The 57671-nt window shown below is 48.1% G+C and carries 60 protein-coding genes (2 of these 60 cut by a window edge); 30 read left to right on the top strand and 30 right to left on the bottom strand.

Annotation, left to right across the window (positions count from 1 at the left end; genetic code table 11):
• Both KTO58_RS24345 and KTO58_RS24340 read left to right on the top strand, forming a co-directional pair.
• Positions 1–304, top strand: the 3' end of a protein-coding gene (locus tag KTO58_RS24345; RefSeq protein ID WP_225859902.1) for an amidophosphoribosyltransferase. It extends 1424 nt beyond the left edge of the window; the window shows 304 of its 1728 coding nt (coding positions 1425–1728); its start codon lies beyond the left edge, outside the window; it ends in the stop codon at positions 302–304.
• A 266-nt stretch (positions 305–570) separates the two neighbouring features.
• A complete protein-coding gene (locus KTO58_RS24340; protein WP_095836907.1) occupies positions 571–1071 on the top strand; it encodes a SixA phosphatase family protein in 501 nt (166 codons plus the stop codon).
• Positions 1072–1148: 77 nt separating this feature from the next.
• Here the strand turns inward: KTO58_RS24340 and proC are convergent, their stop codons facing one another.
• Positions 1149–1949 (bottom strand): pyrroline-5-carboxylate reductase, encoded by an 801-nt coding sequence (gene proC, locus KTO58_RS24335; protein WP_095841410.1) that lies wholly within the window; start codon positions 1947–1949, stop codon positions 1149–1151.
• Between the two features lie 184 nt (positions 1950–2133).
• On the opposite strand from proC, the gene KTO58_RS24330 reads away from it, so the two are divergent.
• Positions 2134–2646, top strand: a complete 513-nt coding sequence (locus tag KTO58_RS24330) for a thermonuclease family protein (RefSeq protein WP_157752762.1) — start codon at positions 2134–2136, stop codon at positions 2644–2646.
• A gap of 61 nt (positions 2647–2707) precedes the next feature.
• On the opposite strand, the gene KTO58_RS24325 is transcribed toward KTO58_RS24330, so the two are convergent.
• Positions 2708–3277, bottom strand: coding sequence for an NUMOD4 domain-containing protein (locus KTO58_RS24325; protein ID WP_095836909.1), 570 nt, complete (start codon positions 3275–3277; stop codon positions 2708–2710).
• Positions 3278–3831: 554 nt separating this feature from the next.
• Between KTO58_RS24325 and KTO58_RS24320 the strand changes: the two genes are divergently transcribed.
• The 5 genes from KTO58_RS24320 to KTO58_RS24300 all read left to right on the top strand — a co-directional run bounded on the left by KTO58_RS24320 (position 3832) and on the right by KTO58_RS24300 (position 6974).
• Positions 3832–4740: a CPBP family intramembrane glutamic endopeptidase gene (locus KTO58_RS24320; protein WP_095836910.1), complete on the top strand. Its 909-nt coding sequence runs from the start codon at positions 3832–3834 to the stop codon at positions 4738–4740.
• 51 nt (positions 4741–4791) lie between these two features.
• The gene (locus tag KTO58_RS24315; protein ID WP_095836911.1) at positions 4792–5025 is read left to right on the top strand and encodes a putative signal transducing protein; all 234 of its coding nucleotides are present in this window, start codon (positions 4792–4794) and stop codon (positions 5023–5025) included.
• Between the two features lie 33 nt (positions 5026–5058).
• On the top strand, positions 5059–5940 hold the full coding sequence (locus tag KTO58_RS24310) for a phosphatidate cytidylyltransferase (RefSeq protein WP_095836912.1): 882 nt from the start codon (positions 5059–5061) through the stop codon (positions 5938–5940).
• 150 nt (positions 5941–6090) lie between these two features.
• The gene (locus tag KTO58_RS24305; RefSeq protein WP_095836913.1) at positions 6091–6741 is read left to right on the top strand and encodes a phosphatidylserine decarboxylase family protein; all 651 of its coding nucleotides are present in this window, start codon (positions 6091–6093) and stop codon (positions 6739–6741) included.
• A gap of 20 nt (positions 6742–6761) precedes the next feature.
• Positions 6762–6974 carry a hypothetical protein gene (locus KTO58_RS24300; protein WP_095836914.1) on the top strand — a complete coding sequence of 71 codons (213 nt, stop codon included), beginning with the start codon at positions 6762–6764 and terminating at the stop codon, positions 6972–6974.
• A 170-nt stretch (positions 6975–7144) separates the two neighbouring features.
• Here KTO58_RS24300 and KTO58_RS24295 read toward each other — a convergent pair whose 3' ends face one another.
• Complete coding sequence (locus tag KTO58_RS24295; RefSeq protein WP_095836915.1) at positions 7145–7840, bottom strand: YjjG family noncanonical pyrimidine nucleotidase; 696 nt, start codon at positions 7838–7840, stop codon at positions 7145–7147.
• A gap of 106 nt (positions 7841–7946) precedes the next feature.
• Between KTO58_RS24295 and KTO58_RS24290 the strand changes: the two genes are divergently transcribed.
• From KTO58_RS24290 to KTO58_RS24280, 3 genes are all read left to right on the top strand, one after another.
• The gene (locus KTO58_RS24290) at positions 7947–8651 is read left to right on the top strand and encodes an SDR family oxidoreductase (protein ID WP_095836916.1); all 705 of its coding nucleotides are present in this window, start codon (positions 7947–7949) and stop codon (positions 8649–8651) included.
• Between the two features lie 158 nt (positions 8652–8809).
• Positions 8810–10768, top strand: a complete 1959-nt coding sequence (locus KTO58_RS24285) for a BatD family protein (RefSeq protein ID WP_095836917.1) — start codon at positions 8810–8812, stop codon at positions 10766–10768.
• 22 nt (positions 10769–10790) lie between these two features.
• Positions 10791–11561: an SH3 domain-containing protein gene (locus KTO58_RS24280; protein WP_095836918.1), complete on the top strand. Its 771-nt coding sequence runs from the start codon at positions 10791–10793 to the stop codon at positions 11559–11561.
• A gap of 20 nt (positions 11562–11581) precedes the next feature.
• Here the strand turns inward: KTO58_RS24280 and KTO58_RS24275 are convergent, their stop codons facing one another.
• The 7 genes from KTO58_RS24275 to KTO58_RS24245 form a co-directional block, all read right to left on the bottom strand.
• Positions 11582–12349, bottom strand: coding sequence for a LytR/AlgR family response regulator transcription factor (locus KTO58_RS24275; protein ID WP_095836919.1), 768 nt, complete (start codon positions 12347–12349; stop codon positions 11582–11584).
• A 48-nt stretch (positions 12350–12397) separates the two neighbouring features.
• Positions 12398–13099: a sensor histidine kinase gene (locus KTO58_RS24270; RefSeq protein WP_095836920.1), complete on the bottom strand. Its 702-nt coding sequence runs from the start codon at positions 13097–13099 to the stop codon at positions 12398–12400.
• Positions 13100–13430: 331 nt separating this feature from the next.
• Positions 13431–14141 carry a response regulator transcription factor gene (locus KTO58_RS24265; RefSeq protein WP_095836921.1) on the bottom strand — a complete coding sequence of 237 codons (711 nt, stop codon included), beginning with the start codon at positions 14139–14141 and terminating at the stop codon, positions 13431–13433.
• Positions 14142–14208: 67 nt separating this feature from the next.
• On the bottom strand, positions 14209–15228 hold the full coding sequence (locus KTO58_RS24260) for a sensor histidine kinase (protein WP_095836922.1): 1020 nt from the start codon (positions 15226–15228) through the stop codon (positions 14209–14211).
• Positions 15225–15752 (bottom strand): gliding motility lipoprotein GldH, encoded by a 528-nt coding sequence (locus tag KTO58_RS24255; protein ID WP_095836923.1) that lies wholly within the window; start codon positions 15750–15752, stop codon positions 15225–15227. Before KTO58_RS24255 ends, KTO58_RS24260 begins: the two co-directional genes overlap by 4 nt.
• Positions 15742–16617, bottom strand: a complete 876-nt coding sequence (locus KTO58_RS24250; protein ID WP_095836924.1) for a YicC/YloC family endoribonuclease — start codon at positions 16615–16617, stop codon at positions 15742–15744. The genes KTO58_RS24255 and KTO58_RS24250 overlap by 11 nt, the downstream gene beginning before the upstream one ends.
• An 85-nt stretch (positions 16618–16702) precedes the next feature.
• Complete coding sequence (locus KTO58_RS24245; protein WP_095836925.1) at positions 16703–17305, bottom strand: pseudouridine synthase; 603 nt, start codon at positions 17303–17305, stop codon at positions 16703–16705.
• A gap of 56 nt (positions 17306–17361) precedes the next feature.
• Here KTO58_RS24245 and KTO58_RS24240 point away from each other — a divergent pair, with 56 nt between their 5' ends.
• The 3 genes from KTO58_RS24240 to KTO58_RS24230 all read left to right on the top strand — a co-directional run bounded on the left by KTO58_RS24240 (position 17362) and on the right by KTO58_RS24230 (position 20511).
• Positions 17362–18072: a Crp/Fnr family transcriptional regulator gene (locus KTO58_RS24240; protein ID WP_095836926.1), complete on the top strand. Its 711-nt coding sequence runs from the start codon at positions 17362–17364 to the stop codon at positions 18070–18072.
• Between the two features lie 739 nt (positions 18073–18811).
• Positions 18812–19762 carry a UDP-3-O-(3-hydroxymyristoyl)glucosamine N-acyltransferase gene (locus KTO58_RS24235; RefSeq protein WP_095836927.1) on the top strand — a complete coding sequence of 317 codons (951 nt, stop codon included), beginning with the start codon at positions 18812–18814 and terminating at the stop codon, positions 19760–19762.
• 38 nt (positions 19763–19800) lie between these two features.
• A complete protein-coding gene (locus KTO58_RS24230; RefSeq protein WP_095836928.1) occupies positions 19801–20511 on the top strand; it encodes a hypothetical protein in 711 nt (236 codons plus the stop codon).
• On the opposite strand, the gene KTO58_RS24225 is transcribed toward KTO58_RS24230, so the two are convergent.
• The 5 genes from KTO58_RS24225 to KTO58_RS24205 form a co-directional block, all read right to left on the bottom strand.
• On the bottom strand, positions 20497–21486 hold the full coding sequence (locus KTO58_RS24225; RefSeq protein WP_095836929.1) for an NAD-dependent epimerase/dehydratase family protein: 990 nt from the start codon (positions 21484–21486) through the stop codon (positions 20497–20499). The two genes, KTO58_RS24230 and KTO58_RS24225, sit on opposite strands and share 15 nt — an antisense overlap.
• Positions 21487–21529: 43 nt before the next feature.
• The gene (locus KTO58_RS24220) at positions 21530–22396 is read right to left on the bottom strand and encodes a 3-hydroxyacyl-CoA dehydrogenase NAD-binding domain-containing protein (RefSeq protein ID WP_095836930.1); all 867 of its coding nucleotides are present in this window, start codon (positions 22394–22396) and stop codon (positions 21530–21532) included.
• Between the two features lie 90 nt (positions 22397–22486).
• The gene (pheS, locus tag KTO58_RS24215) at positions 22487–23515 is read right to left on the bottom strand and encodes a phenylalanine--tRNA ligase subunit alpha (protein WP_095836931.1); all 1029 of its coding nucleotides are present in this window, start codon (positions 23513–23515) and stop codon (positions 22487–22489) included.
• 94 nt (positions 23516–23609) lie between these two features.
• Positions 23610–24296: a response regulator transcription factor gene (locus tag KTO58_RS24210; protein WP_095836932.1), complete on the bottom strand. Its 687-nt coding sequence runs from the start codon at positions 24294–24296 to the stop codon at positions 23610–23612.
• Between the two features lie 23 nt (positions 24297–24319).
• Complete coding sequence (locus tag KTO58_RS24205; RefSeq protein ID WP_225859901.1) at positions 24320–25732, bottom strand: sensor histidine kinase; 1413 nt, start codon at positions 25730–25732, stop codon at positions 24320–24322.
• A gap of 338 nt (positions 25733–26070) precedes the next feature.
• Between KTO58_RS24205 and KTO58_RS24200 the strand changes: the two genes are divergently transcribed.
• Positions 26071–28812, top strand: a complete 2742-nt coding sequence (locus KTO58_RS24200) for an outer membrane beta-barrel family protein (protein ID WP_095836934.1) — start codon at positions 26071–26073, stop codon at positions 28810–28812.
• A 29-nt stretch (positions 28813–28841) separates the two neighbouring features.
• Here the strand turns inward: KTO58_RS24200 and KTO58_RS24195 are convergent, their stop codons facing one another.
• A complete protein-coding gene (locus tag KTO58_RS24195) occupies positions 28842–29141 on the bottom strand; it encodes a hypothetical protein (protein WP_095836935.1) in 300 nt (99 codons plus the stop codon).
• A 282-nt stretch (positions 29142–29423) separates the two neighbouring features.
• Here KTO58_RS24195 and KTO58_RS24190 point away from each other — a divergent pair, with 282 nt between their 5' ends.
• Complete coding sequence (locus KTO58_RS24190) at positions 29424–30290, top strand: hydroxypyruvate isomerase family protein (RefSeq protein ID WP_225859900.1); 867 nt, start codon at positions 29424–29426, stop codon at positions 30288–30290.
• Positions 30291–30430: 140 nt separating this feature from the next.
• Positions 30431–31888: an amino acid permease gene (locus tag KTO58_RS24185; RefSeq protein WP_095836937.1), complete on the top strand. Its 1458-nt coding sequence runs from the start codon at positions 30431–30433 to the stop codon at positions 31886–31888.
• An 8-nt stretch (positions 31889–31896) separates the two neighbouring features.
• Here the strand turns inward: KTO58_RS24185 and KTO58_RS24180 are convergent, their stop codons facing one another.
• The 3 genes from KTO58_RS24180 to mqnC form a co-directional block, all read right to left on the bottom strand.
• Positions 31897–32439 (bottom strand): GNAT family N-acetyltransferase, encoded by a 543-nt coding sequence (locus tag KTO58_RS24180; protein WP_095836938.1) that lies wholly within the window; start codon positions 32437–32439, stop codon positions 31897–31899.
• A 140-nt stretch (positions 32440–32579) separates the two neighbouring features.
• On the bottom strand, positions 32580–33215 hold the full coding sequence (locus KTO58_RS24175; protein WP_157752763.1) for a hypothetical protein: 636 nt from the start codon (positions 33213–33215) through the stop codon (positions 32580–32582).
• Between the two features lie 444 nt (positions 33216–33659).
• On the bottom strand, positions 33660–34784 hold the full coding sequence (mqnC, locus tag KTO58_RS24170) for a cyclic dehypoxanthinyl futalosine synthase (RefSeq protein WP_095836940.1): 1125 nt from the start codon (positions 34782–34784) through the stop codon (positions 33660–33662).
• Positions 34785–34950: 166 nt separating this feature from the next.
• On the opposite strand from mqnC, the gene KTO58_RS24165 reads away from it, so the two are divergent.
• From KTO58_RS24165 to KTO58_RS24145, 5 genes are all read left to right on the top strand, one after another.
• The gene (locus KTO58_RS24165) at positions 34951–36174 is read left to right on the top strand and encodes an aspartyl protease family protein (RefSeq protein ID WP_225859899.1); all 1224 of its coding nucleotides are present in this window, start codon (positions 34951–34953) and stop codon (positions 36172–36174) included.
• A gap of 144 nt (positions 36175–36318) precedes the next feature.
• Positions 36319–37260, top strand: coding sequence for an aspartyl protease family protein (locus KTO58_RS24160; RefSeq protein WP_095836942.1), 942 nt, complete (start codon positions 36319–36321; stop codon positions 37258–37260).
• A gap of 69 nt (positions 37261–37329) precedes the next feature.
• On the top strand, positions 37330–38577 hold the full coding sequence (locus KTO58_RS24155; protein ID WP_095836943.1) for a M16 family metallopeptidase: 1248 nt from the start codon (positions 37330–37332) through the stop codon (positions 38575–38577).
• Positions 38578–38602: 25 nt separating this feature from the next.
• Positions 38603–39886, top strand: coding sequence for a M16 family metallopeptidase (locus KTO58_RS24150; protein WP_095841411.1), 1284 nt, complete (start codon positions 38603–38605; stop codon positions 39884–39886).
• Positions 39887–40037: 151 nt separating this feature from the next.
• Entirely contained in the window at positions 40038–40445 is a 408-nt protein-coding gene (locus tag KTO58_RS24145; RefSeq protein WP_095836944.1) for a lysozyme inhibitor LprI family protein, read from the top strand.
• Positions 40446–40478: 33 nt separating this feature from the next.
• Here the strand turns inward: KTO58_RS24145 and KTO58_RS24140 are convergent, their stop codons facing one another.
• The 3 genes from KTO58_RS24140 to KTO58_RS24130 all read right to left on the bottom strand — a co-directional run bounded on the left by KTO58_RS24140 (position 40479) and on the right by KTO58_RS24130 (position 42961).
• Positions 40479–41375: a YitT family protein gene (locus KTO58_RS24140; RefSeq protein WP_095836945.1), complete on the bottom strand. Its 897-nt coding sequence runs from the start codon at positions 41373–41375 to the stop codon at positions 40479–40481.
• 24 nt (positions 41376–41399) lie between these two features.
• Positions 41400–42542 (bottom strand): formimidoylglutamase, encoded by a 1143-nt coding sequence (locus KTO58_RS24135; RefSeq protein ID WP_095841412.1) that lies wholly within the window; start codon positions 42540–42542, stop codon positions 41400–41402.
• Positions 42543–42712: 170 nt separating this feature from the next.
• Positions 42713–42961, bottom strand: coding sequence for a hypothetical protein (locus KTO58_RS24130; RefSeq protein ID WP_095836946.1), 249 nt, complete (start codon positions 42959–42961; stop codon positions 42713–42715).
• A 358-nt stretch (positions 42962–43319) separates the two neighbouring features.
• Here KTO58_RS24130 and KTO58_RS24125 point away from each other — a divergent pair, with 358 nt between their 5' ends.
• Complete coding sequence (locus tag KTO58_RS24125; RefSeq protein WP_095836947.1) at positions 43320–44444, top strand: glycosyltransferase; 1125 nt, start codon at positions 43320–43322, stop codon at positions 44442–44444.
• Positions 44445–44460: 16 nt separating this feature from the next.
• On the opposite strand, the gene KTO58_RS24120 is transcribed toward KTO58_RS24125, so the two are convergent.
• Entirely contained in the window at positions 44461–44811 is a 351-nt protein-coding gene (locus KTO58_RS24120; protein ID WP_095836948.1) for an arsenate reductase family protein, read from the bottom strand.
• 144 nt (positions 44812–44955) lie between these two features.
• Here KTO58_RS24120 and polA point away from each other — a divergent pair, with 144 nt between their 5' ends.
• From polA to KTO58_RS24105, 3 genes are all read left to right on the top strand, one after another.
• Complete coding sequence (polA, locus tag KTO58_RS24115; protein WP_095836949.1) at positions 44956–47778, top strand: DNA polymerase I; 2823 nt, start codon at positions 44956–44958, stop codon at positions 47776–47778.
• 177 nt (positions 47779–47955) lie between these two features.
• Positions 47956–48495, top strand: a complete 540-nt coding sequence (locus KTO58_RS24110) for a GNAT family N-acetyltransferase (RefSeq protein ID WP_095836950.1) — start codon at positions 47956–47958, stop codon at positions 48493–48495.
• 85 nt (positions 48496–48580) lie between these two features.
• Complete coding sequence (locus KTO58_RS24105) at positions 48581–49729, top strand: C1 family peptidase (RefSeq protein WP_095836951.1); 1149 nt, start codon at positions 48581–48583, stop codon at positions 49727–49729.
• Positions 49730–49799: 70 nt separating this feature from the next.
• Here the strand turns inward: KTO58_RS24105 and KTO58_RS24100 are convergent, their stop codons facing one another.
• From KTO58_RS24100 to KTO58_RS24090, 3 genes are read right to left on the bottom strand one after another with little or no spacing between them, the layout of a single operon-like run.
• Positions 49800–50525, bottom strand: coding sequence for a 3-keto-5-aminohexanoate cleavage protein (locus tag KTO58_RS24100; RefSeq protein ID WP_157752764.1), 726 nt, complete (start codon positions 50523–50525; stop codon positions 49800–49802).
• A 56-nt stretch (positions 50526–50581) separates the two neighbouring features.
• Positions 50582–50929, bottom strand: coding sequence for a hypothetical protein (locus tag KTO58_RS24095; RefSeq protein WP_095836953.1), 348 nt, complete (start codon positions 50927–50929; stop codon positions 50582–50584).
• Positions 50930–50950: 21 nt separating this feature from the next.
• A complete protein-coding gene (locus KTO58_RS24090; protein ID WP_095836954.1) occupies positions 50951–51568 on the bottom strand; it encodes an L-threonylcarbamoyladenylate synthase in 618 nt (205 codons plus the stop codon).
• 126 nt (positions 51569–51694) lie between these two features.
• Between KTO58_RS24090 and mtgA the strand changes: the two genes are divergently transcribed.
• Positions 51695–52408 carry a monofunctional biosynthetic peptidoglycan transglycosylase gene (gene mtgA, locus KTO58_RS24085; RefSeq protein WP_095836955.1) on the top strand — a complete coding sequence of 238 codons (714 nt, stop codon included), beginning with the start codon at positions 51695–51697 and terminating at the stop codon, positions 52406–52408.
• Here the strand turns inward: mtgA and KTO58_RS24080 are convergent.
• The 4 genes from KTO58_RS24080 to KTO58_RS24065 all read right to left on the bottom strand — a co-directional run bounded on the left by KTO58_RS24080 (position 52395) and on the right by KTO58_RS24065 (position 56016).
• Positions 52395–52928 carry an AAA family ATPase gene (locus tag KTO58_RS24080; protein ID WP_095836956.1) on the bottom strand — a complete coding sequence of 178 codons (534 nt, stop codon included), beginning with the start codon at positions 52926–52928 and terminating at the stop codon, positions 52395–52397. The genes mtgA and KTO58_RS24080 overlap by 14 nt on opposite strands.
• Positions 52929–52962: 34 nt before the next feature.
• Positions 52963–53574, bottom strand: a complete 612-nt coding sequence (gene pnuC, locus KTO58_RS24075; protein ID WP_225859898.1) for a nicotinamide riboside transporter PnuC — start codon at positions 53572–53574, stop codon at positions 52963–52965.
• A gap of 27 nt (positions 53575–53601) precedes the next feature.
• Entirely contained in the window at positions 53602–55302 is a 1701-nt protein-coding gene (locus tag KTO58_RS24070; protein WP_225859897.1) for a PNGase F N-terminal domain-containing protein, read from the bottom strand.
• 117 nt (positions 55303–55419) lie between these two features.
• The gene (locus tag KTO58_RS24065; RefSeq protein ID WP_095836958.1) at positions 55420–56016 is read right to left on the bottom strand and encodes a NifU family protein; all 597 of its coding nucleotides are present in this window, start codon (positions 56014–56016) and stop codon (positions 55420–55422) included.
• Between the two features lie 236 nt (positions 56017–56252).
• On the opposite strand from KTO58_RS24065, the gene KTO58_RS24060 reads away from it, so the two are divergent.
• The 3 genes from KTO58_RS24060 to KTO58_RS24050 form a co-directional block, all read left to right on the top strand.
• Positions 56253–56705: a methylglyoxal synthase gene (locus KTO58_RS24060; protein ID WP_095836959.1), complete on the top strand. Its 453-nt coding sequence runs from the start codon at positions 56253–56255 to the stop codon at positions 56703–56705.
• Between the two features lie 121 nt (positions 56706–56826).
• A complete protein-coding gene (locus KTO58_RS24055) occupies positions 56827–57348 on the top strand; it encodes a type II toxin-antitoxin system PemK/MazF family toxin (RefSeq protein ID WP_095836960.1) in 522 nt (173 codons plus the stop codon).
• 148 nt (positions 57349–57496) lie between these two features.
• Positions 57497–57671, top strand: partial view of a glycoside hydrolase family 10-like protein gene (locus KTO58_RS24050; RefSeq protein WP_095836961.1) — the beginning only. 1367 nt of this gene lie beyond the right edge of the window; 175 of the gene's 1542 nt are visible here — the first part of the coding sequence; the start codon lies at positions 57497–57499; its stop codon lies beyond the right edge, outside the window.

Below are 57671 nucleotides of genomic sequence, written 5' to 3'. Positions count from 1 at the left end.
CTACGGTTTGTGTAAAGAGTTGCAGCGTACCAATACCTTACATGCTCAGAACGTAGTGCGTAATATCTATAAGCCATTCACAACGGAGGAAATCTCCTCCAAGATCGCGGAGATCATTACGCCGAAAGGCATTAATGCCAAGATCGATGTCATCTATCAGTCTATAGAAGGGCTTCATCAGGCCTGTCCCAATAACCTGGGAGCCTGGTATTTTAATGGGAATTACCCTACTCCCGGAGGCAATCGTGTTGTAAACAAGGCCTTTATGAACTACATGGAAGGAAAAAATGAAAGAGGCTACTAAGTAAAAGGCGTGTAAAAGTGGTATTCCCGGTAAAAAACGGGCTAACTGCAACTACTATACGTTGCTGTGAATCACAAAGCAGTATTATAAAGCATTATATATAAAGCGGAGGTATACAATACCTCCGCTTTTTTATTATTTCAAACGGGGTTTAATTACCATGTTAATTTTATCTTAAATAAATTTGCCAAGGCGTCCGTATTCTCACTTCGCGCTAACTTTCTGTAAAATAATTATTTCGTTAAGCTCAAATGTTGTTTTCAGCTATGAAAACATTGATCCTGATCAGGCACGCAAAATCCAGCTGGAATGATCCAGACATGGATGACTTTGACAGGCCACTTAATAAGCGAGGCAAATTAAACGCCCCTGAGATGGCCTCCAGACTTTTACACCGAGGGATGATACCCGAGTTAATCATTTCCAGTCCGGCCAAACGCACCCGTACCACTGCCAAAATGATGGCCCGAGAATGGAAATATCCTAAGCAGGCTATACTCTTAGAAGAAGAACTCTACCTGTGTTACGCCTCCACTTTTCTGAAGGTAATCACAAAGATCGATGACGACTTCGAAGCGGTAGCTATCTTTGCTCACAACCCTGGCATCACAGACTTTGCTAATTATCTAACGGAGGAGATACGTATCGACAATGTTCCCACTACCGGGATATTTGCAGTACAAGCTGATATAAGTTCCTGGAAAGATTTTGACAGAGCCCGTAAAAAGTTCCTTTTCTTCGACTATCCCAAACAAGAAATTGTGTAACAAGACCCGACTCCCAACGCTATCCCGACAAACCCACCCGATGCTAGACACTCCTGTTCCTTATCAATAAACAGCCTTTACCCTTTTACGATCTTATTATAAGATACTGTAATGCCTTTGATCAGAGATGAGCTGAAACCTTGATGTTCCATCTCGTTTAATCCGGCAATTGTGCATCCCTTGGGGGTTGTCACCTTGTCTATTTCCTCTTCCGGATGACGATTTCCCCGTATCAGCAGCTCTGCGGCACCCTTGATGGTTTGTGCGGCGATGAGGTTGGCGGTACGTACATCAAACCCTATTTCGATGCCGCCTTGTATATTGGCCCGGATGAAACGCAGCGCATAGGCGATACCACAGGCTCCCAGTACGGTTGCCGCATCCATCAATTTCTCATCGATGCTCACTGTTACCCCCAGCTGATCAAACAGTGCTTTTACCCATTGATCCTGGTCTGGTGTTGTATTTTTGCTACAGATGCAGGTCATCGATTGTTGAATAGCGATGGCGGTATTGGGCATAGCCCTTACGACCGGCATTTCCGGACCGGCGATTGCCTCCAGCTCTTCCATAGCTACTCCCGTCACCACGCTGATCACAATATGGCGTTGAGGATCCAGCACTTCTCTGAGCTGTCCTAACACTTCTTTTACATTATATGGTTTGAGTGCGATGATAATGATCTCCGAGGAGCGCACTGCATGTATATTATCGGTTGCGGTTTGAACACCGGCATCCTTCAACGCCTGTAAGGTGTTCAGGTTCCTTTTAGTGATAATAATATCTCCTGGTGCGGAAAAACCGCTTTTCAGCAATCCTTCTGCGATGGCACCTCCCAGGTTGCCACCTCCTATGATGGCTATTTTCTTGGCTGACATATATGTTCCTTTAATGTTCCGGAAGATAATAACAAATGCGTGAATTACGTAGCAGCCTGAAATATCAGCCTGTCCTGCAGGCATTCCACATACCTGTGTAAAAGTAAAAAGGTTTGTACTCCCTGCTCCGTCCTACATTTGCTCCCCGATATACTTAAACATATACGGATTAACTATGCCAGCTATGCTACGCCAACTTATGTTAGTGCTGCTATTTGTATGCACATTACAACCAGCTATTTCACAGAAGAAGAAGGAGGTCCAAACAGTAAAAGGGAAAGTCGTTCGTATTATCGACGGTGATACGTTTGAATTATTGGTGGGTCGTACTCCCTACAGGATCCGAATGAATGCGATCGATGCTCCCGAGAGGGGACAGGACTACTACCAGGTAAGCAAACAGGCGTTGTCAGATCAATGTTTCAATAAAACGATGACGGTCAAATTGCTGAAGAAAGACATGTACCAGCGATGGTTGGGAGATCTGTACGATGCGAAGGGAGTATATGTCAATGCCTGGATGGTTGCCAGGGGGTATGCCTGGCAATACAAATATTCCAACGATGCGACATTAGCTGCTGCCCAAGAGGCTGCCCGCAAGAAACATTTGGGTTTATGGTCTCAGCCATCTCCTCAGGAGCCCTGGACTTTCCGTAAGGTAAAGCGGAATGGAGGAGCTGCACTACAGGTCCATTAGAAATAACAACACCTCCCTTATCATTTGGTAGGGGAGGTGTTAGTATTTTATCTACCACCGTTCAATCAACGCTAACGTGGCTCCAGTTCTCCCCACTTTTAATACGGTATAGCTGCATTTCGCTGATGTCGAACTGCTGGGCAATCTGCTTCATGGTTTTTTTACCTGGTTTTGCCAACAGTCGTTTGATGCTTTTCACTTTTGTGATATTCAGCTTAAGTCCTTTCACCCGGTTTCTTTGTTTCTCCTTATAAGCCAGCTTTGCGGGACTGTTCTGCTGATGTTGCTCCATACCTTCTTTGGTAGCCCAGCGGAGGTTGGAGGCTTTATTATTCTTTTTTTCGTGATCCAGATGGATAACATACTTATAGGTCCGGCCAGGTTTCGCGCAGAATAGCTTCGCCACTTCCCGGTGAAGGTATAAGGACTGATAACTATCAGCAGGTTTTACGTTCAATACGGTATATCCTTCTACGGTGGATCCGGAGAGGACTTTTCCATCGTCAATTGACTCATTGTAGCTGATCACTCTCCCCATATTGGATACAGCATACTTTTTACGCAAAGCAGACTTGTTTTTGATTTGCAAGTCTTTCCAGACTTCGTTTCTCAGATTTTTAAATGTGGCCATGTGAACACAATTTTTATAATTGATTTGAATTGGGGTTTATACGCAAACGTTACAAAATTCCTGCCCGTTAAATGCACACAACACCCTTAGCAGCTGTTGCTGCTTAATAAGTATTCATCGTTCCTGCATCCGCCCACACTACTGACCATTCTCTTCTTCAAAACAGTTGGCGGCGGCAAATGTTCACCTGTTACTATAAAATGCCCCTGCGGAGGGGTGCATTGCACCTGGAAAGTCTTTCTGAAGACTGGTCACCCCGATAGCGGATGGCTACTCATAGCATTGCCAAGCCCCAGACAATACCTTTGCCGGTCGTTAATTAAGTAGTAGCTGCCGTTTTGGGGGTTGATTACCACCGGGCTGGTATGGATGCCGATGAGAAGTATCCGATCAGATGGATCTATCTTGCCTGAAATATTGATTCTGATACTTGCGGGTTAGGTCCATTCTTCCATTACCGCTGCCGTAGATATCATACCGGCGGTGAATTCATCATTGCCGGCAATGTTTAGCGCTGTAAATTTACGCAAATAATAATACAGTAAATCGCTACTATGACCGGTCGTCTAAAGCAATATCCTCTTTCTTTACAGTTAATAACATTCGTAGGCTTATTCATTGCCTTTATACTTTTGTACCTGACCTTCTTAAACACTGTATTTCCGGCTATCAGCGGCTATACGTTGATCGAACTACAGAATGGTAACAGTGCAGATACTAAAGTTGTCGGCTATCTGAAATTAACACAATTTTTATACACTTTCGTAGTTTATTTGGTGCCTGCCGTCCTTTTTGCCTGGTTAATGGATAAGCGTCCCTTCACCTGGCTGCAGCTCGATCATACTCCACATTTGCTGCCCGCCGCACTTGCCATACTGGTGATGTTAAGTGCATTACCACTGGTCGCTTTCTCTTCAGAATGGAACCAGCACTGGCCTATATCTGAAAGTGCGCGTGCTCTTGAACAACAGGCAGAGGTACTTACCCGTACGATGCTCAATATGCCTCATATTGCGGATCTGCTCATTAACTTGGTCCTGATAGCTATACTTCCTGCTATAGCGGAAGAGTTGTTCTTCCGCGGTGTGCTGCAACAGCTGTTCACCCGGGCTTTTCGTTTCGGCTGGATCGCCGTGCTGGTAACTGCTATACTTTTCAGTGCCATACATGGCCAGATGCTAGGATTCATGCCCAGGCTCATTCTGGGTTTTCTGCTTGGTGCCATCTACCTGCTTACCGGCAATCTGTGGCTGAGCATTATCGGGCACTTCCTTAACAATGGGATGCAGGTAGTCGCCTACTATCTGTTCCAGCATAAAATAATGCTGACAGATCCTACCAAAGAACAATCAGTAGCCTGGTATAGCGCCCTGATAAGTGTCGCCTTTACGATTATACTGTTACGTTTGCTGGAAAAGAAATCACCACGTCGGCTGTCTCCTGCTCTGGAAGACGAGCAATAGCGCTTTCTCTGAAAATTGTAACTTGCCACTTTATTTTTATTAATCAGTATTATGGAAAAAGATTGGGTTAAAGTTTTTGAAAGCAACCAGCCCTTCCGGGCAGAAGTAGTAAAAGGACTCTTATTAGAACATGGTATCAATGCTGTGCTGGTGAACAAACAAGATTCCTCCTATATGATCGCACTTCCCGGACTGGCCGAAATATATGTGCACATCTCCCAACAGGTAGAAGCGATCAGATTAATGGCAGCCTCAGAAGGAGGCGAAGAATCTGAACAAGCATAGTTCGTTTAGGCGTTAACAGATCATCGTTCATACATGAAGACATTTTTCACCCGCACCGCTACTGCTGTTGTATTCGTAGCCGTCATGCTGGCTGGTATTTTATGGAGCCCTTTTTCTTTTTTCCTGCTCTTTTTTCTAGTCAATTTCTTTGCCTTGCAGGAATATTTCAAATTGATCCGGCGTATTGATCCCGAATATGGCACCGTTTCTACCTGGCATAAGTATGGCGTACTGGCCGCGAGCTGTGCTATATTAATGGCCTTCACCGGCGAACACTTCCAGTCTTCCTCCCTGTCGCTGGGATTCCTGGGATGGTGGCTCTCCATTTTTTTCCTGATGGTATTGCCTATGGGAGAGATACTGCTGGGCAAAGATTTTTCACTCAAAAACATGGGATATTCTGCACTAGGGTTGCTATATATCACCATCTCGCTGGGGTTGCTTACCCATATGTGTCTCGAATACAAGGTATTTCACTTCACGGCTGACCATATTGGTACCGGTCCCGGATGGCTGATCCCATTGTTGCTCATCATATTTATCTGGATCAACGATACTATGGCCTATATTATCGGTTCTCTGATCGGCCGTACGCCATTTTTTCCCTCCATTTCTCCTAAGAAGACCACCGAAGGTTCCGTTGGGGGTATGATAGTGGCCGTGTTGGCGGCGGGGGTATACGGCTATTACTGGGGGCAGCAATACCTGGCACTACAGCATTGGCTGGTGCTGGCAGGCATCGCTGCTATATTCGGTACGGCTGGCGATCTGCTGGAGTCTAAGCTGAAACGTATGGCAGGGGTAAAGGACTCCGGTAATATCATGCCCGGACACGGTGGCTTCCTTGACCGCTTTGACTCCCTGCTACTGGCAGCACCGTTTGCCTGGATATACTTACGTTCTTTTATGATGTAGCATAACAAACTAAAAATCAATGTCATAAATATTAATGATCGCCTTTTTGTTAATGGCGTTCCGTTAAAACATTCATTCTTGCTAACTTCGCATCGGATTGTTCATCAACAACCTGACTTTCCATCAAACTAAACTAACAATCAAGACAACATGAAAATCCATCGTGAAGGATCGGGAACCATAACACTTACCTTCCTGGCGCTGGCCATTCTTAATGTGGCGGTGTTTTATTTTACAGCATCTCCGGCGCTGAGCTGGGGTATCCTGATCTTTTCTGTGATCCTCTTTCTGTTCATTGTCTCTTTCTTCCGTATACCCACGCGGGATATGAAGCAGGACGACACGCTGGTCATCAGTCCATGCGATGGTAAAGTGGTGGTGATAGAAGAAACTTTCGAGCCGGAATATTTTAAGGACAAACGGCTACAGGTGTCTATCTTCATGAGCCCTGCCAACGTGCATGTGAACAGGAACCCGATCAGCGGTGAGGTAAAGCTCTCCCAGTATCATGCCGGCAAATACCTGGTAGCCTGGCATCCGAAGTCTTCTACAGAGAATGAACGCCATTCTGTTGTTATTGGCAACGGCAAAGCCGATATCCTGGTCCGCCAGATCGCCGGTGCGCTCGCCCGCAGGATCGTCAACTACCTTAAACCTGGTATGCAGGTAAGACAGAACGAAGAGTTAGGTTTTATCAAGTTCGGTTCCCGGGTGGATATCTACCTGCCTATAGGTACTCCTGTCTCAGTAGAACTGGAGCAGGTAGTAAAAGGTGGCATGACCGTTATCGCAAAACTTTAATCACATTAAATACCTACCGGATGAAAAAATCGATGCTGACTACAGCTATTGCCCTGCTCCTTACCGGATCTACTTTTTCCTTCGCACAGGACAAAGGCAAAAAGGCTGATTGCAACAAAAAGAACGGGAAAAACTGCTGTAAAAAAGAGCAGGTAGCCAAAGGGAAATCCTGCTGCCAGCAACCCAGTAGAATAGCCGCGCTTAAAGCCAGCAAACCGGTAAAATCAAGGTAGTTACAATTTTTAATACATAAAAGAAGGGCGATCACTGCAATAGTGATCGCCCTTCTTTTATACGTATGATTGGTATCGTTACAACTAATTGGCGAGCAATACATTATGCTCAGGTCCACCTTTCCCTTAATATTCCTGTATCTATCCTATATCATTCCTATACCCAAGGCTTACAGGATACGTTTCAACTCACTCAGACAGTTGATCGTATAAGTCGGTTGTACTCCCATTGCTGGTACCAACGGGTTAAAATATACCTGGTCCATGCCCGCTTCCCTTGCACCCAGGATATCTATCTCCAACGCATCACCGATCATGATGCTTTCACTCACATTGGTGGCTGCCTTGTTAATGGCATAGTCAAAGATCTCCCGGTGTGGTTTCAGGCTACCCGCTACTTCAGAGGTGATCACGTGGGTAAAATAACTGTCGATCCCGGAGTTTCTCATTTTCAGCAACTGTGTATTCTCAAATCCGTTGGTGATGAGGTGCATCGGGTAGTTTTTACTCACCAAGTAGTCCAATACTTCTATCGCGTAAGGGAACAGTGCTGTTTTAGTTGGTAAGATCTCCAGATATGCTTCGCTCAGTTTATTGCTGAGGGCTTCGTCTCCGATCTTAAAATCAAGTAATGTCATACGGAAGCGTTTGGTACGCAGGTCATTACGATTAATGAGTCCTTTCCTGAAACGGTCCCAGAGTTTATCATTATAGCCGGTAAACACTTCCAGGAAAGCTTCAAAACTAGGTACGCCCCGTTGCACCAGGTTGTGCGCCACATACAGTTCCCGCAGGGTCAGCTGAGAGTTGGTCTCAAAATCCCACAGCGTGTGGTCCAGGTCGAAAAATATATGTTTATATGCCATGATCTTATTTGAAGGGGCAAAGATACGAAAGCCACCCCCGATTATCCGGCTGATCTTTCCCGTTTCGTGTTTTCTCCTTATTTTCCGGCTCTATAACAGACCAGCTATGAATGCAGTAATAACAGGAGCCAGTAAAGGCATCGGAAAGGCTATCGCTGAGAAATTGGCAGCAGAGGGCTTCAATATTGCCATATGCGCACGCAATGCGGCAGCACTGGATACTACGCGCGACACCATACGGCAGATCAATCCGGCCATAACCCTTATAGCCGATCAGGTAGATATGGGCGACAAAAAAGCAGTATTGTCTTTCGCGGATAAGATCAACGGTACATTTGACGCAGTAGACATACTGGTTAACAATGCCGGCATTTTCGTACCGGGGGCGTTGCACCAGGAGGAAGACGGATTGTTGGAAAACATGATGTCTGTCAACCTTTTCGGGGCGTATCACCTTACCAGGCGACTGCTTCCGGCTATGATCACCCGGAAAAAGGGGCATATCTTTAACTTATGCTCTACTGCCAGCTACAAAGCCTATCCTAACGGCGGCGCCTACAGTGTTACCAAATTTGCATTGCTAGGATTTTCTCAGAACCTGCGGGAAGAACTGAAACCCCACGGGGTAAAGGTGACGGCGTTAAGTCCTGGCCCTACGCTTACTGCCTCCTGGGATGGTTTTGAAGGCCCTCCTGATCGTATGATGGAAGCTGCAGATGTGGCCAATATCCTGTGGAGTACCTATACACTGGCTGCGCAGACTGTAGTCGAGGAAATTATCATGCGGCCGATACTGGGAGATATCAATTGATTATTTCTCCCGACAATACCCACGTCCCTTGCTTATGGGCACAACATTTACACTACCGCCAGCTGCCATCCGCTTCGGGCACGAACTTCTTTAACTAACTTTTAACGGGATTTCGGCCGCCACCGCGCCCGCTTTGGTTAAATTTGTTACTACGCGATATGAAGGTCAAATTTGTCAGTACAGGGAAATTGCTACTATCCCTTTTGTTTTGCCTGGGCACGGTCATCCATACATATGCCCAGGAGCTCCGCTTCGTTACTAATGTAAGCAGTACACACGTGGCGGTAGATGAACCCTTCCAGATCCAATTCATGCTGGAAAATGCCTCTAATGTCTCCAGCTTCCAGCCTCCATCCTTTAAAGATTTTGATATCCTTCAGGGTCCCTCTCAGATGGAAGGTACTTCTATCGTCAATGGCAGGCGCTCCGAGTATATTGCCCTTATATATGTGATCCAGGCCAAACGTTCGGGCAACTATACCCTGCCCGGTGCTGTCGCCAGGGTGAACGGTAATATGATCCGTTCCAATCCTGTCACCATTGAAGTAAGCAGGGGACAAGGAGGGAATACAGGACCAGCCCCCATGCCAGTTCCTCACAGCGGTCGCAACACCGAACCGGATAATATGCCGGAAGATGTACTGCGCAACGGAGAAGATGTGAATCAAAAACTGCGCAGGAACATCTTCGTTAAGATCGATGTAGATAAGACTACGCTGTATGAAGGTGAGCAGTTAACGGCTACCTACAAACTATATACCCGCTTACAAACGAATTCTGCCGTTACTAAAGTGCCGGCGTTCAAAGGGTTTTCAGCCAAAGATATCGAACTACCCAATCCCCCACAGGCCACCGAAGAACGCCTGAATGGCCAACTCTATAAAGTATTTACCATCCGGAAGACCTTACTTTTCCCACTTCAGTCAGGTACCCTGGAGCTCGATCCTGTAGAGGTAGACAACCAGGTACGACTGGTTAAAATGGTAAAGGGTAGTAATGCCAACCGCAAACGTCCGCGGGATATCTTCGATGAATTCTTCGGTGACAATGGGAAGGACCCGTTCAGCGATCCGTTCTTCGATGACTTTTTCAACCGTCCGGAAGTCGCTTATGAAGTAGTCCCTTATAAAACACAAAGTCCGGTCGTGAAGGTTACGGTTAAACCGTTGCCCATAGACAACCGGCCGGCCAGTTTTAACGGCGCTGTAGGGAATTTCTCTATGACTGCCACTGTCGATAAGAACAGTCTGACCACTGATGATGCACTTACACTTAAAGTGAATATCAGCGGTACCGGTAATGTCAACCTGCTGAATCCTCCTAAAATAGAAGTGCCAGCCGGTTTTGAAAAGTACGATCCTAAAGTATCAGACAATATAGAGAAGAACAGCAATCCACTTTCCGGCTCCCGCCAGTTCGAATTCGTATTAATGCCTACCGAAGCAGGCGACAAAACGATCCCTCCGGTGGAATTCTCCTATTTTGATCCTACTTCCGGCAGTTATAAGACCTTACGTTCTGCTCCATTCAATATAAAAGTAAGTGCCGGCAAACAGGTGAAGAAGGAACGGGAAGACTTCAGCCTCGATAAAAATGAGCTAGCGCCGATACGCACCGGCTTACAGCAATGGCATAAGTCTACTGCTTTCCTCATCGAAAGGCCCTGGTACTGGATATTATTGCTGCTGCCGGTACTGGTGCTGCTTGGATTGTTCTTCAACAGGCGTCGTCAGGAATTCGCGCTGAATAATGCGACCCAGCTGAAATACCGTTATGCCAATAAGGTGGCATTAAAACGGCTGGAACTAGCAGCCCGGTATCTCAAAGAAGGTAAGGAAAAAGCCTTCTATGAAGAGACTTCGCGCGCTGTCTGGGGATATCTCAGCCACAAACTGCATATTCCTTTTGCAGACCTGAGCAAACAGATCATCCAGGAACATCTGGCACAACGACATATAAACGGGCAACATACCGCACAATTATTCGAATTACTCGACAATTGTGAACTGGCGTTATATGCGCCTATGCAGAACACTAAAATGCAAGGTACTTATCAACAAGCCGTGGAGGTGATCAGCGGCCTGGAAAAACAATTGGCTGCTACTGCCAATGTATAACCGTCATAGCAAGTCACAACGTATGAACAGATTCATCGCAACAATATTCAGCCTGCTGCTCCTGGTAATAACCAGCAGCGTACAGGCACAACAGACATCTCCACAGGCATCATTTGACAACGCCAATAAGTTATACCAGCAGAAAAAGTTCAGTGAAGCAGCCACTGCCTATCAGCAACTGATAGATGCAGGTTATACTTCCCAGGAACTGTATTTCAATGCAGGTAATGCCTACTATAAAGCCAATCAAACCGGACTAGCTGTTTATAATTTCGAAAAGGTATTGCTCCGGGACCCTGATAATGCGGGAGCCCGTCATAACCTCGCCCTAGCTAATCAACGGGTAGAAGGATATATTGCTCCGTTGCCGTTACTTTTCTTCCAACGCTGGTGGATACATTGGCAACAGCTGCATAGTCCTAATGGCTGGGCCACAGGTGCGCTTGTATTATTCTGGATCTTTGCGGTGGTGCTGGGATTGTATCTCTTCGCTAATCGCTTCCGTCAGCATACAGGCATCCGCTGGAGCTCCTATGTCGCTGGCACTTTATTCGGCGTTTATTTATTGATGAGCATAGGAGCATATGCCGGCGCGCACAGTCATCATACCGGTATTATCACTGTCGAGTCTGTGAAGATGAAGACAGCTCCTGACCAGCATAGCAAGGAGCTACAGGATATAAAAGGTGGTATGAAGGTAGAAGTACTGGACAGCACCAGCGATTTTTGTAAGATAGAGCTGGCGGATGGTAAGACTGGCTGGATCGCCTGTGCAGCGATCAAACGATTATAAAAATATGCTACGGCAGATCATTACTCGGTATGCCGGAAACCAAATTCCGCGGTATGTTTTAAGAAGGCAGCCTTCCGGTTGCGTGCCAACGGGATACGCTCTCCATTACTCATAATAATCTCTCCGCCATCTCCCTTGATGTATTTCTCCATGCGGGCTTCATTGATCAGATAACTGTTGTGTACCCGTAAGAATCCTCTGTTACCCAACGACGCCTCTATATCTTTCAGGCTGCGGGAAATGATCAGTGGTTGTTGTTCGGCATGCACATATACATGCGTCATCGCGCCGGCAGACATGCAGTATACAATATCCCCTGTCTGCAACATCCGCCATCCGTTGGCAGTTGGTAAACTGATACGTCCACCGACTTCAACCTGGCTTTGCAACAACTGCAGGAGGGACGGGACTTTATTGCCGGCGACAGGAGGTTGGTTGATCGCTTTGTTAACCGCCGCTATCAATTCATCTTTATCTACTGGTTTCAGGAGGTAGTCCAATGCCCGGTGCCGGATGGCCTGTAATGCATATTGATCATAGGCAGTTGTAAATATCACGGAAAAGGGGAGGGGAAGGGCCTGGCAACATTCCAATAATTCCATTCCGCTCATCCCCGGCATTTCTACGTCCAGGAAAAGTAATTCGGGCTGATATTTGCCGATCGCTTCCAGCGCGGCTATCCCATTGGAACAGATGGCTTGTACGTTCACTTGAGGACAATAACGGGCTATTAATAATGCAAGGACTTCTCCACAATGTTTTTCGTCATCTACAATGATAGCTCTCATCACACTTACTTTAGTTGTTCAAGGATTCGTAACGGGTCTTTGGGTCTATTATACCGCCATAGATTGGCGACTGATCATATGTTGCATGCAGATCCGGGTCTTATTTCCGCAATGCCGTTCTGTTTCATCATACGTAGGAATCGCATTTACCGTTGCCTCCAGGTGATAACGTCCGCTCATCATTTGCAGACGTTCTGCCGCGATCAGCACACTATCCGGATGATAGGATGCACCTTCAGGTGCAGCGCCTGTTGCTGCTACGCCATTATCTTCCACCAGTATTACCAGGGCTTCTTCTTCTTTGTCGATAATGATCCGTAGCAATCCACCTTGTTTCTGCGGTCGTCTTAAAATATGTCGCCAGATAGCTTCCTGTACATATGGTTGGATAATAAGCGGAGGTACCAGGGTAAACTGTGCACACACTTCAGGTTCTATCAGCACTTCGTAATGGAATTGGGGTTCAAACCGCAACTGCTCCAATTGCAGGTACAATTCCAATGCTTCCAGGTCATCCTGTAAGGTGATCCATTCCTTGTTGAAATTACCTATCATCATCCGCATTAAACGGGAAAAACGGGTTAGGTATAGGGATGCCAGTTCGGTACTGGTAGTAAGGATATAATGGTGAATGGCATTCAGGCTATTGAAAATGAAATGGGGGTCTAACTGGGCCTGGAAAGCGTGTCGCTCCAGATCCGCCAGGGTTTGCCGTAGTGTGATCTCTCTTGCTGCCTTATAGCGGATCATCCGCTCTCTTTGGAAAAAGAGCAAACTGATAAGAATAAGACTACCTAAAAAAGTCAACCAGTACGGCCATCCTGCAACTGCAAATATATTAATATACAATCGCAATACAGATAAGGCTTACATTAGGGTTTTGCTGTATGATGATGCACTTGTTAAATATCGTGTAAATACCCCGGTCGGGAAAGGATGAGTTATTATGAGGCTGGTTTTACCGGGCAACTGGAGACAAACAAAGGGTAAATGGTAATTAAATACGCAAAGCCCGCCTTTTGCGTAATTGCAAGGGAAAAGAGGTAAAAAAACATAGGACCGGCATATCACCGGTCCGGATTTATGCTTCTGTAAATTTATATCCAACTCCTCTTACTGAATGGAAGTAACGGGAGTTGCGGCTATCTTCTTCGAAGTACTTACGGAAATTAAGGATGAAATTGTCGATGGTACGTGTTGTAGGATATACATTGTATCCCCATACCACCTGCAGTATCTTCTCTCTGGTCACTACTTCCCCCTTATTCTCTATCAACAACTTGAGTAACATCGTTTCCTTTTTGCTCAATTCATAATGTTTACCATCCTTTCCTACACATTCCTGGGCGGCAAAGTCAATTACATTATCGCCGAACCGGTATACATTGGGAACGCTGTCCTTATCCTGTATGCGTTTATTCTTGACGATCAGTTTTTCTACCCGGAGCAACAGTTCTTCCAGGTTGAACGGTTTGGTCATATAATCATCGCCTCCTTTCTTCAGTCCCAATACACGATCCGCGCTGCTGTTGCGGGCACTCAGGAAAAGGATAGGTACTTCATTATTCTGTATCCGGATATTCTCACATACGGCAATACCATCCATTTCCGGCAGCATTATGTCCAGTATGATCAGGTCGAAATATTCATTTTTGACTGCTTTCAATGCAGCCGTTCCGTTATCTGCTGCTGTTACTTCGTAGCCTTCCAGCTCCAGATTAAGCTTTAATGCTTCCTGTAAGTTCTCTTCATCCTCCACCAGCAGTATAGATGCTTTCGTTGCTTCCTTCATAAAAATGATTCAGTTGTACTGTGATGTATTACGTACCAGGCAGCCGCTGTATGTTCAACAAGCTAATTTACGCTGTTTGAATGGAATATACAGGCCAGACGATTTCAAAACAGGCGCCGGATGGTCCTGCATCCTTTACTGTGATGACACCTCCATGCTGCTGTACGATCTTTTGTGTCAGGAAAAGTCCCAATCCAGACCCTTTGGATTTGCGGGTATTTTCATTTCCTATACGATAGAACTTCAAAAATATACGTTCTTTCTCTTCCTCCGGTATACCCGGACCTTCGTCGCTCACCTGCAGTTTAAGCTGTTTACCCATCTGTTTTAATGTGACGGTAATGCCTGTATGCCTGGGAGAATATTTGGCTGCATTTTCCACAAGATTACTCAGTACAATCTGCAGCATAAGGCGGTCACCGCGCAGCCACACACCCGGCTGTATATCTGTGGTAATGATATGATACTGTAACCTGGACTGTAATTCTTTGATCCCCGACTGCAACAGCGTGGTATAATCCACATCCTCGAGGAAAAGATGATACTGTTGTGTTTCAAACTGCGCGGCCAGCAGGATATTGTTTACCAGCTGATCCAGGCGGTTGGTTTCGCGGATGGTGTTTTCCAGCAGTTTTTGTTGCCGGTCCTCATCCAGCTTGTGCTTACGTAAGGTTTCCAGGTTGAGCTTTGCTGCTGCAATTGGCGACTTTAGTTCATGTGTCACTGCCATCATAAAGTTCTGCTGCTGACGGGTCAGTTTCATATGTTTCCACACGGCCCGATACACAAAAAACGCGCCTAACAATATGATTCCCAGAAAGGTAGCCCCTTCTCCGAAGAACTTGAAGGAACGCATTTCCTCATCCCTGCTTATCCGCTTCAATTCCAGTTGATACGCTAAAGGGCGGCTTTTCTTATCTGTCCGCAACTCCAGGTTCTGTTTTTCAAAACGGCTGATCTGTTCACTCTGCATAAACAGTAAGATACCCCACCATACCAATGCCAGTATCGTGTAAGCCAGTACTATGAAATAGATGGTAGATACGACCTTACCATCCTGCATCCGGTGAAATAGCTTTCTGATCATTGCCGTAAGCCGGCTTTCTCAATCCGCAGACCAGCATTCATCATGTAAGGAAGCGGATTCTGCCGCATATTTTGTTGAAAAGTGAATCGGTAGGTACCCGGTTTATTCAATATCGCACGCTCCTGGATAGGGATACGATGTTCATAGATATCATCCAGCCCGCTGCCCAGCCACTTGCCGGATACATCCGCCAGCGGTAGTTCAACGCGCCGCTCGACAGCACTATCTCCGGGAAACTGCGTGCTTACCAGCAACCACACATTGCTGAACGGATAGGCATCCGTATGGCGAATATTTACATACAGATTGTATAGATAAGCCGTATCTGCCGGCTCAATCGTTACCTCAAATGTCGGCTTGTAATCATAAGACCATTCATGCCCGGGAATCTCCAGATTCTTTTCATAGGCATCCATTTTTGGTGGCTTACAGGACGCAAATAATCCGCATACTGCAGTAATGGCCAGGCAGGCGCCCAATAACAGCCTGCCATATCCGAAGTGATTCTCCTTGCTATAAGACATTTAAAACTTGTTCTTTTGCTTTTTCCAGTTCGTCCTTCATGAGCACTACCCATTGCTGAATACCGGCATCATTCGCCTTGGAACCGGTCGTGTTGATCTCCCGGCCTATCTCCTGCAACACAAACCCCAGTTTCTTTCCTTTCGCGGGATCTGCTTCCCGGAGTATGTCTTTGAAGTAACGACAATGATTTTCCAGACGTACCAGCTCTTCAGAAATGTCCAGTTTCTCCAGATAAAAGATCAGCTCCTGCTCCATGCGGTTGGCATCGACATTCTCCTTACCGACGTATTCCGCCAATAACCCTTCCAGCCGCTGACGCACCTTATCCTTCCTTAAAGGATCCAGCTCCCGGACTTTAACACAGAAAGATTCAATATTATTGATCCGTTGCATCAGGTCAGCTTCCAGCATTAACCCTTCGTCCTGCCGGTGCGTATCCAGGTCCTGCAAGGCTATTGCAATCACGGATTCTACATGCCGCCATTCCTCCTCGGATATCTGCTCGGTAGCAGGAGCAATCACCTCCGGCAATTTCATCAGCACGTTCAGCATATCATCTTTAGGCAAGGATAACTCATCTGCCATTTTGGTAATGGATTCAAAGTAATACTTGGCCAGTTCGGTATTTACTACTACAGGGCGGGTAGCGCCATTCTGCCGTATGTTGATGGAAGCGTCCAATGTACCACGCAACAATACCTGCTGCATCTGGTTACGTATATCAAACTCATATGGTTTCAATAACGGCGACATCTTAAGGTTCACCTCAAACTGTTTCCCATTCAATGATTTGATCTCCGCTACGATCGTGGTCTCTCCTTTTGTTATTTCAGCCCTTCCGAAGCCGGTCATTGATTTCAGCATAATTGAGTTTTGTAAGTAACAAACCTAGCTAAATTAGGTCAAAGCGCAAAGAAACCGCATTGCCTCTTTATGAAGTCCTCCACACCTACCTCCGGGCGGCGGTGCCAAACAACTCCCGCATCACCGCTTCGTGTTGCAAGAGGCGCATATCCCCGGGTTGCATCCCGGCTATATGGAGTCCTTCCATCCGGTAGCGGATCAGCCGCAGCGTAGGAAAACCTACCGCCGCTGTCATCTTCCGTACCTGCCTGTTCTTCCCTTCCTGCAATACCATCTGTATCCAGGGAGCCGGTATATTCTTACGAAACCGGATGGGCGGGTTGCGTACAGGCACTTCCGGTTCCGTGTCAAATATCGACGCCTTACAGGGCCGGGTACGGTACAGTTTGCCATCTACGTTAATGTCTACACCTTTTTCCAGCTGATTTACCGCAGCCGGTGTAACGGCACCGTCTACCTGAACCCAGTATTCCCGCTCATGCGCAAAAAGCGGATTCAATAAACGATGGTTAAGCGTCTTATCATTCGTTAGCAATAGCAGCCCTTCACTGTCATAATCCAGCCGCCCTACGGGATATACATCCCTTGGTACGTCAAAATAGTCTGCCAATGTTTGCTTGTTCCCTTCCGGGCTGAACTGGGTAAGCACCTGGTAAGGCTTATATATTAGGTAATATTGAAGTGTCAACAGTCCTTAGCTTTTGGTTAGCGATCCTTAAAGTCGTAAATTTGCAGGAACCAGATATGAGCACACCTTTTCATAATCCCGGCTGCCAACAATGCAAAGATCGCATTTCCTCCGTTTTCTGTAAAGCGGAGAATGGTAACTTGGAAGAGATCGAAGCCGCTAAAGTGTGTGCCCTCTACAAAAAAGGCCAGATCATCTTCCACGAAGGCGCCTATCCATTCGGGATCTACTGCATCAATTCCGGCAAGATAAAGTTATCACATAGTGGCGACGATGGCAGAGAACAGATCATCCGCCTCGTTAAAGCCGGCGATATAGTCGGTTATAAAGCCCTTCTCAGCGGAGAAAGATATACTGCTACTGCTATCGCACTTGAAGACGCCTCCGTCTGCTTTATTCCAAAAGACCTCTTCATGAGCATCCTTCAGAAAGATGCCAGCCTCTCTTTCGAAATGATGCGTATCCTGTCCAGTGAACTCAGAAAAGCAGAACTCCGCATTACACACCTCGCTCAAAAACCCGTTCGCGAACGCCTGGCGGAAACCCTCCTCTTCATCAAAGAGACATACGGCCTCGAAGAAGACGAGCAAACACTCAACGTCCGCCTCTCCAGGGAAGAAATTGCCAACCTCGTAGGCACCGCTACAGAATCTGCTATCCGCCTCCTCTCTGAATTCAAAAAAGACGGTATCATCGAACTGCAAGGCAAAAAGATCCGCCTGCTCAACTATGATGAACTGATCCGCACCGCCAACCTCCAGGATTAACCTTCGCTATTTCCAAATCGCTTCCTTACATACAGACACTCATCCCTTATACCCTCTTCAACTGCCTGCATATATTACAGCAGTCTCTTCGTCATTCCTTTCATCATCATCAATGTATCAATGCTTTACATAAACACTTCGCTTATGTTAAACGCATATTGTCTGATTTAGCATATTAGCATCCCGCTATCGCGAATAAAAAAAGAACACTATAAAAAAACGTCCAGACTTATTTTTTGGGGCCGGTTAGGGGTGAAAGAACCAAAAACGTAAAAAGCAGCTTATACCCGTCATCGCCTGCTTGTATATTTTTACCGGTATAAAAACATCATTCACGATGCAATATTATCATCGCGATAAAAAGTGTATCTGCTGTAACGCTATGTGGGAAAGAGTTTCAAAGGCAATAAAAAAAGTCTGACCGTGAGAACAATCAGACTTTCTTGTTATGTGAATGGGTTAGTAAGTACAGGGAAACAAAATTCCCTACACAATATTAAAAAGAATTTTATGACAAAAGAAAAATTTTACAAAAAAAATTATTCACACCAAGAAATTTTTTGTGGATAACAATACCCCTTTAACGTCATTTTTCCGATCAACTTTTCAACTTCATCACCTGCTTACTATCTTTTCATCCTTCACCACTTCCTGCATAACACCTTACTTATCACTTAGAAGTTCTCTACTACTTATCCTAAATTTGATGCACCTTTACACCACTAAATAATCATTTCATATGAAGTTCGATGCACCTGTTCCGGTTACTGAAATAGCAGCGCTCATCGGCGCTGAACTCGAAGGCAACAAGCAGCTGATGGCAACCGGTATAAACGAAATACACAAAGTAACACAAGGAGATATCTCCTTCGTAGACTTCGAAAAATACTACGACGCCTCCCTTAACTCCGCCGCCTCCATTATCATCATCAACAAGAAAGTAAACTGCCCCGAAGGGAAAGCTTTACTCATACTTAATGACCCTTTCAGTGCTTATGTTAAACTGGTAAAACACTTCCGTCCATTCCAGCCATCGGCAAATGCCATTAGCGACACTGCACTGATAGGAGAGGGCACTCTTATCCAGCCGAACGTATTCGTTGGCAATTATGTCCGCATCGGGCGCAACTGTATCATACATCCTAATGTCACCATCTATGATCATACCGTGATCGGGGATAACGTAATTATCCATGCCGGTACTGTCATCGGCGCCGACGCCTTCTACTTTAAGAAAAGGGCAGAACGCGAAGTCATGTATGACAAACTCGAAAGCTGTGGAAGGGTGATCATTGAAGACGATGTGGAGATAGGGGCAGGCTGTACCATCGACAAAGGTGTGAGTGGCGATACCATCATCGGACGCGGTACTAAATTCGACAACATGATCCATATCGGGCACGGTACTGTTATCGGTAAGAACTGCCTGTTTGCCGCACAGGTCGGAATAGGAGGGAAAGCACATATTGAAGACAATGTAATACTCTGGGGTCAGGTAGGCGTATCCAAAGACCTCGTTATCGGCAAAGGCGCAGTCGTATTAGCACAAAGCGGCGTACCCAGCTCTCTCGAAGGCGGTAAGGTATACTTCGGTTATCCGGCAGAAGAAGCACGTAACAAGAAACGCGAACTCGCCTGGATCAAACGTATCCCCGAAATATGGGAGAAACTCACCGCCAAAAGCGAATAATCCATATATCAGACAACCTCACTTTTAGCAGTATACGCATGACCTTCGTCTTAAAACATTACCTGTCAGCGCTTTGTATAATAGCGCTGACAGCATGTAGCAGCACAAAACCCGTCACACAACAAAGGGCCGCCGTCAGCAAACAACTCTATACCAATGACCAGGCCTGGGCCGTTAAGATCGATGATGGGTGGTTTACCGCAAAGACCATCACTTTCGGACCCTATCATACCTCCTCCCGTACTAACGGTGTCCTTAAAGATACTTCCCTGCAGTTCATCCGCGATCCGAAAGAGCCTTTCTCCTTCAATATAAGCAGCCAGGATGAGAAGATCTCCATACAAACGCTATATACCTCCAGGATCGCATTTTTAAGCCGTCCGTTGCCTTCTTTTCTGAGTAGCCTGCCGCCAACAACACCCCTATTCTACACGCTGATAAAAAGCACCGGACAACCACCGCTGCCCCGCTGGGAGATGATACTCAAAAAACCGACTTATCTGGAATTGAATGATAATAAAACAGTAGGGATACTACGTACAGAGAAAGAAGAAATACGCGTCAACGCACATAATAAATTCGGTATCGTCAACGCCTACGAAAAACTCACCTACGAGTTCCGGCAACATGGTCAGCCGGTAGCTGCCGTAATGCCCGGAGAACAACCCAGCGTATGGGTCAGTCCATCCGTATCAACCACCACCCGGCCCGTATTGGCAGCCGCTATCGCTGCATTACTTTGCCGCTAAAGGCTGGTCCTTTAAAAAGTCTCGGCTGATCCGCTCAATAGTTTGTTGTAAAGGGCGGAACTGGAACCCCGGCAAAGCATCCATTACCCGCTGACTGCTGTAATGTATCTTCAGCTGCGCAGTATGTGCCGTCTCCCGGGTGATCAACGGCTTTTTGCCGGTGAACCATCCTTTTACCTTCTCATACCGCCATACCAATGCCGCCATCCAGGGCTTTACCGCTATATGAGGCGGCTTTTTGCCCATATGACGCGCCATCTCGCTGAACAGGTCCAGGTACGACCAGTTATCGCCAGAAAGAATAAAACGCTGCTCTGTAATATCGCTATCCATCAATGCGATCATCGCCGCCACAACATCCTCTACATCTACAAATCCATTGATACCTTCCGTATAGTAAGGAAACTCTTTCCAGGCATTTTTAAACAACATCCCCGACCCATCATGCCAGAAGCCACTGCCTAATATGATAGAAGGATTCACAATAACCGCATCCAACCCTTCTGCAATACCTCTCCACACTTCCATCTCCGAGTGATATTTACTCACCGCATATGCCGTGTTATTAGGGCTCTCTACCCAATCGCAATCCTCATCAATGAGATGCCCAACCTTCGCCCGCCCGATAGAAGAAACAGAACTTACATGCACCAGCTTCCTGACGCCGGCATCAATAGCCAGGTTGACTATGTTAGCAGTCCCCTCGATATTGATCCGCATCATCTGCGCACGGTCATCAGGCCGGAACGATACTGCCGCTGCGCTATGATACACCTGTGAGATACCTTGCATCGCCGCTTCCAGGTGCACTACATCCAATATATCGCCCTGTATCCATTCGATCTTCTCCCGCACATCCTGCAACTGATGTGGTATTTCGCGCCGATAAAGCGCACGCACAGGTTTACCCGCATGTACTAACGACCGTAACAAATGACTTCCTAAAAATCCTGTGCCTCCCGTAACTAATATCATGAAATACTAATTCTCATTAATGAAGAACGCCAAAAATAGACAATTATCCTTTCGTATAATCATAAAAGCCCTTGTTACTTTTACGTCCCAGCTGCCCGGACGCTACCCGCTCTATCTGCAGCTTATTCGGTGCAAAACGTACCGCCTTACGGAAAGATTCATACAAGGAAGTGCTCACTGCCAGGTTCACATCATTTCCGATCAGGTCCATCAATGCAAAAGGCCCCATACGAAAACCAGCACTCTCCAACAGTTGATCTATCTCCCGGAAGCCGGCAATCCCCTGCTCTGCAACCTTCATCGCCTCCAGGTAATAATGCCGGGCCACCCTGTTGACGATAAACCCCGGCGAATCCTTGACACGTACCGGCGTCTTACCCATCTTCACTGCCAGGTCATAGATAGCCTGCTCTACCGCAGGGGCTGTCTGTTCAGCACTGATCACTTCCACCAGCTTCATCAGGTGAGCCGGATTAAAGAAATGCATACCGATCACGCGTTGCGGATGACTAACCTCAGCGGCTATATGAGAAATGGAAAGAGAAGAGGTATTGGAAGCAAAAATAGTCGCTGGTGTGTTGATCTCCGCCAACGCATTGAACAGCGATATCTTGATATCCGTACGCTCTACGATAGCTTCAATAATAACATCTGCCTTACAATCTGACAACTGCCCGGTAAAATGAATACGGTCAAAGATAGCCGTGCTGTCTGCAGCTCCCAGCTTACCTTTGCTCACGGCTGTATCCAGCTGCTGCCGGATCTGGTCTTTTGCCTTTTCCAGCACTGCCGGCTGAAGATCATAAAGAGTAGTGGAGTATCCGCTGGTAGCTGCTACCTGGGCAATACCGGCTCCCATCGTGCCGGCCCCGCATACCGCGATCTGGTGTATCTGTGTCAGGGCTATCATAAGAATAAATGAAAAAGCTATATCCTTAAAAAAAGAAAAGGTGAAAAAAGTAACCTTCTTTCACCTTTTGCTGTATTTACCTACTTACTATCATACTGCTCCCTCAAATTGCTCCAGGAAACGGGTATCATTCTCTGAAAATAACCGCAGATCCTTGATCTGGTATTTCAGCATCGTAATACGCTCTATCCCCATCCCGAAAGCATAGCCGGTATATTTCTCCGGATCAATGCCACAGTTCTTCAGCACTTCCGGATGCACCATACCACAACCCAATATCTCTACCCAGCCTGTCTGCTTACATACAGAACATCCTTTGCCGCCACAGATAAAACAGGAGATATCCATCTCTGCACTGGGCTCTGTGAACGGAAAGTAGGAAGGACGGAAACGTACCCGTGTGTGCTCTCCGAACATCTCCTTCACAAAGTGATATAAGGTCTGCTTAAGGTCTGCAAAAGACACATTCTCAGCTATATACAATCCTTCTACCTGGTGGAAGAAACAGTGTGCACGTGCAGAGATCGTCTCATTACGATACACCCTGCCCGGACAGATCACCCGGATCGGCAACTTCCCTTCTTCCATCACACGTACCTGTACCGAAGACGTATGCGTACGTAACACCCAGTCAGGGTGTTTGCTCACGAAGAACGTATCCTGCATATCCCTGGCAGGATGCGTCTCCAGCATGTTCAATGCGGTAAAGTTATGCCAGTCGTCCTCTATCTCGGGCCCTTCAGCGACGGTAAATCCCAGGCGCTCAAATATGCGGATGATCTTATTTCTGACAATGCTTATCGGATGACGGGTACCCAGCCGGTGTGGCTCTGCCGGCAGTGTAAGGTCTACTTCTGCTGATACGCCGTTGTCACCCTCTTTCAATTGCTCAAATTGTGCATAACGGTCCTCTGCCAACAGTTTAAAACTGTTCAGCACCTGACCAAATTCCTTTTTACGTTCGTTAGGGACCTGCTTCATCTCCCCGAAAAGGGCCTTCACGATCCCCTTCGTACCCAGGAACCGGATACGGTATTGCTCCAGCGCCTCGGCAGAAGTAGGCTCAAATGCCTGTATTTCCTGCTTATAAGCCTCTATTTGTTGTAATATTTGTTCCATGGACGACAAAGATAATGTAAAGTGGGAATTTGGAACAGGGATTTAGCCTCGCAGCAGGGCGCCGCCTGTCGTCCGGAAAAAAGAATATGTCGCCCTAAAAGATCAGTTTATATCCCACCCCTCTGATGTTAACGATCTGTACCCGCGGATCCTCTTTCAGATAACGCCGCAGCTTGGTAATGAACACATCCATACTACGGGCATTGAAAAAACTATCATCCCCCCAGAGATCCAGCAACACCGTCTTTCGCTCTAACACCTGGTTACCATGGTCTCTCAACCGCCTTAGTATCTCTGCTTCCCGGTGCGACAAGAAGGTCGTCACGCTATTACGGGTCAGGGTCTGTTTCGTGTAGTTAAATGCATATTGCCCTATCTGTACCACTCCCTCTGCAGGGGTTTCCACCGCCGGCTGATGCTGATTACGTTGCAGTAAAGCCCGGATACGTACGATCAGCTCATCCATACTGAATGGCTTCTTCAGGTAGTCATTCCCCCCCAGCTCAAAACCTTTCACCACATCTACCGTCTGCGATTTGGCCGTCAGGAAAATAATTGGGGTCACCTTGTCCTGGCGCCGGATCTCCGTCGTCACCGTAAATCCATCCATGTTAGGCATCATGATATCCAATACCACCACATCCGGCCGCTGCTCGTTATACAATCGCAGGCCTTCTTTCCCATCCATAGCGTACAACATTTCAAATCCGCGCATCTCCAGACTGTCTTTAACAATCTGCCCCAGCTGCCATTCGTCTTCTATAAGTAGTACTTTCGCCATGTTATTGTTTTTGTGATGCCTTCCTATAATGGCACTTCGATAATGAATTCACTGCCTTTTCCCGGCTCACTTTCCACTCTCACCGCACCTCCGTGTAAGGTCACGATCTTTTGCACGTAACTCAATCCCAATCCAAAGCCCTTCACGTTATGGAGATTACCGGTAGGCACCCGGAAAAATTTATCAAAAATGTTCTGCTGATATGCTTTCGGAATACCGACACCATTGTCTTTCACGGAGATCCGCAATACCCCGTTCAATCGCCGGCACTGTATATGCACAAAAGGATGGTCCCCGGAATATTTGATCGCATTGTCCACCAGGTTGCTCACGGCATTGGCCAGGTGTGTCTTATCTACCAGCACCAACGGATGCTCCATGTAGTTGTCATAACGGAATTGCACGGGCCGGGCAGACTTCAACTGGTGATTGGTGATGATATTGTCTACCAGGTCATTCAGGTCCGTCTCTTCGCGGAATAACTCCAGTTCTTCCTTATCCTCCACCGCGATCTGTAATACTTCCTCCACCAGGTCGGAGAGGCGCTGCAACTCCTGTTTGGAGATGTTAAGGTACGTCTCCGTCTTCCGCTGGTCGTGCAGGGCGTTGAAGTTCTGCATGGCCTCCACCGCTGCGTACACCGTGGCAATAGGCGTCTTCAGCTCATGCGTCATGTTATTGATAAAGTCGTTCTTCACTTCCGACAGCTTCTTCTGCTTCAGGATGGTCCGCAACATGTAGATAAAACAGATGGTCGTCAGTACCAGCATCACCAGGGAGCTCACCATCGTCCACATCATCTTCAGGATGATATGTTGCAGTGGCGACTCAAAAGAGGCTTGTACAAAAAGATTGCTGGCCGGGTTAAAGGGAATTTTGCCGGTCTTCTGCGGCGAACGCCGCTTTACACTGTCCCGGAAACTTTCCCTGGCCAGGTTACTGAAGCTGATATGGAAAGTATCTATATGGTAGGGGGTAAATATCTGTCGGCCACGAAGCTCCCCGGCAAATACAGAATCCAGCTTCTTCAGATTGGCATTATCTCCATACAGGTTATACAGGATGATCAGATCGGATATCCGCCGGGCCAGCGTATCTGCATATCCACGTGTAGAGGAGTCGTGTATCAACCCCAATTCCTGCGGCCCATCCCGCAGCGGTGTGTCAGTACTCTCCCGCAGATACGTCACTTTGCGTCCCTTATACATATCTATTTCCTCCAGGCGGAACGCATCGCTCTTGCCAACGGGTTTAACAGAATTCGTATCTTTGTTGTAATAGCGGATATAACGGTGTACATCGGAAAACTGCTTGTTGAAGACCGCGGTACGCATCGCTTCATTGATATCCTTACTAAACTGCTCACGCCTGATCTGGTAAGAATTATATAACCAGTAACCCTGGAACATATAAATGCCCAGGATGCAGATACACATCAGGATAAGAATATTACGAATTCGCTGCCGCATATTTAGTTACACTCAACAAGCCATAGGGCTATCTGCAAAACTACCTGATTCTTCTCGCATCCTGCCAGTCATCTTAACAATAATTAACAGTAAATAAGGTTCGTTAACGCTTTGTTCCCCAGGTTATGTGTTCACTGCAACAGAGTACTATAAAAAAATATTACTTTACACGCTGTAGCGACCGTATTTCGCGTAACCGCTTCAGCCTAAACGGGATATCTGCTGCTGTACACAGGAATGGATAACCCTTGCAGTCATCGCCAACTGCTGCCTTTTAAATTGTAATACCGGTATAAGCCTTCTGCATGAAGCCTTTTTTATTCTTCCTTTTCTTTGCTATCCTGTGTACCAGCTATACATGGGCCCAAACCCAGCCACAGGGGCAAATAAAAGGCCGCCTTACAGACCAGACGACACAACAACCCCTGGCAGATGCCACGGTATCACTCCTACGTGCCAAGGACTCATCGATGGCCCAAACCACCTTTACCGCGAAGGATGGCCTATTCTCCCTTCAAAACATTCCACTGGGCGACTACCGGCTATATATATCCTTTATCGGCTACCAGGCCATCCTCCAGCCCCTTAGCCTCACCGCCGCCAACAACCGCATCTCCCTTGATAGCCTCCGTATGCACAAAACTGGTGTCACCCTCAGCGGAATAGAGATCATCCGCGAAAAACCACCAATAGTCGTAAAAACCGATACCCTCGAATTCAATGCAAGCGCTTATAAGACAAGGGAAAATTCCGCCGTCGAAGAACTGCTGAAAAAACTCCCTGGCGTGCAGGTCGAAAAAGATGGTACCATCAAAGCTCAGGGAGAAACCATCAAAAAGATCCTCGTCGATGGCAAACCTTTCTTCGGCGACGATCCCAAATTGACCACCAAAAACCTCCCCGCCGATATCGTGGATAAGATCCAGCTGATCGACAAAAAGTCCGATCAGGCCGCCTTCACCCGTATAGATGATGGGCAGAAGGAAAAAGCGATCAACATCATCATCAAAGAAGACAAGAAAAAAGGCTACTTCGGACGCGCCAGCGCCGGATACGGTACCGATGACCGCTTCGCCGTCAATGCCAGCATCAACAGCTTTAATAACAAACGCCAACTGTCCTTTATCGGTGGTGGCAATAATATCAACAGTATGGGCTTCGGCGGCGGCGACGATTTCCGTGGCTCTATGAGAGGTATGTCTGGCGGCGGCAATGGTATCACCCGCAACTGGAACGGGGGTATCAACTACAGCCAGGAAATTGGTAAGAAACTGAAACTCAGCGGTAGCTACTTCCTCAGCAACTCCAACAGCCTTAACGAAACCACCAGCGCCCGCCAAAACTTCGTACAGGACACCACTTACCTCTACGACCAGAAAAACAAATCCGTCAACGATAACACCTCCCACCAGGGCAACTTCCGGCTGGAGTATGAAATCGACTCCATGCACTCCTTCGTGATCACACCCAGCTTCGGATATCATACCAGCAACAGTCTCGACGAAAACATATACGCCACCCGCGATACAAAAGGGAGACAAATCAACAGCGGTACCACCCGCAACACCAGCACCAGTACCACACCAAACGTCTCTACCAACTTACTCTTCCGTAAACGTTTTAAAAAGACAGGCCGCACCGTCAGCGTCAATCTTAACTACGCCTACAATAACAACAAACGGGAAAACTTCAACCGCTCAGAAACCCTGCTGGACAACAACGGTACACCCCGTCGCGATACCCTCAACCAACGCAACGATATCGATGGCAGCAACAGCAACTTCAGCGTAAGACTCACCTATACCGAACCCGTATTTAAGAACCGCTTCCTGGAACTTACCTACGTCTACAATAACAACTACAACAGCTCCGATAAGTTCACCTACAACTACAACGCAACAAAAGGCGATTATGACCAGATCATCGATAGCCTCAGCAACGTGTTTAAGAACACGTTCTCCTCTCACCAGGCTGGTATCAGCCTGCGTACCCAACGAGCCAAATACGACTATACGTTCGGTATCAACGTACAGGTAAGTGACCTCGATAATGACAACATCAGCAGAAAAAGTACCCTGCAGCAAACCACCACCAATTTTTTTCCTTCTGCTTCCTTCAATTATACCTTCTCCCGTAGCAAACGCCTCCGTGTCAACTACCGGGGAAGCACACAACAACCCAGTCTGGCCCAGTTACAACCCGTACCAGACAACAGTAACCCGCTATATATACAGCTGGGTAATCCCGACCTGAAACCGTCTTTCAGTAATAACCTCAACCTGTCGTACAACTCCTTTAACGCCGCCTCTCTGAGAGGATTTTTCGTTAATGTCAGTGCAAACATTACCTCCAATAAAGTCGTAAATGCAAATACCATTGACAAGGAAGGAAAACAAACCAGCAAGCCCGTCAATGTAAACGGCTCCTGGAATATCAATGGCCTGGTAGTAAATACCTTTCCGTTGAAGAAAATGAAAACAGCTATCAATACCAATACCTCTATCAACTATATCCGGGATGTCGGTTTCTCCAATACCAGGGAGAACATCACCAACAATCTCAATATCACGCAAGGCGTCAGCTTTAACTACATGCATAGCGAGATACTCGATTTCTCTACCGCCGTCAACGGTAACTATAACGCTGCCCGCAATTCCGTACAGCTGAACAGCAATACCAACATCTTTAATTACGATCTCTCCCTGGATTTTAACCTCAAATTGCCACTGGGTTTCCTGATCGGCAGTGACTTTACCTATACCGTCAATACCGGCCGCGCGGATGGTTATAACCTCAACGTTTCTATGCTGAATGCCTACTTCGCCAAGACCATGTTCAAGAACAAACAGGGCATGCTGAAACTGCAGGGTTTCGACCTGCTCAAGCAAAACGTAAGTATCTCCCGCAACGTCAACGAGAACTATATCGAAGACGTACAGTCAAGAGTACTACAACGTTATTTCATGCTCAGTTTTACTTACTTCCTGAACAAGTTCAACGGATCCGGAATGGCTGTGGGTAACCGTAGGAGAGCACCTGGCTTCTGATGCCGGCAGGGGAGGGGCCATACTGACCATTATTTGGAACGCATAGGAGCAACCTTACCAACCTTATACGAATTGGCAATGCGCTGTACCACCCACGATATCGTAAACGTGGGAATAAAGTCAAGACCCGGAAACAACTCCTCAATGAAGTTGAACACACTACCAAAAGTGCCCAGTGTCCCTCCGAAAAGACGGTAAAAAATAACTGCAGAAATGGGGGCCCAGATTACATCTGTTACTTCACCTACAACAGGTATTGCATAACTGGCCATACCCAGTAAGTCAAAAAGGATACATACCCATAGGCTGGGGGTATATTTCTTTTCCATATCCACCTCCTCTTTTTTTCATTTACATCAATATTGCAAATAGCTTACCAAATTTTTAACATTTGACCGGTGCTGATCTTTGCATATATGCCGTGGCTATAGTAATAGGCTGTATCTCATAGGTATATACGTACCAATGCCCTCCTTGGGTTCTGTCCGCCTTCCGGCAAAAAAATGTCAGCCATGCATTCCTGTCAGTACTAGTATTTGGCAATATTTTCTGCTATTTTCAACCCCGCAATAAAACTGCAGATAATGCTTCCTGAAAATTCCCGTCGTGATATGATTAAAAAAGCTGCCGCTATGGCCTTTACCGCTACGTCACTGTCCGCACTGACCAACCGTATACTGGCCCACGAGATCACCGTAGATGAATCCCTGAAAGGAAACATCCGCCACTCTGTCTGCGCCTGGTGTTATGATGATATCTCCCTCGATGCTTTATGTAAAGCCGCCGTACAGATCGGCCTACAATCCATCGACCTGGTAGATCCTGTCAACTTTCATATCGTTAAGCAACATGGCCTTACCTGCGCGATGGTGGCAGCCATCAATAAAGACTGGGGGATTACCAAAGGCTGGAACCGCCTCGAACACCATGACGCCCTCGTTACCTACTACGAAGGCCTCATCGATGCTACCGCCGCCGCCGGATTTCCCCACCTGATCTGCTTCTCCGGCAACCGGGAAGGCCTCAGCGACCAGCAAGGCCTGCAAAATTGCGCCACCGGCCTTACACGCATTATGGCCTACGCCGAAAAGAAAAATGTCACCATCGTGATGGAACTGCTTAACAGCAAAGTAGACCATCCCGACTACCAATGCGACCACACCGCCTGGGGCGTACAGCTTTGCAAAGCCATCGGCTCCAACCGCTTCAAACTCCTCTACGATATCTACCACATGCAAATCATGGAAGGCGACGTCATCCGCACCATCCGCGATAACCACCAATATATCGCCCATTATCATACCGGCGGCGTGCCAGGCCGTCACGAAATAGACGAATCCCAGGAGCTATACTACCCCGCCATTATGAAAGCTATTCATGAAACCGGCTTCAAAGGCTTCGTAGCACAGGAATTCGTACCCGCACGCCCCGATAAATTACAGTCCCTGAAACAAGCCGTACAGATCTGCGATATCTGATCCGTACAACCAATTCACCGGCCGGACTGTTTTCCTGTAAAATGATGGGATCATCCGAACTTATTTGTTCGTTTGCACTCAATCCCCTTATCTTTGCGCGCCAATAGTCCATAAATTCAGTAGGATAAACAACTGCTCACATGCGGCAATATTTCAGAAAACCAATCAGTTGGCTGCTACAAGAAGCCGAACACGAAGGTGCTAACACATTAAAACGCTCACTCAACGGATTCCAGCTCGTAACACTGGGATTGGGCGTGATCATTGGTGCGGGATTATTCTCTCTCACCGGTATTGCTGCGGCCAATCATGCTGGTCCGGCAGTCACCTTGTCATTCGTAGTCGCCGCCGTAGGCTGTGCCTTCGCAGGGCTTTGTTATGCCGAATTTGCCGCCATGATACCCGTAGCCGGTAGCGCATATACCTATGCTTACGCCACGATGGGTGAACTCCTCGCCTGGATCATCGGCTGGGACCTCGTACTGGAGTTTTCCGTAGGAGCCTCCACCGTCGCCATCAGCTGGTCGAACTATCTGGTCGCCTTCCTCGCTACCTATGGCATCAGCTTACCACCACAACTGGTACATTCCCCTTTTGAAACCGCCACGCTGCCCGATGGTACCGTCGTCAACGGGATACTCAACCTGCCCGCCGCATTGGTCGTGATACTCATGTCCATCATCCTTATGAGAGGTACCAAAGGCTCCGCTATCTGGAATGCCGTAGTCGTATCCCTCAAAGTAGGCGTCGTTCTGGTGTTCATTGCCCTCGGATGGAGCTATATCAACCCGGCCAACCTGCACCCTTACATCCCCGCCAATACCGGCTCCTTCGGCGATTTCGGCTGGTCCGGTATCCTCCGCGGAGCAGGGGTCATCTTTTTCGTGTTCCTCGGCTTCGACATCGTCAGCACCGCCGCTCAGGAAACCAAAAATCCCAAACGCAACATGCCCATCGGCATATTAGGCTCACTGGCCATATGCACCGTCCTGTTCATGCTCTTCGCACATGTCATGACCGGCCTGGCGCCCTACACCGAATTTAAAGGGAGTGCTGCTCCCGTAGCCGTTGCCATCCAGCATACACCGTACAAATGGCTGGGACAACTGGTCATCCTCGCCATCCTCGTAGGGTACACCTCCGTGATACTCGTCGACCTCCTCGGCCAATCCAGGGTATTTTACTCCATGTCGAAAGATGGCCTGCTACCAAAAGTATTCTCCGAAATACATCCCCGCTTCCGTACCCCCTGGCGCTCCAATATCCTCTTCTGCGTTTTCATTAGCATATTCGCCGCACTCGTACCTATCAAAGTAGTAGGTGAGATGACCAGCATAGGCACACTGCTGGCATTCGTGATCGTATGCGCCGGCGTATGGATCATGAGATATACCCTGCCAGACGTACCACGCCCGTTCAAAACACCTTGGGTGCCCTTCGTTCCCATCATGGGCATACTATGTTGTCTGTTGATGATGGTCTCTCTGCCTTGGGATACCTGGCTGAGACTATTCGTATGGATGGCAATAGGTATGGTGATCTATTACACCTACGGACGAAAAAACAGTAAGATCAGGGCCGCGGCCAACAAACAATAGGTCACGCTTCAATATCGCCAGTCTTCCCGGAGCACCCCCATCACGACCAGGTCTACATACTGGCCGTGTAGCTTTGCACTATGCCTCAATACCCCCTCCTTGGCCAATCCAAGCCGGATCGGTATCTGCGCACTCCGGTCATTCTGCAGGGCAAACCGGATCTCTACCTTGTTCAGCCGCAACTTGCGAAAAGCAAAAGATATTAACGCCTTGCAGCATAACGTGGCTATTCCCTTACCACGATGCGCTTCGCCTACCCAATAGCCGATCTCTGCCTTCTGCAACAAGTGATCCCAGTCATGCAGATCGATCACCCCACACAACACACCATCACTCCACATACCAAAAGCAATCGCATCCTGCTCCTCCGCCTTACGCTCCATCAACTGGATAAAACGAAGCGAATGCTCCTCATTGGTATTATAATCCACCCAGGGCAGATATTTGCGTAAGCTCTTGCGCGAACTGTCTATAAGCCGGTAAATCGGGGCCGCATCCTCCGGCTGTAGTTGCCGCAGTTGGATAGTATCACTAACAGGTAATTCCAGCATATTGGGTTCTGATCGGTCTGATAATTAGTGTATCCCCAAAGGTAAACATTATGCTCCGTCCTCCCCAGCATTTTATAAAAACAGAACGGACAGACCAGATGGTCCGCCCGCTCGTTGTAGGTCTTATTATCCTTCTATGACTATGACGCTTGTGAAATCAGTTGCTGCTTCTTCAGATCTTTCACGACCTGCTGACTGTACAGGTACGCCTGACGCATCGCCGTCGGCGGATCTACAGACTGTGCCTGTGCACTGTACAACAGCTTCCTGTCATTCAGATCATACAAATTACTTTCCCAGAAATATTTGGTATCCGTACGATAATAACCGGGGTCATACATCCTGCCATACCACATACTGTAGTAAGGCCAAAAACGTCCATAGTAGAAAGGATAAGGCCCATAACCGGTACCACGTACATACGTCTTCTCACGCGCTTTGTCCAACAATACGATCGTCAATACCTTACTCGCATCACCATCCCTCAGCTTACTCACTACCGCATTTTCATCCGACTTCTTAAACGCCTCCGGTCCATACACCTGCATAGAAGATACCGCCGCATACCCTTGCTTCTTCATCGCTTCTACCATACTATTCTCCATCGCCACCCGCAACGGGCGCTCCTTCTCCGGCAACAAAGCCATTACCACCACTTTATCGCCCTTCTTCAACTGCGCATCATCCGCTTTCCAGGATGAGGTCAGTTTGGTGCTGGTACAGGCAGACAAAGCTGCCAGGGCAATACCCACCATCAATAATCCTAACCTTTTCATATACCCTCCCTTTTTTTGTTTATACCTGTTAGACGTGACAAGTAAAGAAGAGTTACTTAACTGCCTGACAATTAACATTCCTTTGACACATCTATACGAACATTACACCTCCTGGCCCTGCTAACAAAAAACATTTCCCCTACTTTCCTATAGCTTTCCTATAGCATTCCTGTATCATTCGTATAACACTTGTATAAGCGAAGCATATACTATCTTATACAATGCCTATACCGTAAGTATACCCCGCTTATACCCCGGCTATACAATGACTATAGAACACTTATACAATGCTTATAGAACGCTTATACAAAGAGTATACAACAGCATGACCAACAACCACTTGCGAAAACACTTCGCTACAACCCGTTACTAGTCAATCTTTTACTGCTATGCAATAAAAAAGGCCGGCCCCAAGGCCAGCCTTCGCTATAAAAAATAGGCTGATTAGTAATTGATCACCTGCTCTTCAATACCCATCGGTATCTCACGGAACTGGTACAGCTGGTTACGCAGCTGCGGCTCAAATCCCGCCTCCCGGATCGCATCCTGTATAGAACGGTAAGTAAACCGATGAGGAGCGCCCGCCGCACTTACCACATTCTCCTCGATCATGATAGAACCGAAGTCATTAGCGCCAGCATGCAGACTAAGCTGTGCTACCTGCTTGCCTACTGTCAGCCACGATGCCTGTATGTTCTTCACATTAGGCAGCATGATACGGCTCATCGCAATCATCCGGATATATTCTTCGGAGGTGGTGATATTATGCACACCCCGGATACGGGCCAGCAAAGTATCTACATCCTGGAAGGTCCAGGGAATAAACGCGGTAAATCCGTAGTGTCCTTCCGGCTTTTCACGCTGTACCTGCCGTAAGGCCGCCAGGTGCTCAAAACGCTCCAGCACCGTCTCCACATGCCCGAACATCATCGTTCCGGAAGAAGCGATGTTCAATTTATGCGCCGCTCTCATTACATCCAGCCATTCCTGTGCTCCACATTTTCCTTTGGAGATCAAACGCCGTACCCGGTCGTTCAGTATCTCCGCACCAGCACCAGGCAGGCTATCCATACCCGCCTCCTGCAAAGCCCGCAATACTTCGATATGCGTGCTCTTCTCCAGCTTGGTGATATGCGCTACCTCCGGAGGCCCTAACGTATGCAGTCTCACTTCCGGAAACAGTTGCTTCAACTCGCGGAACAGGTTCGTATAAAAACTCAATCCCAGATCCGGGTGATGCCCTCCCTGCAATAACAACTGATCACCACCGTATCGCAGCGTCTCTTCTATCTTTCTTTTGTATTCGGCAATGTCTGTAATGTATGCCTCTGCATGACCCGGTATCCGGTAAAAGTTGCAGAACTTACAGTTAGCCGTACACACATTCGTCGTATTCACATTCCTGTCTATCTGCCAGGTTACCTTGCCATGAGGTACCTGCTGCTTGCGCAACTCATTCCCGATATGCATCAGGGCCGCCAGTGGCGCCTGCTCAAACAGGTATACTCCCTCTTCCGGGGTCAGCCACTCAAAATCAAGCGCTTTCTTATATAAGTCTTCCAATTGCATATGCTGCTATCAGTCTTTTTTTAACCTTCGGTACAAAGGTAACAAATCCCCCCATACCTATATAGTTACCGGCTAGGCGGCACCTGTTCCGTTTGTAAACTTTCAACCGACGAAATCAATTAAATGTTAAATTTATATAAATCTGAGTCACACCTTCTATCCCGTTATGTTGAAACCTATAACATTACTACTTCTTTGCTGGATGTTCCTCCTGGCACTCCTGGCCCCGGTACATCCCATCAAAGCCCAACCCCACAGCCCTGCCAACAAAGCCGTCCTGCTTACCCGTTTCCCTTTCAAACAGTACTACGGCGGCGTAGTCGTTATCCAGGCCCGGATCAACAACCTCCCGGATACTTTGCAGTTCCTGCTGGATACTGGCAGCGCCGGTATATCCCTGGATACCAACACCTGCACCCGTCTCGGCCTTCACCTCGACCCTTCCGATGTACTCGTGCGCGGACTAGCAGACTCCAAAACCGTCTCCTTCGCCAAAAACAACAGCCTCCAGCTACCCAACCTGAAAGTAGACAGCCTCAACTTTCATATCAATGATTATGAACTGATTAGCCAGGTATATGGCATCCAGATAGATGGGATCATCGGCTATAGCCTGCTGAACAGGTATATCGTCGCCATCGACTACGATACCGAAGAAATAGCCATCTATTCCAAAGGTCAGTTAGACTACCCCAGAGGTGGCCAACTGTTCAAACCCGCTATCGCACAGATACCCATCATCCCTGCCCCCATGCGCAACGGTAAAAGCAATACCCTTAACCGCTATTTCATGGACACCGGCGCCGGTATGTGCCTGCTCCTCAGCAACCAGTTCGTAAAAGACAGTAGCGTCCTCAGTAGTAAAAGAAGACGTAACAAGATCACCCAGACCGAAGCACAGGGTATAGGCGGCAAAATGGAAATGTCCATCACCACCATGCAGGAGTTCCGGATCGGCAATTATACCTTCCGCAACGTACCCACCTACCTCTTCGACGACAGGACCAACATCACCTCCTATCCCTTCCTCGGCGGCATGATCGGCAACGACCTGCTGCGCCGCTTCAACGTAGTACTTAACTACCCCAGAAAGGAAATACACCTGCTGCCCAATACCCACTTCCGGGACCCCTTCGACTACTCCTATACAGGCCTGATCATCTACCTGATCCGCGATCGTATAGAGATCACCGATATCATCAAAAGCTCTCCGGCAGAAAAAGCAGGATTCAAAAAAGGCGACATCATCGTCGCTATCAGCAACAACTTCTCCGGCAACCTCCAGGTATACCGCGAGCTGCTGAAGAACGTCGGCTCCAAACCTATCATACTTATCATGCGAAAAGGGGAGTTGCTGCTCAAAAAGCTGCCTATCAGAAGTATTCTCTAAAAAACAACAGACTGCCCATCAGCAGTATCCGCTAAATAACAACAGATTATCCGGTCCCGGCACATGAAAATCACTAACTCGTTCGTTATTATGCTTTAAGTGCAGCATTCCTGGCAATAGCTTCTTAAATTGCCTCCCGATATCATGACACGATTGCTTGGACCCATATTATGTTGTTGCTGGTTACTGTTGTCCTTCTCTTCGAAGGGCCAACGCAGGAAAGCCGCGCCAGCACCGGCCCCGGTATCTGAACAGCCACTGGCCGTGCTTCCTTTCACCTACTCCGGTCACCACGTCATCATCAAAGCTGCTATTTCAGGTCTGCCCGACTCCCTGTCGCTTATCTTCGACTCCGGCGCCGAAGTGACCATCCTGCACAAAGGCATGGCAGAAACACTGAAGCTAACCGCCTTACAGGGCAAAGGTGTCAGCGCCACCAACAATATGATGCTGGAAATGCAGACCGCCACCCTCAGTACCCTCTACATGGGCAACGTACGGGTGCCGTTCCTCAAAGTATATATTGAAAACCTCCAGGAATTCCGCACCGGCACTGTCAAAGCAGATGGCATTATCGGCGTGGACCTGCTCAAACAATACATCGTTACCATCGACTATCCCAGGCAACAGCTGCGGCTCTATCGCAATGGTAATACCCCCACCACCATCCCCGGCCAGCGCCTGGCTATGAAGCTCAATTATGTTACCCCTGTGCTCAATGCTACCATACAACTACCTGGTGGTCAATCCCTCACAGGCAATTACCACCTCACCACCGGCGGCGATTACGGCATACTGTTCAACTGGCCCTATACAGACGCACACCGCCTGAATGAAATACTCCCCACCGTCGACACCGACCGCGTACAGGATATGTTACGCGTACTCACCTATATCAACAGTACGATCCCCCTGCTCAGTATCAACAATGCCCAGTTCCGGCAGGTACCCGTCAGCTATTGTAAAGACATCAACGACGATGGCGCCTTCATGGAAGTCGCCGGCTCCATTGGCTGCCAGATATGGAAACAATGTGTGCTCACCATCAACTACAATAAGAAAGAGGTCATCCTCCAGCAACGCTGACAGCCTCCTGTAAGCGTTTACCCGTTGCAACGCGAAATTCAATATATTGCATGTTCCTAAAACACGCTTATGATTCATTATAATAAATTCACATTGGACAACGGGCTACGCGTCGTTGTCCACGAAGATCACACCACCCCCATGGCAGTACTGAATGTACTGTATGATGTAGGTGCCCGTGATGAAAACCCCGAACAAACAGGATTTGCCCACCTCTTCGAACACCTGATGTTCGGCGGCTCTGTCAACATACCGGATTATGATGAGCCCCTCCAAATGGCAGGAGGAGAGAACAACGCCTACACCACCAACGACCTGACCAACTACTATATACAACTCCCGGCCGAAAACATAGAGACCGCATTCTGGCTCGAAAGCGACCGCATGCTGTCTCTCGCCTTCAGCGAGAAAAGCCTGGAAGTACAACGTAAAGTCGTATGCGAAGAGTTCAAAGAAAACTACATCAACAAACCATATGGCGATGTATGGCATAAAATGCGCGCACTGGCCTATACCTCGCATCCATACCGCTGGATGACCATCGGTAAAGAACTGGCGCATATCGAAAATGCCAAACTGGATGATGTAAAAGCCTTCTTCTTTAAACATTATCGCCCCGTCAATGCTATCCTCGTAGTAGGCGGTAACGTTACCACCGAACAGGTCAAAACACTGGCAGAGAAATGGTTCGGCGAGATCCCTTCCGGCGAGAAATATGTGCGCAATGTCCCTAAAGAAGGACCTCAGGCCGCTGCCCACCGGTTAGAAGTAAAAGCCAACGTACCTATCGACGCACTGTATAAATGCTACCACATGCAGCCGCGCCAGGATAAAAGATATTACGCAGCCGACCTGGTCTCCGATATACTCAGCGCAGGCGGTTCTTCCCGCCTCCACCAAACCCTGGTGAAAGAGAAAAAACTATTCAGCAATATCGACTGCTATCACTTCGGTAGCATCGATGCCGGACTATTGACCATAGAAGGGAAATTGGTAAAAGGAGTGAAAATGGAAGATGCCGAAAAAGCCATCAATGAAGAAATAGAAAAACTCAAACAGGAAGAGATCTCTGAATGGGAACTGCAAAAAGTGAAGAACAGGGTAGAAAGTATGCTAGCATTCGAAGATATGAGCCTGCTCAGCCGCACGAACAACCTCGCCTTCTACGAACTGCTCGGCGATGCCGCACTCATGAACACAGAGTTCGACAATTATGAGGCGATCACCACCAAAGATATCCTCGAAGAAACACGCATCCTGTTTGACGAAAAAAATGCTAACACCATCTACTACTACGCCGATAATCAGCCACTGTAAGATGGGCACTAAATCACAAGCCGTAATGATCAACAGAAAAGTTCCGCCCGCTATAAAAGACGCCGTATCTTTTGATATTAACCTGAAACCATACGAGCAATTCACACTGGATAACGGTATACCCGTATACGTAGTCCGCTCTGAAGAGCAGGATACCCTGCAACTGGAGCTGATATTTCCCGCAGGCACCTGGTACGAATCACAAAGCATGGAAGCTACCGCTACCAACTTCCTGATGAAAAATGGTACCAGTAAACAATCCGCCCTTGAGATAAACGAACGTATCGACTACTACGGTGCCTATCTCAATCGCAACTGCTACCATGAGAATGCAACATATACCCTGCATTGCCTCACCAAACATACCCATGCCCTACTCCCTGTACTACAGGAGGTGATCATGGACCCGGCGTTCTCCGAAGAAGAACTGGCCACCTACAAGCAGAACTCAAAACAAAGACTGGCCGTAAACATGCAGAAATGCGACTTTATAGCCAACCGTCAAATCGATAAATATCTTTTCGGCGAATTCCATCCCTACGGCCGCGTAAGCAGCATGATGGGCTTTGACGCACTGCAGCCCGAAACCCTCCGCGGTTTCTATAAGAAACACTATACCTACAATAACTGCCGCATCTTCCTCGCCGGTAAATTACCGGATAATATCATCCCGCTGCTCAACGAGTATTTCGGTACGACCCCCTGGAACGGGGAGTCCGGTATACTCCGACTGGACCTGCCAGTACAGTCCGCAGAAGAGAAAAAGTTCCGCATCTTCAACGATGAAAATGGTGTACAGGGCGCCGTACGCGTAGCCCGCCATTTTCCCAATCGCTATCATCCCGACTTCCCGAAAATGCTGGTGCTCAATACCATCTTCGGCGGTTACTTCGGTTCCCGCCTGATGAGCAACATCCGCGAAGACAAAGGCTATACCTACGGTATCTACTCCCAGGTATACAACTTCCGCCAGACCAGCGCCATCAACATCCAGACAGAAGCTGGCCGCGATGTTTGCGAAGCTACCATCGAAGAGATCTACAAAGAACTACGCACCCTCCAGGAAGAACCCATTCCGGAAGAAGAACTCAGCTTGGTCCGCAACTATATGATCGGCTCCATGCTAAGCGATATGGATGGCGCCTTCCAGCTCATACAACGTTGGAAAAACCTGATCCTGAACGACCTGGATGAAAGCTACTTCTATAACAATATTAAGGTGATCAAAACCATTACTGCCGAAGAATTACAACACCTCGCGCAGCAATACTTCACACCAGCCGACTTCTACGAACTGGTGGTGATCTGATGACCCACTGTCACTAAAACGGCCCTTTAATACCGCCCCTGAAGACGCTATTAAAGGGCCGTTCAATATTATGCATGTATTATATCCCTCCGCGCCGGCTATATGATATAATACTTATTATATATATATTTGTAACCATCGTTTTTCACCTATGCGACTTCTTTTGCTCTCCGCACTGTTTTTGACAATAGCAGCTACCACCTCCGCACAGACACGGTATACCGCTGCCGTCGACTCTTTGGATATCCGCTATCAGCAATGCATGGCCAAAGGCCAGGATATGTATAGCTGCGCCATCGAATACTATCAGCAACTAGACAGCATGTTACAGGCCGTATATGAGGAACTGTACGAACGCCTCGGTGCAGACAGACAGACGGTTCTCAAAACAGATCAAGACGCGTGGATACAACAACGCGACCGCTATTTTAAAACGATCGACACCAAAGCAGCCAAAAGCCTCTTCGGCCTCGACGATCAAACCATCGCCGCAGATAATAAAGCTGCTTACATAAAAGATAGGGTAGTAGCGCTCCTGAAAGAAGCAGAATTGAATTGATACGCGGGGGTGTGGATAGGGTTGCCGTAACGTTTAGCCGTGTGTAGCCCTCCGTTTGATCATTCCGCCCTTGGTGTCGTTGATATTGTGCTGCACGATAAAGGCCTTCTCGTCGATCTTTTCGATCTCGTCGATGATCTTGTGTACCTCCAGGCGGGTAACCACTGTGTAGACGATATCGATCTCATTGTCGCTTTGCTGACCGCGTTTACCATATCCGCTCTTCCCTTTGAACACCGTAACGCCCTTGCGTAATTTCAGTGTCAGCGTCTTACGTATCAGCTCACTCTCCGCAGATATAATGGTCAATGCAATGTACTCTTCAAAACCCTGTATGATGAAATCCACTGTCTTTGAAGCAGACAGATAGGTAAGCATCGCGTACAATGCCGTTTCAATGTTGATCAGGATCGCTGCTACGCTGAAGATGACCACGTTAAAGTACATGATCACTTCTCCCATGGAAAGCACCGTTTTCCGGTTGATATAAAGCGCCAGCACTTCCGTACCATCCAGCACAGCGCCACCTCGCACGGACATACCAATGCCTGCTCCGAGGAAGAAACCGCCAAATATGGCAATCAGCAGCTTGTCGCTGGTGATCGTTGGTATTTCGATAAACACCAGGCTGGCAGCCAGCCCGACGATTGCCGCCAGTGCTTTCAGCGTAAAAGTGATAGAGAGCTGACGGTAAGCCAGCAGTATAAAAGGGATGTTGATAAGGATCAGCAATACGGAGATCGACCAGCCCGTCAGACGGCTCACCAGCAGTGAAATACCCGTTACCCCACCATCCAGGAATCCGTTGGGCAGCAAAAAACCTTTTAATCCCAATGCTGCCAGCAGCACGCCTAGCGAGATGAGGACGAAGTCCTGCGTATTTTGTATAAGATTTAATCGGGCAATCCGCGACTTACGCGCTAAAGACATAGATACATTGTTTGCTGAAAATAATTATTGTCTTTCCTGATGCCGTAGCCAACGCTCCGGTATCTCATTGTTGCTGGCCAGCAGATAATCATTGTAAGCGCAGGGAACAAACTCTTTACCGGGCAATTGCATCCACCAGCGTCCTGTCTTTTTACTCTTCAGGAATACGGTATCGATATCTGCAAACGCGATATGGAATTCCCAGAACGCATCCCGTTCTTCCAGTGTCGCTTCTTTACCTCGTACGGCGCGGCCATCTACAAAGTACCACAGCATCTGCGCGATCTGTTTGGCTGTCAGTTGCTCGTGATCCCGTTCCGGACGGTAACCATAGATCCCATAGGAGCTAAGCTGGCTGCTCATTCCTGCATATTTGGAGAGCGCGCAGGCTTCTTCTCCGGTAAATCCGTTAGGCGAAAGGGTAGAGGCCGGCGCATCCGTATGCCGCATCACATTGATATCAAGGCTAAACAGGTCTGTATTGCGCAGTACCGGTTCGGCCTCTTCAATATTCTCCCGGATCTTGCCCAGCCGGTAACAGTCGAAGCGTAGTTTATCCAGTGTCTCCAACATCCTCGGATGTACGAAGTAACTCTGGAATCCCAGGTGGTTATAATGCCTGATATAGTTCGGTTGTTCTGTAAGCATATCCATCAGGAAACTCTCGGCCTTGGATGCTGATTCTTCCTGCAGATCAATTAGTGCATCTGCCATTGTCATTTCTACAATGTAATGATGCGCTGCATAGGCTTTATACTGTGCGTATGTCAGATCATGTGAGCCCCCCAATATAATGATGGTCTTATTTGCATTCAACAATTCGCCCAGTACAGTCTTCAGGGCGGCATAGCTATCTGCGAGCGTATCGCCGGCCTGCAGGTTACCTACGTCGGCTATACGAATTTCTCTATGCCAGTAAAATAAACGGTAGAATTCTTTGCGTATCACATCCGCACCGCTGCCATTTTTTTTTCCGCCGACGCCATATCCACGTTCTTCGGGAGCCCCCAGCAATACGATTGCTGCGGCATCCAGGTCAGGGATATGATGCGGTTCATAGAGATCAGTTACACCACCGATCTGGTATTCATCATACTCTCGATCATCATTCAGGGTGGCTTTGGAAACGGGTTGCAAAAAGGCTTGGAGGAGCGTAAAGTCTGCCATGACAACTTGCTGTTTATTTGCGGGCAAACCTACAACAAGAATTTTATAAATATGCTGAAAGGGGGGGATATGTTTTTGTATCTCAATTATATAGGGTGTATGTAGCTGCTACATACACGAAATACATATCTGCAGGAGGGAGTAAGATAATGATAAAAAATGGGCTAAGATCAGTTCTTATGGATCACAAACTCGAATGCCTTGTCACTCTTGCGGGCAAATGCTTTTTCCAACAGTGACCGTTTACTGCTGATCTTACATTTGTTACAATCTGCTACTTCTATTACGGCACACAGATAATCCATAGTCTCAACAAGCGTTAACATGTCGCTGATCTGTTTTACTGCTACTTGTATCTGCTGCTCGTTGTATCTGTCTTCATGTAGCAAGATCAATAAATCTCTCTCTACCGGTTTCATGAAAAAAAGTTTGATGTTACCTGTAATTATTTTTACCCGGGTTAGGTATAAGTGCGGGTTATGAAGGTATTTGCTCTGTCTTTAGGCTAAAAGAGATTGTGTATTCAACATCAAATCGGATCAATGCATGCGTTTTTTGTTCATCGTGGGGCAACCGCAATCGTTCTTTTTAAACACACTGCAACCCTGCCACGTCAAGCTTCCGCAAATTAAAAAGATCATCAGCCATTTAATTCTTTTCATATTGTAGTATACTAGTCTTCAAATAATCTCCAGTCCGGTCGTTTTGAGAGTTTACCTTTTCTTAACAATGCACATTTCTAAATTAAGCTAAATTCGCAAAAAAAATTAATTTTATTTGTCCACACGGCTTTCCGCGAAAAAAATTCTTGTCGTTCCTCTAGACTGGGGACTCGGCCATGCGACACGCGATATCCCGCTTATCCATGAACTATTAAACGCTGGTTGCGAAGTTTTTATTGCAGCGGAAGGAAAGCATGCCGCCCTGCTGCAACAAGAGTTCCCCCAGATCACCATTCTCCCGCTACAAGGTTATCGCATTCAATACGCTCAGAAAGGTATTTTCTTTGGCTGGAAGATCATCCAGCAGATCCCACAGATCATCAAAGCCGTTAAGAATGAGCAACAATGGTTGCAAAAGACGGTCAAAGAGTATGGCATAGATGCCGTGATCTCTGACAATCGTTTCGGCCTCTACCATAAAGACATCCCTACCGTTTTCATCTCCCACCAGTTGCTTATCAAGACTCCTTTCGGCAACCCTGTGGAAGCATTGCTGCAACAACTCAACTACCGATATATCCGCCGATACAGCGCCTGCTGGATACCCGACTTCGCGGGCGACAACAACCTGTCCGGCATCCTCGCCCACCCGGCAAAATTGCCTCCGCATACCACTTACCTGGGCTGCCTCAGCCGTTTTGTTCCGCGAGAAGGCGTTGCAAAAAAATATGATCTCCTGGTACTCATCTCAGGTCCCGAACCACAACGTACGAACCTGGAAACCATGGTAATCAGTCAGATAAAAGACCTGGATATCAGTGCGCTCATCGTAAGTGGCAAACCGGGCGAACAACAGCATATACAGCTGACGCCCAAAGTCTTACAGGTGAACCACCTCGATGCCAAAGCCCTCAACGAAGCGATGCTCGCTTCCGATATGGTGCTCAGCCGCTCGGGTTATACCACCCTGATGGACCTCGCCAAACTGGATAAAAAAGCCATTCTCATCCCTACCCCCGGTCAATCCGAACAGGAATACCTGGGCAAACACCTCATGCAGAAAGGCTACTTCTATAATGTTTCCCAGACCGGCTTCCATCTCCAGCAAACACTGGAAGCCGTGAAGACATTCCCGTTCCGCTCGTTCCAGCATGAAGGTGATATGGAGCAATATAAGGCCGTTGTAAGACAGTTCGTTGCGCAACTGCACCCACCTGTCGGCGACGCCGTTACCGCCTGAAAAACGCACCAAAAGCCTATTTAACGGCTTTCAGCGCTTCTACGGTCTTCTTATCATTTCCGATAAAAATCTTTCCGTCTGCGATCGCCACCGGCCGCTTCAGAAACGAATACTCCTGTAAGATCAGGTCCCGGTAATCCTTTTCACTCAACGTCTTCTCATGCAATCCCATCGGACGGTATTTCTGCGACCGGCGGCTAAATAATACCTCATAACTTCCCGACAGCTGATGCATCTCCTCCAGCTGCGTTGCAGTGATCGGCTGCGTCTTGATGTCCTGCAACTCAAATCCTTTTTCTTTCGCATCCACTTCTGCAATGATCCGCTGACAGGTATTGCAGGTCGATAAATGATATATTTTCTTCATAATCCTGAATATGTTTCAGCCTCAAAGTTCCAGCACCTAGTTATAAATTCCAAACGATCCATCTTCCCCCCATCCCCCGAAAACACGATAGCAAACTAAAAACTATCCCCTATTTTTGCCCAAACTCATGTAAGGAATATCGGCATGCAAAAAAAACTATTTTTACTGGATGCAATGGCATTGATTTATCGTGCCTACTATGCATTGATAAGGAATCCCCGGCTTACCACCACCGGTCGTAATACCAACGCCCAGTTTGGTTTTACCACCACTTTACTGGATCTTATCAACAAAGAGAAACCTACCCACATGGCAGTGGCGTTCGATACGCATGCCCCCACAGAAAGACATACTTCATTCGTTGACTATAAAGCCAACCGGGAAGACGCTCCCGAAGACCTGCTCGATGCTTTGCCTGATATCAAACGCATCATCGAAGGCTTCAACATCCCTGTTGTAGAATTAGATGGCTATGAAGCAGATGACGTGATCGGCACCCTCGCCTGGCAGGCCGCCGCCAGCGGATATACCGTATTCATGGTCACCCCTGATAAAGACTACGGACAGCTGGTAAAAGACAATGTATTCATCTGGAAGCCCCCCTATATGGGCTCTAAAGAGGAAGTCCTCGGTCCCAAGGAGGTATGTGAAAAATGGCAGATCAAAGATGTCCACCAGGTGATCGATATCCTTGGCCTTATGGGCGATGCGGTAGACAACATCCCGGGTATCGCCGGGGTAGGAGAAAAGACCGCCATGAAACTACTGGCACAATATGGCTCCCTGGAAAACATACTGGCCAATGCAGATAACATCGGCGGTAAAATGGGCGAAAAGATCAAAGCCGGCCATGAAAATGCCGTCCTGTCCAAACAACTGGCGACTATCATCACTAATGTGCCAGTGACCTTCCATGAAGAAGATTTCTGCCTCAAAGAACCCAACAAGGAAAAACTGACAGAGATCTTCACCGAACTCGAATTTAAGTCGCTGGGCAAACGTGTACTGGGTGATAATTTCGGAGGTCAAGCCGATACTGCCGCAAAAGGCCGCGCACAACAAACGGACCTTTTCGGCAACACAGTAGATACGCCTGCCTCTGCTACGGTAGCCCCCGCTGCTGAAGAAGAGGGCCTGAATGTTCTCATGGCCGATAAAAATATCGACAATACGCCGCACAACTACCAGCTCATCGATTCCCCGGAGAAACGAAAAGCATTACTGACCCTGCTGCAGCAATACGACGAAGTATCCTTCGATACCGAAACTACCGGTACCGATGCCAATGCGGTGGAGATCGTCGGCATGAGCTTCTCCGTTATAAAAGGAGAGGGCTATTATATCCCCATGCCGCCCGACTGGGAAGCTGCCAGGGCTATCCTCGAAGAGTTCAGACCTCTTTTCGAAAACGAAAAGATCATGTTCATCGGCCAGAACATCAAGTATGATATGATCGTACTCAAGTGGTATGGCCTTGAAATACCGGGCAGAGTATTCGACACCATGCTCGCACATTATCTCATCGAACCCGAAGGCCGCCGCAGCATGGATATGCTGAGCGCCCAATACCTGCAATATGCCCCCGTTTCCATAGAAACGCTAATCGGCAAAAAAGGCAAAGGCCAGGGTACTATGCGCGATGTAGAGATCGAAAAGATCAAAGACTACGCGGCTGAAGATGCAGATATTACCTTGCAGCTGAAGGAAAAGTTCGAGCCGATGTTGCCGCAGAAGGCGGTAGAGAAAGTATTCTACGAAGTGGAAAATCCGCTGGTACAGGTACTCACTCATATGGAATATGAAGGCATCCGTATCGATACGCAGACACTGTCCGACTATTCCCGCGAGCTGGATACCGAGATCCGTCGTGCAGAAGAAAGTGTGTATGAACAGGCTGGTGTACGTTTTAAGTTAGCGTCCCCCAAACAATTGGGTGAGGTGCTGTTCGAAAAATTACAGCTGGACCCTAAAGCCAAAAAAACACGTACCGGGCAATATGCTACCGGTGAAGATGTACTCCAGAAGCTGGCCAACAAACACAAGATCGTCGATGACATCCTGATATTCCGGGAACTGAGCAAGCTGAAATCTACCTATGTAGATGCCTTACCGCTCATGATCAATCCACGTACCAACAGGGTGCATACTTCCTATAATCAGGCCGTGGCGGTGACGGGCCGGCTCAGCTCCAACAACCCGAACCTCCAGAACATTCCTATCCGCACCGATAGAGGTAGAGAGGTACGTAAGGCTTTCGTGCCGCGTAGTGAGGAATTTACCTTACTCTCCGCCGACTATTCCCAGATAGAGTTACGTATCATCGCCGCCATCAGTGAAGATGCCGGGATGAGCAGCGCTTTCCGGGATGGCGTAGATATCCATACCGCTACTGCAGCCAAAGTGTATGGCATAGACATCGCCGACGTCACCTCCGATATGCGCCGTAACGCCAAAAGCGTCAACTTCGGTATCATATACGGTGTGAGTGCTTTTGGCCTCTCTGAAAACCTGGGCATCGCCAGGGGAGAAGCCAAAACGCTGATCGACAACTACTTCACACAGTATCCGGCTATCCGTGACTATATGGACAACCAAATACAGTCGGCACAGAAGAAGGGTTATGTCGAGACCCTCCTGGGACGTAAACGCTGGCTGAAAGATATCAACTCTTCCAATGCAGTCGTTCGCGGTTATGCCGAACGAAATGCCATCAACATGCCGATACAAGGTACTGCAGCCGACATGATCAAACTGGCGATGATCGCTGTACACAAAACCTTTAAAGCACACAACCTGCGCAGCCGTATGATCCTACAGGTACATGATGAATTGGTATTCGATGCACATGTCGACGAAGTAGAGATCATCAAACCGTTGATACGTGATGCCATGAAGAACGCACTTCCCCTGTCTGTACCTGTGGAAGTGGAGATCGGGACCGGTAAAAACTGGCTCGAAGCACACTAATCCCTTACTCACCATCACCAGCCGGCAACGGAATAGTATCCGCTCATCATACTGTTATCCCGCTGCCGGCTGGCAAAAATATCCGTTTAAAAAACCGCTGCATTTAAGACGTGAACAATTAATTCTTACCCTCTTACCGTACTTGTTTTTCCCATTTTCCTTTACTAGATTTCGCTCATGATTTTAACATCACACCTGCAACTTTTACCGTGCTCCCTGCAATATTTTGAGGCATTACTGCACGGAAATAATGTGTTAGGTGACCTGCTCGGCATTGATATTCCCGAGCACTGGACAGACTACCCCGAAATGGTACTGGTGGCGTACGACAAACTTCGCAACGACCCCGCTATATTGGGCTGGTTCTTCTACCTGGTCATACACCGCAAACACCAACGCCTCATCGGCGCCGGCGGCTTCAAAGGCAAGCCTGACCATTCCGGCACCGTAGAAATAGGCTATGAAATATCCCAGGACTACCGCGACCTGGGTCTCGGTACAGAACTTGCCTTCGGCCTTATCAGGTTCGCATTCGGCCATTCTTATGTGAAAAGGGTCATCGCTCACACAGAAAAAGAATACAATGCCTCTGTAAAGATCCTTCAGAAAGCAGGCATGCACTTCGCCGGCGAAGTGCCCGATAAAGAGAACGACTCCCTCTGGTTATGGGAGATCAACAGAGAACAATACGAAGCAATATTGCCAACAGAACAGTGAACCGTCTATCACATTACAACATCACCTGCATTGCTGCGACATTCTTTTCCCCTATTTTTGAACCCTTAAAAATCATACACAGCTTATGAGCAAATGGATACTAGGCGCTGCCGCCCTATTCTGCAGTACCGCAACCCTGGCACAAACTGCCACCAACAAAGAGGGTAGCAAATACCAATTTACTGTTATCAAAGACATCGAAGCCTACGACGTACAAAACCAGGGCCGTACCGGTACCTGCTGGTCGTTCTCCGGCCTCTCTTTCTTCGAATCAGAACTCATGCGCATGGGCAAAGGCAAAGGCCTTAACCTCAGCGAAATGTTTGTTGTAAACAAAATGTACCCGCTGAAAGCTGCCAATTATGTACGTATGCATGGAAAAGCCAACTTCGGCGAAGGTGGCGGCTTCCCCGACGACCTGCTTTGCCTCCGCGAATACGGCCTCGTCCCCCAGGATGTATACGACGGCAACCGTCAGAAGATGTATAACAACGGTGAAATGAACAACCTCCTCGAAGGCTTGCTCAAAACCATCGGCAACACAGAAGGTACTATCAACCCTAACTGGCAGAAAGCATTCAAAGGAGTACTTAACGCCTATATGGGCGAAACCCCGGAGAAATTCGAATACAAAGGCAAATCATATACCCCCCAGTCCTTCGCTAAAGAACTGGGCCTCCATGCCGACGACTACGTGATCGTGACCTCTTTCACCCACCACCCTTACTACAGCCAGTTCGTACTGGAAGTACCAGACAACTGGAACTGGGAAAAAGTATACAACGTTCCGCTCAATGAACTCGTTAACATCGCCGAATCTGCTGTGACCAATGGCTATAGCATCGCCTGGGCCAGCGATGTAAGCGAAAAAGGCTTCAACTTCAGAGATGGCCTCGCCATCGTCCCCGATCAGGACTGGGCTGACCTCACACCGGATGCCCGCAAAAAGCTGTTCGAAGAACCGGGTAAAGAAAAAACCATCACGCCTGAAGTAAGACAACAAGCCTTCGATAACTACGAAACACAGGACGACCACGGTATGCATATCGTAGGCCTCGTAAAAGATCAGCAAGGCACCAAATACTTTAAGGTAAAGAACTCATGGGGCACTGAAAACCCTTGCGGTGGCTATTTCTACGCTTCCGTTCCTTTCTTCGCCTACAAAACCACTAATATCATGCTGCACAAAAAAGCGATCCCCGCCGATATCGCTAAAAAGTTAGGCATCAAATAATTCAACTTCTTTAAAAGCGCAGGCCCTTCCGATCGGAAGGGCCTGCGCTTTTTTATACTTAATGTAATAGCTACCGGTGCTTTCGCTGCGCAATTGCTATCCCCTGGCTCACCATCTCCGCATTACTCCCCAATATCCCTCCCGGCAGATACAAGGTGTCTTCCAGACCGATCCGGCTCTGGTAGCCCTTCGCATACGCCAGCTCCAATAATGGCCAGCTGGTATGATCTACCCCGTGTAACAACACCACCTGCCCCGTTTCCGGCAGGGGAAGCAATAACTCCTCCAGGGCAGTCACCAACGCTAATGCAGCAGGTAACTCCGCTGCCGGAGGCTCCAGCAGTATCCGGAAACATTGCGACAACAACCCACTCCTAATCAACTGTTTTGCCGCATAAACACTGTTGATACCGGCTTCTATACCTATTCCTTTTTGCAACACTGCATGTGCTACTGCCTCATGGCCATCCTCGTCAAAGTTCACCGATACAAAGTCCGGCAACACCTCCCAGGCTGCTATGCATGCCAGCCGCTCTGTTACATCCGGTACGATCCACGCGCCGGTACTGATACCCACCGGTACTCCCGGAACAGCCTGACGGATCGCTTCCAGCTGCCCCCCGACATCCGGCGCCGACAACGTCTCCTCACCCAGGCGGTCCCGTATATGTACATGTACAGAACAGGCCCCTGCCGTCACCGCAGCAGCTGCGTCGGCAGCAATCGCCTGTACCCCTGCGGGCAAATAGACGCTATCGCCGATATGCCGGCTACCATTCATAGCAACTTGCAACATACACTTGATTTTAGATCGTTCGATGAAGAAAAGGTACACAAAGTACAGGCCAGTACCTACCGTTTGCCTTCCTGCTGCTGCGCATGATCGTAGCTGCCTAACCTGAACTTGATAGGCAGGCCCGTACGCTGCTCCAGCTTCCATTCCCGCTTGCAGAAAAAACCAAAATGCTGGTTGTAATAGTCGGTGGCCCCCACCGGGGTCGCCAGCAGGTAAACAGGTGCCGCAGCCGCGACAGGAGACAACAACACCTTGGAAGCTGGCATTACAGCCGGCAGATATCCTTGCACCGCATGAGGGGGCAGCAGTGGTATAGTGGTCTTACCCTGCGCTGGCAGGGTCGTATGTAACATCAGCAATGCGCCGGTGGCGAACATGCTGGTCAAAAGCGGTTTTCCTTTCATACATATACCCGTTTTAACAGGTCAGGAGATCGATTCCCAATCACCGAGTCCTTCGCGGATCAACTCCGGCTCCGGACCGGTACAGTCTACTATCGTAGAAAAACGCATCCCTCCCATACCACCATCCACCACGATATCGACGATCTTGCCGAACTTCTCATGGATGATCTCCGGATCAGTATACTCCTCCACATAGTCCTCTATCGGCAACGATGTGCTCATCACCGGATTACCCAGCTCCTTTACGATCGTACGGCAGATATTATTATCCGGTACACGGATACCCACCGTATCCTTTTTGGTCTTTAATAACTTCGGCACCTGGCGGCTCGCCGGCAGGATAAAAGTATATGGCCCCGGCAACGCCTTCTTCAATATCCTGAATACCGGCGTATCCACACTCTTGGCATAGTCAGATAAATGACTGAGGTCGTAGCAGATAAAGGAGAACTGTGCTTTTTTGGGGTCGATCTGTTTAATCCGGCAAATACGCTCTATCGCCTTATGCTGGGTTATATCACACCCCATACCATATACCGTATCGGTAGGGTAGATGATCACACCGCCGTCTTTCAAACATTCTATGATCGTCTTCAGATGACGGGGATTCGGGTTGTCAGGATGTACCTGTAGAATCATACTACAAACCTACAACATTTTTAACTTTGCGCTTTTTACAGGCAGTCTGTCACATTCGACGGTCCGGAAACAGACGGGCTTAATAAATTATTCCTAACTTTCCGGCCGATTTTGCTAAACCTACGTATGAATTTAAAAGGCATTGTCCCAAGGACCTGGAGAAAACTCAAGCGCTTACTATTAATACTGTTCATCGCACACTTTGCTTATATCATCGTGCTCCGTTGGGTCAATCCGCCTGTTACCATCACCATGATCGCCAGCTGGGTCAGCTTATGGGGTTCCGGCAAATCCCTGCATAAATCCTGGGTCAGCTATCCCAATATCTCCCAGTATAGCAAACTCGCCGTGATCGCCAGTGAAGACCAACTGTTCCCCGATCACGATGGCTTCGACTTCAAGTCCATCGAAAAGGCCATGAAACATAATCAGAACAGTAAGAAGATTCGCGGCGCCAGCACCATCAGCCAGCAGGTGGCCAAAAATGTTTTCCTCTGGCAGGGTAGGAGCTATATACGTAAAGGTCTGGAAGCGTACTTCACTTTTATGATAGAGAAGATCTGGGGCAAACAACGTATCCTGGAAGTATATCTGAATGTAGCAGAAATGGGAGAGGGAATCTTTGGTATAGAAGCCGCTGCACAGAACTATTACGGCAAGGATGCCGCCAGTCTTAACAGGGAAGAAGCTGCCATGATCGCTGCCTGTCTCCCTAATCCCACTAAATACACGGTCAATCCTCCTGCCCGTATCACTAGTTGGCGCCAGCGGCGTATACTCACGCAGATGCGCAACATTGCCGGCGATCCCGATATTTCCGCCCTGGTTACCGGGAAGTAGTGCCTGATAATAAAGTCGTCACCGCAGCGATGGCCGTCTGTAAGCGCGTCTCATAGTCCCCACGGATGTCTATCATCGTCACTCCGCTGTTGATGGCAATATCCCGGTAGATACGGTAAAAGTATTCCCGCATCTGTGGGTCCGGGTACTCCCGCTGCGGATCATCTTCCCAGGGAATATCAATGTAGGTCAGCAGGTAAAGATCATACTGCCGGCTGGCAATATGCTGTAATATCCGGGGGTCACAGGTGCCATATTTTTGCTCGCTCCACACCTTGATCACATACAGGTCGGTATCACAGATCAGTACATCCCGGGCTTCGGTGGCCAGCCTGTCTTCCAGCGCCAGCTGCCCCTCCGCCATCACTAGCAGGTCCGGCTGCTCATAAGCACGGGGCAATTCCTCCAGGTACTGCCGGGCATATTCAGGCACCCACCGCGTATTAAAATGTGCCGCCAGCTGCTGACTAAGTGTACTCTTTCCGGTCGATTCCGGCCCTAAAACAACGATCCTATACATGTGCATTTCCTGATTGATACAACGAAGCGGCCGCTCAAACACTCACCCGACGCTCCAGTTGCTTCTTCCAGCTAAAGTAGCCCATTACCGCGACAATAAACAGAAAGATCGTCAGTAAAGCCGTAGGCACCAGGTGCTTGTGAAAAAGTAACGGTATCGCTACCAGGTTGGAGATATTCAGCAGTATCCAGTTCTCTATCTTCCGCCTCGCCAGCAACCACATACCACTACATGCAGTAGCCGATACAAATGCATCGATCACCGGTACATCCGAGTTGGAGAAATTCGCCAGCAACACATAAAACAGTCCCCAGCCTATTACAGCGATCGCGATGGTCACCACCCAATCCCGTTGTCCGGCCTTGCTGATATGCACGTCCGTCTGGTCTTTTTTCCTTGCCCAATGGTACCAGCCATATACACTCATGATAAAGTAGTACACGTTCAACGTCGCCTCCGCATACAAACGGAATTGCTCCCGCGAAAGGAGATAAGCATAGATGCCCGTGCTCACCAGGCCGGTAGGGTACAGCCAGATACTGTTCTGCTTACTGCATACTACGCTGATAGCGCCGAATACTGCAGCAATTATCTCCAGCCAGCTCATCTGGTGTACCCCGGTCAGCAGATCCTGGTATAGATCCATAAAAGATATTTATTTAAAAATGATCACTTATCCTTGCTCACCAATCAGGCAACCGGAGACGTTCCAGGCGCTGAAGCTGCCTCCCTCCGGCTCTCCCAGCGGGATCGCCACCTGTATTGTATGCTTCCCGGGCGCCAGGTCGGGCAATGGGATGCTCACCGGTAATGTCAGCGTACCCGGACACCAGTTGGAACGACTCAGATCGGAAGAGGATAATCCGTTGCCAAAGTTGCCGGAAGCTGGGTTCAGCAACCGGTAAGTCGCACAGTCCGTACGCCAGGGCATAAAGTGATATACCCGCTTGCCGTCCACAAATATCTCGTTCAGCTTGGGATTGAATTCGTCGCCGCCGCCCCAGCCGCCATGGCCAGTAGTGATATAACGCAGCTGCAGGTTCTTCAGTCCCGCCGGGATATCTACGGTTATACGCAGAGAATCCTGTTTGAACATGGTCGCATATTCCTGCCCGGCCATCTCCATCAGGTTCGTTGTGTTGAACACAGGGCTGATCCAGGTCTTACTCATCTTGGCGGATTCTTCTTTGCTGTATCCGGGATAGTATTTAAGTCGCAGGCTCACCTTGTGGCCGCCTTTGTCGTAGTTGCCGATAAATACCCCCAGCAACACGTCTCCCTGCATGCGTGCATGCAACTCCGTGATATCCTGTTTATATAGCGCTGAATCTGCCCACTGGTATCCTTTTATCTGCACCTGCTGGTTGAATTGACGTACCCCGAATGGCGTAAAAAACCGCATCAGCTCCAGCGTAGGCTGGTAGTGATCCGTTACCGTCACGCCCTGGTATTTTTTCCCTTGCTTATCGGTATATACCGGCAATGCCTGTACGCCTTTCTGCAGCCCATCCAGGAAAGAGGTCGCCTTGTCCGTCGGGATCACAAACACAGAACCGGTACGGTCGTAGGCATCTCCGTTGGAATATTGTACCAGCTCGGCAAACAGCTGTTGCCCGGCCTGCGGTACGGGCAGTTTTACTTTTTTGAGGATCACCGTGCCGCCGGCAAAATGATAGGTGACCCCGGCAGATAGCTGCTGCACAGTGTCCGTAGGCGCTCCGAAACAGATCTGCTCATTATCAAATATGGGCAGCGTCACATAACGGCGCTCGATCACCTGTTGCATATAAGCGGCATCATCTACCCGCTGCCCCATATCGGCTGGCCAGTTCAGCTCTTTGTCCTTTACCGGACGGAAGTCGATCTTCTGTGCAATCTGTTCGAAACTGCCGTTACGCACGGTTTTAAGCACCAGCCCCAGTCCTGCTCCCGTAGCGATACCGGGTGTCCCTTTGATCGGCAGCTGGTCGGTATACCATACCTCAATCGTGTTGGAACGGATGAACAGCTTCGCCTTCTTACAGCGATAGCCCAGGATGGTGGCCGTGTCCGTTAATAATTCCGGTTGTGCATAGGTAGAGAAGGGTTTACGCAGCGTGTACCGCTGCCCCTTATCGTCTGTCAACACCTGGTAAGATACCTGCTCCTGCATGTCCAGGTATTGCTGTTCCTGTTGCGATGCCCCATCGGGTGGCGCCAGATACACCCGCGGCCCCTTGATGTATAGGGTAAGGGCGTTGGCGCGGATCGCTTTTCCATTGTTCCGGACACCATAGGTCACTACTGCCTCTTGTTGCGGTGGCGCTGCCTTCCGTTGTCCCATGACCGGCTGTATCAGGGCTAGACCTGCTACTACAGCCAAAATTCGGCTCATGTTCATATCCTGTTCTTTTTTTGAAGCACCAAAACTAACAAATCCATCTCCCAAATAAAAAAGCACAGCCACAAAGGCTGTGCTCATTTTAACACTATCATTCTTCTCAACTATGGCTTATTCAGCTTCTGCCACGACCTCTTTCACCTCAGGTATCATGCGTTTCATCATACCTTCAATACCAGCCTTCAGCGTGATCATGGACGAAGGACATCCGGAACAGGAACCCTGCAACATCAGCTTTACCACGCCATCCTCATAATCTTTGAACTGGATAGCACCGCCATCCATTTCAACCGCAGGTTTCACATAGTTTTCCAATAATTCTTTAATACGTTTTACTACATCACTGTCATCCGCATTCACTTCGTTAGTAGCAACGGTCTTTGTCACCACGATCTCATCTTCGTTCACCACCGGACGACCCTCTTCCAGATACTCTTTCAAGAACGCTTTCACTGTAGGAATGATATCACTCCAGTCAGTATCCACCGTTTTTGTCAGGGTAATAAAGTTTGCCATGATAAACACCCCTCTGATAAAAGGGAAGCTGAACAACTCCGTAGCCAGGGGCGACGGTTTTGCACTGGCCTCATCCGGAAAATCGATGCTCTTACCAGGATACAACAGTTTGTTTGCCACAAACTTCATCGTCTCCGGGTTCGGTGTCATCTCCGTATATATGCTTATAATGGGATTGCCTGTTTTAATCATTTTATCCTAATTTAACAACACAAAGTTAGCAAACTTCCACCAGAATGTCCGGGTTTTAAACACGTATCTTCCATCGAATTTTACAATACCCGTATAAGACAAGCCTATATAATCTCCCTTACACTTATTAATTTTAACCCCTATGTCGCCATACTGCCGCATTCCCGCGGATCAATGCCCTTTTATTAAAAAAATCTCCCTTATCCTGCTATTTTTGCAACAACTAAAGAGGGGACATGCAAGCCGTTAAAACACTTAAAGCAAGGAAACGCATCGCGCTCATCGCGCACGACCACAAAAAAGCAGAGCTCATCGACTGGGCTGTTTATAACAAAACCGTCCTGGCACGTCACGAACTTTACGCTACCGGCACCACCGGCCGCCTGCTCGAAGAAAACCTCGACGTGCCCGTCCGCAAACTACTTAGCGGCCCCCTGGGTGGCGACCAGCAAATCGGCGCCCTCATCGCTGAAGGCAACGTCGACGCCGTTATCTTCTTCTGGGACCCCATGGAAGCCCTGCCGCACGACCCGGATATCAAAGCCCTGCTCCGCCTCAGCGCCGTATGGAATATCCCGCTGGCCTGCAACCGCACCTCCGCCGATTTCCTCATGACCTCTCCGCTCATGCACCAGGAATACGAGGTCATCCTCCCCGACTACTCTCAATACATTGGCCGCAAGGTCTGATCATAATGAAGGATCCCCGCCCCAACAGGCGGGGATATCTTTTTCCTACTTCCCGCATCTCTCTTCCTCCTTTTTTCGTAATTTAATTCATAGTTACAACCCCTTAACCCCCTTATCAGTCATGTCGTTGGAAACCATCCTCTACAGCAAAGCTGAATATATCGCTGATACCGCCGTATTCCTCTTCGAACCCGACAACAGCGATGACCACCTCCACCAGTTATACCGCCTGCTCGACCTCTCCGAAGTCTATTCGCTGGTATACGACACCCACCACACTACTACCCCCACCACTCACACCGCTCCCGACAAAGTACCTAAAGGCACCGTCGTTCTCATCCCATTCCCCTTCACCGACAACTCTGACACCAAACTACGCCCCGCCCTCGTACTCGCCCAAACCTCCCACGACATCACCCTCGTATTCATGACCACCCGCATCCACCACCAGCAATCCACCGATGTACTCATCCACCCACAGCCCGGCAACGGTATCAAAAGAACCTCCCTGCTGCGGCTATCCAAGATCGCGACCCTGGCTAAAGACATGGTCGCTGGTACCCTCGGCCGCCTCGATCACCACACCATGAACGAAGTCAACGAAAAACTGATCAAGTTACTCCGTCTTCACACCCACAGCTAACGCACAATACCCACACCACATTCCCCTTCCGGATACAATACAGTATACCGCTCTGCATAGGTTCGAATTTATTCATTCGTGAATATTTTATATTCTTTCTGATGTCATAGCTTATTTTCGCAGTTTATTGGAAACTAAAGTATTGTAGATGGTGAAGCAACTTTTAGCCGGAGTGGTGCTACTATGCAGCTTCCTGGGTCCGGCTCGGGCGCAATTGCCGCCCAAACGGGAACTAAGAGCTGTCTGGATCGCAACCGTAGAAAACATCGACTGGCCTTCCAGAAGAGGACTATCCTCCGAACAACAACAACAGGAGTTCATTA

The sequence above is a fragment of the Chitinophaga pendula genome, assembly GCF_020386615.1.
Classification (GTDB): Bacteria; Bacteroidota; Bacteroidia; order Chitinophagales; family Chitinophagaceae; genus Chitinophaga; species Chitinophaga pendula.
Note: the sequence above shows the minus strand (reverse complement) of the source record. Positions and strands in the feature narration are given on the sequence as shown.

Excerpts from the sequence above, each read along its gene's own strand:
- KTO58_RS24340 (WP_095836907.1), top strand. The coding sequence starts at position 571 with ATGAAAACATTGATCCTGATCAGGCACGCAAAATCCAGCTGGAATGAT.
- proC (WP_095841410.1), bottom strand. The coding sequence starts at position 1,949 with ATGTCAGCCAAGAAAATAGCCATCATAGGAGGTGGCAACCTGGGAGGT.
- KTO58_RS24330 (WP_157752762.1), top strand. The coding sequence starts at position 2,134 with ATGCTACGCCAACTTATGTTAGTGCTGCTATTTGTATGCACATTACAA.
- KTO58_RS24325 (WP_095836909.1), bottom strand. The coding sequence starts at position 3,277 with ATGGCCACATTTAAAAATCTGAGAAACGAAGTCTGGAAAGACTTGCAA.
- KTO58_RS24320 (WP_095836910.1), top strand. The coding sequence starts at position 3,832 with ATGACCGGTCGTCTAAAGCAATATCCTCTTTCTTTACAGTTAATAACA.
- KTO58_RS24315 (WP_095836911.1), top strand. The coding sequence starts at position 4,792 with ATGGAAAAAGATTGGGTTAAAGTTTTTGAAAGCAACCAGCCCTTCCGG.
- KTO58_RS24310 (WP_095836912.1), top strand. The coding sequence starts at position 5,059 with ATGAAGACATTTTTCACCCGCACCGCTACTGCTGTTGTATTCGTAGCC.
- KTO58_RS24305 (WP_095836913.1), top strand. The coding sequence starts at position 6,091 with ATGAAAATCCATCGTGAAGGATCGGGAACCATAACACTTACCTTCCTG.
- KTO58_RS24300 (WP_095836914.1), top strand. The coding sequence starts at position 6,762 with ATGAAAAAATCGATGCTGACTACAGCTATTGCCCTGCTCCTTACCGGA.
- KTO58_RS24295 (WP_095836915.1), bottom strand. The coding sequence starts at position 7,840 with ATGGCATATAAACATATATTTTTCGACCTGGACCACACGCTGTGGGAT.
- KTO58_RS24290 (WP_095836916.1), top strand. The coding sequence starts at position 7,947 with ATGAATGCAGTAATAACAGGAGCCAGTAAAGGCATCGGAAAGGCTATC.
- KTO58_RS24285 (WP_095836917.1), top strand. The coding sequence starts at position 8,810 with ATGAAGGTCAAATTTGTCAGTACAGGGAAATTGCTACTATCCCTTTTG.
- KTO58_RS24280 (WP_095836918.1), top strand. The coding sequence starts at position 10,791 with ATGAACAGATTCATCGCAACAATATTCAGCCTGCTGCTCCTGGTAATA.
- KTO58_RS24275 (WP_095836919.1), bottom strand. The coding sequence starts at position 12,349 with ATGAGAGCTATCATTGTAGATGACGAAAAACATTGTGGAGAAGTCCTT.
- KTO58_RS24270 (WP_095836920.1), bottom strand. The coding sequence starts at position 13,099 with ATGATCCGCTATAAGGCAGCAAGAGAGATCACACTACGGCAAACCCTG.
- KTO58_RS24265 (WP_095836921.1), bottom strand. The coding sequence starts at position 14,141 with ATGAAGGAAGCAACGAAAGCATCTATACTGCTGGTGGAGGATGAAGAG.
- KTO58_RS24260 (WP_095836922.1), bottom strand. The coding sequence starts at position 15,228 with ATGATCAGAAAGCTATTTCACCGGATGCAGGATGGTAAGGTCGTATCT.
- KTO58_RS24255 (WP_095836923.1), bottom strand. The coding sequence starts at position 15,752 with ATGTCTTATAGCAAGGAGAATCACTTCGGATATGGCAGGCTGTTATTG.
- KTO58_RS24250 (WP_095836924.1), bottom strand. The coding sequence starts at position 16,617 with ATGCTGAAATCAATGACCGGCTTCGGAAGGGCTGAAATAACAAAAGGA.
- KTO58_RS24240 (WP_095836926.1), top strand. The coding sequence starts at position 17,362 with ATGAGCACACCTTTTCATAATCCCGGCTGCCAACAATGCAAAGATCGC.
- KTO58_RS24235 (WP_095836927.1), top strand. The coding sequence starts at position 18,812 with ATGAAGTTCGATGCACCTGTTCCGGTTACTGAAATAGCAGCGCTCATC.
- KTO58_RS24230 (WP_095836928.1), top strand. The coding sequence starts at position 19,801 with ATGACCTTCGTCTTAAAACATTACCTGTCAGCGCTTTGTATAATAGCG.
- KTO58_RS24225 (WP_095836929.1), bottom strand. The coding sequence starts at position 21,486 with ATGATATTAGTTACGGGAGGCACAGGATTTTTAGGAAGTCATTTGTTA.
- KTO58_RS24220 (WP_095836930.1), bottom strand. The coding sequence starts at position 22,396 with ATGATAGCCCTGACACAGATACACCAGATCGCGGTATGCGGGGCCGGC.
- pheS (WP_095836931.1), bottom strand. The coding sequence starts at position 23,515 with ATGGAACAAATATTACAACAAATAGAGGCTTATAAGCAGGAAATACAG.
- KTO58_RS24210 (WP_095836932.1), bottom strand. The coding sequence starts at position 24,296 with ATGGCGAAAGTACTACTTATAGAAGACGAATGGCAGCTGGGGCAGATT.
- KTO58_RS24205 (WP_225859901.1), bottom strand. The coding sequence starts at position 25,732 with ATGTGTATCTGCATCCTGGGCATTTATATGTTCCAGGGTTACTGGTTA.
- KTO58_RS24200 (WP_095836934.1), top strand. The coding sequence starts at position 26,071 with ATGAAGCCTTTTTTATTCTTCCTTTTCTTTGCTATCCTGTGTACCAGC.
- KTO58_RS24195 (WP_095836935.1), bottom strand. The coding sequence starts at position 29,141 with ATGGAAAAGAAATATACCCCCAGCCTATGGGTATGTATCCTTTTTGAC.
- KTO58_RS24190 (WP_225859900.1), top strand. The coding sequence starts at position 29,424 with ATGATTAAAAAAGCTGCCGCTATGGCCTTTACCGCTACGTCACTGTCC.
- KTO58_RS24185 (WP_095836937.1), top strand. The coding sequence starts at position 30,431 with ATGCGGCAATATTTCAGAAAACCAATCAGTTGGCTGCTACAAGAAGCC.
- KTO58_RS24180 (WP_095836938.1), bottom strand. The coding sequence starts at position 32,439 with ATGCTGGAATTACCTGTTAGTGATACTATCCAACTGCGGCAACTACAG.
- KTO58_RS24175 (WP_157752763.1), bottom strand. The coding sequence starts at position 33,215 with ATGAAAAGGTTAGGATTATTGATGGTGGGTATTGCCCTGGCAGCTTTG.
- mqnC (WP_095836940.1), bottom strand. The coding sequence starts at position 34,784 with ATGCAATTGGAAGACTTATATAAGAAAGCGCTTGATTTTGAGTGGCTG.
- KTO58_RS24165 (WP_225859899.1), top strand. The coding sequence starts at position 34,951 with ATGTTGAAACCTATAACATTACTACTTCTTTGCTGGATGTTCCTCCTG.
- KTO58_RS24160 (WP_095836942.1), top strand. The coding sequence starts at position 36,319 with ATGACACGATTGCTTGGACCCATATTATGTTGTTGCTGGTTACTGTTG.
- KTO58_RS24155 (WP_095836943.1), top strand. The coding sequence starts at position 37,330 with ATGATTCATTATAATAAATTCACATTGGACAACGGGCTACGCGTCGTT.
- KTO58_RS24150 (WP_095841411.1), top strand. The coding sequence starts at position 38,603 with ATGATCAACAGAAAAGTTCCGCCCGCTATAAAAGACGCCGTATCTTTT.
- KTO58_RS24145 (WP_095836944.1), top strand. The coding sequence starts at position 40,038 with ATGCGACTTCTTTTGCTCTCCGCACTGTTTTTGACAATAGCAGCTACC.
- KTO58_RS24140 (WP_095836945.1), bottom strand. The coding sequence starts at position 41,375 with ATGTCTTTAGCGCGTAAGTCGCGGATTGCCCGATTAAATCTTATACAA.
- KTO58_RS24135 (WP_095841412.1), bottom strand. The coding sequence starts at position 42,542 with ATGGCAGACTTTACGCTCCTCCAAGCCTTTTTGCAACCCGTTTCCAAA.
- KTO58_RS24130 (WP_095836946.1), bottom strand. The coding sequence starts at position 42,961 with ATGAAACCGGTAGAGAGAGATTTATTGATCTTGCTACATGAAGACAGA.
- KTO58_RS24120 (WP_095836948.1), bottom strand. The coding sequence starts at position 44,811 with ATGAAGAAAATATATCATTTATCGACCTGCAATACCTGTCAGCGGATC.
- polA (WP_095836949.1), top strand. The coding sequence starts at position 44,956 with ATGCAAAAAAAACTATTTTTACTGGATGCAATGGCATTGATTTATCGT.
- KTO58_RS24110 (WP_095836950.1), top strand. The coding sequence starts at position 47,956 with ATGATTTTAACATCACACCTGCAACTTTTACCGTGCTCCCTGCAATAT.
- KTO58_RS24105 (WP_095836951.1), top strand. The coding sequence starts at position 48,581 with ATGAGCAAATGGATACTAGGCGCTGCCGCCCTATTCTGCAGTACCGCA.
- KTO58_RS24100 (WP_157752764.1), bottom strand. The coding sequence starts at position 50,525 with ATGTTGCAAGTTGCTATGAATGGTAGCCGGCATATCGGCGATAGCGTC.
- KTO58_RS24095 (WP_095836953.1), bottom strand. The coding sequence starts at position 50,929 with ATGAAAGGAAAACCGCTTTTGACCAGCATGTTCGCCACCGGCGCATTG.
- KTO58_RS24090 (WP_095836954.1), bottom strand. The coding sequence starts at position 51,568 with ATGATTCTACAGGTACATCCTGACAACCCGAATCCCCGTCATCTGAAG.
- mtgA (WP_095836955.1), top strand. The coding sequence starts at position 51,695 with ATGAATTTAAAAGGCATTGTCCCAAGGACCTGGAGAAAACTCAAGCGC.
- KTO58_RS24080 (WP_095836956.1), bottom strand. The coding sequence starts at position 52,928 with ATGTATAGGATCGTTGTTTTAGGGCCGGAATCGACCGGAAAGAGTACA.
- pnuC (WP_225859898.1), bottom strand. The coding sequence starts at position 53,574 with ATGGATCTATACCAGGATCTGCTGACCGGGGTACACCAGATGAGCTGG.
- KTO58_RS24070 (WP_225859897.1), bottom strand. The coding sequence starts at position 55,302 with ATGAGCCGAATTTTGGCTGTAGTAGCAGGTCTAGCCCTGATACAGCCG.
- KTO58_RS24065 (WP_095836958.1), bottom strand. The coding sequence starts at position 56,016 with ATGATTAAAACAGGCAATCCCATTATAAGCATATATACGGAGATGACA.
- KTO58_RS24060 (WP_095836959.1), top strand. The coding sequence starts at position 56,253 with ATGCAAGCCGTTAAAACACTTAAAGCAAGGAAACGCATCGCGCTCATC.
- KTO58_RS24055 (WP_095836960.1), top strand. The coding sequence starts at position 56,827 with ATGTCGTTGGAAACCATCCTCTACAGCAAAGCTGAATATATCGCTGAT.